46 protein-coding genes, 1 pseudogene and 1 riboswitch (1 of these 48 running past the window's edge) are annotated in these 57,671 nt (G+C 30.0%); of the genes and pseudogenes, 16 read left to right on the top strand and 31 right to left on the bottom strand.

The features are described from left to right. Window positions 1-8 precede the first annotated feature (8 nt). Entirely contained in the window at window positions 9-2,336 is a 2,328-nt protein-coding gene (locus tag AC2TEO_RS01085) for an ATP-dependent helicase (protein ID WP_442266338.1), read from the bottom strand. Window positions 2,337-2,524: 188 nt separating this feature from the next. On the opposite strand from AC2TEO_RS01085, the gene AC2TEO_RS01080 reads away from it, so the two are divergent. Continuing rightward, window positions 2,525-3,796: an amidohydrolase gene (locus AC2TEO_RS01080; RefSeq protein WP_442266337.1), complete on the top strand. Its 1,272-nt coding sequence runs from the start codon at window positions 2,525-2,527 to the stop codon at window positions 3,794-3,796. A gap of 8 nt (window positions 3,797-3,804) precedes the next feature. Beyond that, window positions 3,805-4,317, top strand: a complete 513-nt coding sequence (locus AC2TEO_RS01075) for a DUF7935 family protein (protein WP_442266336.1) — start codon at window positions 3,805-3,807, stop codon at window positions 4,315-4,317. A gap of 71 nt (window positions 4,318-4,388) precedes the next feature. On the opposite strand, the gene AC2TEO_RS01070 is transcribed toward AC2TEO_RS01075, so the two are convergent. The 3 genes from AC2TEO_RS01070 to AC2TEO_RS01060 form a co-directional block, all read right to left on the bottom strand. After that, the gene (locus AC2TEO_RS01070; RefSeq protein WP_442266335.1) at window positions 4,389-5,465 is read right to left on the bottom strand and encodes a YncE family protein; all 1,077 of its coding nucleotides are present in this window, start codon (window positions 5,463-5,465) and stop codon (window positions 4,389-4,391) included. A 2-nt stretch (window positions 5,466-5,467) separates the two neighbouring features. Further along, complete coding sequence (locus AC2TEO_RS01065; RefSeq protein ID WP_442266334.1) at window positions 5,468-7,345, bottom strand: TonB-dependent receptor plug domain-containing protein; 1,878 nt, start codon at window positions 7,343-7,345, stop codon at window positions 5,468-5,470. A 37-nt stretch (window positions 7,346-7,382) separates the two neighbouring features. Next, window positions 7,383-7,576, bottom strand: a riboswitch (cobalamin riboswitch). 9 nt (window positions 7,577-7,585) lie between these two features. Continuing rightward, a complete protein-coding gene (locus AC2TEO_RS01060) occupies window positions 7,586-8,524 on the bottom strand; it encodes an ABC transporter substrate-binding protein (RefSeq protein ID WP_442266333.1) in 939 nt (312 codons plus the stop codon). Between the two features lie 98 nt (window positions 8,525-8,622). Here AC2TEO_RS01060 and AC2TEO_RS01055 point away from each other — a divergent pair, with 98 nt between their 5' ends. From AC2TEO_RS01055 to AC2TEO_RS01035, 5 genes are read left to right on the top strand one after another with little or no spacing between them, the layout of a single operon-like run. After that, on the top strand, window positions 8,623-9,126 hold the full coding sequence (locus AC2TEO_RS01055; RefSeq protein WP_299837701.1) for a bifunctional adenosylcobinamide kinase/adenosylcobinamide-phosphate guanylyltransferase: 504 nt from the start codon (window positions 8,623-8,625) through the stop codon (window positions 9,124-9,126). A 6-nt stretch (window positions 9,127-9,132) separates the two neighbouring features. Further along, the gene (gene cobT, locus AC2TEO_RS01050) at window positions 9,133-10,164 is read left to right on the top strand and encodes a nicotinate-nucleotide--dimethylbenzimidazole phosphoribosyltransferase (protein ID WP_442266332.1); all 1,032 of its coding nucleotides are present in this window, start codon (window positions 9,133-9,135) and stop codon (window positions 10,162-10,164) included. 12 nt (window positions 10,165-10,176) lie between these two features. Continuing rightward, window positions 10,177-10,941: an adenosylcobinamide-GDP ribazoletransferase gene (locus tag AC2TEO_RS01045; protein ID WP_442266331.1), complete on the top strand. Its 765-nt coding sequence runs from the start codon at window positions 10,177-10,179 to the stop codon at window positions 10,939-10,941. Further along, entirely contained in the window at window positions 10,926-11,462 is a 537-nt protein-coding gene (cobC, locus tag AC2TEO_RS01040) for an alpha-ribazole phosphatase (RefSeq protein ID WP_442266330.1), read from the top strand. The genes AC2TEO_RS01045 and cobC overlap by 16 nt, the downstream gene beginning before the upstream one ends. After that, window positions 11,452-12,573, top strand: a complete 1,122-nt coding sequence (locus AC2TEO_RS01035) for an ABC transporter substrate-binding protein (protein ID WP_442266329.1) — start codon at window positions 11,452-11,454, stop codon at window positions 12,571-12,573. The genes cobC and AC2TEO_RS01035 overlap by 11 nt, the downstream gene beginning before the upstream one ends. Before the next feature lie 4 nt (window positions 12,574-12,577). On the opposite strand, the gene AC2TEO_RS01030 is transcribed toward AC2TEO_RS01035, so the two are convergent. The 5 genes from AC2TEO_RS01030 to AC2TEO_RS01010 form a co-directional block, all read right to left on the bottom strand. Continuing rightward, window positions 12,578-13,039, bottom strand: coding sequence for a DUF302 domain-containing protein (locus AC2TEO_RS01030; protein WP_442266328.1), 462 nt, complete (start codon window positions 13,037-13,039; stop codon window positions 12,578-12,580). Window positions 13,040-13,043: 4 nt separating this feature from the next. Then, window positions 13,044-13,643, bottom strand: a complete 600-nt coding sequence (msrA, locus tag AC2TEO_RS01025; protein ID WP_442266327.1) for a peptide-methionine (S)-S-oxide reductase MsrA — start codon at window positions 13,641-13,643, stop codon at window positions 13,044-13,046. Window positions 13,644-13,755: 112 nt separating this feature from the next. After that, entirely contained in the window at window positions 13,756-14,388 is a 633-nt protein-coding gene (locus AC2TEO_RS01020; RefSeq protein ID WP_442266326.1) for an HmuY family protein, read from the bottom strand. Between the two features lie 5 nt (window positions 14,389-14,393). Continuing rightward, window positions 14,394-14,846, bottom strand: coding sequence for a DoxX family membrane protein (locus AC2TEO_RS01015; RefSeq protein WP_484730873.1), 453 nt, complete (start codon window positions 14,844-14,846; stop codon window positions 14,394-14,396). A gap of 18 nt (window positions 14,847-14,864) precedes the next feature. Then, entirely contained in the window at window positions 14,865-16,910 is a 2,046-nt protein-coding gene (locus AC2TEO_RS01010; protein WP_442266324.1) for a TonB-dependent receptor plug domain-containing protein, read from the bottom strand. 93 nt (window positions 16,911-17,003) lie between these two features. Here AC2TEO_RS01010 and AC2TEO_RS01005 point away from each other — a divergent pair, with 93 nt between their 5' ends. Further along, window positions 17,004-17,909 carry a DUF6607 family protein gene (locus AC2TEO_RS01005; RefSeq protein ID WP_442266323.1) on the top strand — a complete coding sequence of 302 codons (906 nt, stop codon included), beginning with the start codon at window positions 17,004-17,006 and terminating at the stop codon, window positions 17,907-17,909. 79 nt (window positions 17,910-17,988) lie between these two features. Here the strand turns inward: AC2TEO_RS01005 and AC2TEO_RS01000 are convergent, their stop codons facing one another. Next, window positions 17,989-18,636, bottom strand: a complete 648-nt coding sequence (locus tag AC2TEO_RS01000; protein ID WP_442266322.1) for a CPBP family intramembrane glutamic endopeptidase — start codon at window positions 18,634-18,636, stop codon at window positions 17,989-17,991. A 132-nt stretch (window positions 18,637-18,768) separates the two neighbouring features. Then, window positions 18,769-19,941, bottom strand: coding sequence for a metallophosphoesterase (locus tag AC2TEO_RS00995; protein ID WP_442266321.1), 1,173 nt, complete (start codon window positions 19,939-19,941; stop codon window positions 18,769-18,771). 204 nt (window positions 19,942-20,145) lie between these two features. On the opposite strand from AC2TEO_RS00995, the gene AC2TEO_RS00990 reads away from it, so the two are divergent. From AC2TEO_RS00990 to dnaX, 3 genes and pseudogenes are all read left to right on the top strand, one after another. Next, window positions 20,146-20,970, top strand: coding sequence for a sensor histidine kinase (locus AC2TEO_RS00990; RefSeq protein ID WP_442266320.1), 825 nt, complete (start codon window positions 20,146-20,148; stop codon window positions 20,968-20,970). Continuing rightward, window positions 20,967-21,668 (top strand): LytR/AlgR family response regulator transcription factor, encoded by a 702-nt coding sequence (locus tag AC2TEO_RS00985; RefSeq protein WP_442266319.1) that lies wholly within the window; start codon window positions 20,967-20,969, stop codon window positions 21,666-21,668. The genes AC2TEO_RS00990 and AC2TEO_RS00985 overlap by 4 nt, the downstream gene beginning before the upstream one ends. A gap of 380 nt (window positions 21,669-22,048) precedes the next feature. After that, window positions 22,049-23,747, top strand: a pseudogene (gene dnaX / locus AC2TEO_RS00980) (DNA polymerase III subunit gamma/tau). A gap of 182 nt (window positions 23,748-23,929) precedes the next feature. On the opposite strand, the gene AC2TEO_RS00975 reads toward dnaX, so the two are convergent. The 10 genes from AC2TEO_RS00975 to AC2TEO_RS00930 all read right to left on the bottom strand — a co-directional run bounded on the left by AC2TEO_RS00975 (window position 23,930) and on the right by AC2TEO_RS00930 (window position 37,053). Then, on the bottom strand, window positions 23,930-24,208 hold the full coding sequence (locus AC2TEO_RS00975) for a hypothetical protein (protein ID WP_442266318.1): 279 nt from the start codon (window positions 24,206-24,208) through the stop codon (window positions 23,930-23,932). A 178-nt stretch (window positions 24,209-24,386) separates the two neighbouring features. Beyond that, window positions 24,387-26,195 (bottom strand): cation:proton antiporter, encoded by a 1,809-nt coding sequence (locus tag AC2TEO_RS00970; protein ID WP_442266317.1) that lies wholly within the window; start codon window positions 26,193-26,195, stop codon window positions 24,387-24,389. 456 nt (window positions 26,196-26,651) lie between these two features. Further along, window positions 26,652-28,997, bottom strand: a complete 2,346-nt coding sequence (pbpC, locus tag AC2TEO_RS00965; RefSeq protein ID WP_442266316.1) for a penicillin-binding protein 1C — start codon at window positions 28,995-28,997, stop codon at window positions 26,652-26,654. Window positions 28,998-29,308: 311 nt separating this feature from the next. Continuing rightward, window positions 29,309-30,310, bottom strand: a complete 1,002-nt coding sequence (locus tag AC2TEO_RS00960; RefSeq protein WP_442266315.1) for a metallophosphoesterase family protein — start codon at window positions 30,308-30,310, stop codon at window positions 29,309-29,311. Window positions 30,311-30,458: 148 nt separating this feature from the next. Continuing rightward, window positions 30,459-31,622, bottom strand: a complete 1,164-nt coding sequence (locus AC2TEO_RS00955; RefSeq protein WP_442266314.1) for a phenylacetate--CoA ligase family protein — start codon at window positions 31,620-31,622, stop codon at window positions 30,459-30,461. A 6-nt stretch (window positions 31,623-31,628) separates the two neighbouring features. Continuing rightward, window positions 31,629-32,549 carry a glycosyltransferase family 2 protein gene (locus AC2TEO_RS00950; protein ID WP_442266313.1) on the bottom strand — a complete coding sequence of 307 codons (921 nt, stop codon included), beginning with the start codon at window positions 32,547-32,549 and terminating at the stop codon, window positions 31,629-31,631. A 2-nt stretch (window positions 32,550-32,551) separates the two neighbouring features. Beyond that, entirely contained in the window at window positions 32,552-33,805 is a 1,254-nt protein-coding gene (locus tag AC2TEO_RS00945; protein ID WP_442266312.1) for a hypothetical protein, read from the bottom strand. 22 nt (window positions 33,806-33,827) lie between these two features. Continuing rightward, window positions 33,828-34,643, bottom strand: a complete 816-nt coding sequence (locus AC2TEO_RS00940) for a hypothetical protein (protein ID WP_442266311.1) — start codon at window positions 34,641-34,643, stop codon at window positions 33,828-33,830. A gap of 304 nt (window positions 34,644-34,947) precedes the next feature. Further along, window positions 34,948-35,511, bottom strand: a complete 564-nt coding sequence (locus AC2TEO_RS00935; RefSeq protein WP_442266310.1) for a hypothetical protein — start codon at window positions 35,509-35,511, stop codon at window positions 34,948-34,950. Between the two features lie 231 nt (window positions 35,512-35,742). Then, a complete protein-coding gene (locus AC2TEO_RS00930; protein ID WP_442266309.1) occupies window positions 35,743-37,053 on the bottom strand; it encodes a short-chain dehydrogenase in 1,311 nt (436 codons plus the stop codon). 314 nt (window positions 37,054-37,367) lie between these two features. On the opposite strand from AC2TEO_RS00930, the gene AC2TEO_RS00925 reads away from it, so the two are divergent. Then, window positions 37,368-40,415, top strand: coding sequence for a T9SS type A sorting domain-containing protein (locus AC2TEO_RS00925; RefSeq protein ID WP_442266308.1), 3,048 nt, complete (start codon window positions 37,368-37,370; stop codon window positions 40,413-40,415). A 73-nt stretch (window positions 40,416-40,488) separates the two neighbouring features. Here AC2TEO_RS00925 and AC2TEO_RS00920 read toward each other — a convergent pair whose 3' ends face one another. After that, window positions 40,489-45,996, bottom strand: a complete 5,508-nt coding sequence (locus tag AC2TEO_RS00920; protein WP_442266307.1) for an alpha-2-macroglobulin family protein — start codon at window positions 45,994-45,996, stop codon at window positions 40,489-40,491. 114 nt (window positions 45,997-46,110) lie between these two features. Here AC2TEO_RS00920 and AC2TEO_RS00915 point away from each other — a divergent pair, with 114 nt between their 5' ends. The 3 genes from AC2TEO_RS00915 to AC2TEO_RS00905 are packed head-to-tail and all read left to right on the top strand — an operon-like array spanning window position 46,111 to window position 47,673. Beyond that, window positions 46,111-46,692, top strand: coding sequence for a MiaE family protein (locus AC2TEO_RS00915; protein WP_442266306.1), 582 nt, complete (start codon window positions 46,111-46,113; stop codon window positions 46,690-46,692). Window positions 46,693-46,730: 38 nt separating this feature from the next. Next, window positions 46,731-47,168, top strand: a complete 438-nt coding sequence (locus tag AC2TEO_RS00910; protein ID WP_442266305.1) for a DUF4268 domain-containing protein — start codon at window positions 46,731-46,733, stop codon at window positions 47,166-47,168. A 19-nt stretch (window positions 47,169-47,187) separates the two neighbouring features. Further along, window positions 47,188-47,673 (top strand): CAP domain-containing protein, encoded by a 486-nt coding sequence (locus tag AC2TEO_RS00905; RefSeq protein WP_442266304.1) that lies wholly within the window; start codon window positions 47,188-47,190, stop codon window positions 47,671-47,673. A 60-nt stretch (window positions 47,674-47,733) separates the two neighbouring features. Here AC2TEO_RS00905 and fabG read toward each other — a convergent pair whose 3' ends face one another. The 9 genes from fabG to AC2TEO_RS00860 all read right to left on the bottom strand — a co-directional run bounded on the left by fabG (window position 47,734) and on the right by AC2TEO_RS00860 (window position 56,042). Further along, a complete protein-coding gene (fabG, locus tag AC2TEO_RS00900) occupies window positions 47,734-48,480 on the bottom strand; it encodes a 3-oxoacyl-[acyl-carrier-protein] reductase (protein WP_442266303.1) in 747 nt (248 codons plus the stop codon). A 255-nt stretch (window positions 48,481-48,735) separates the two neighbouring features. Continuing rightward, on the bottom strand, window positions 48,736-48,924 hold the full coding sequence (locus tag AC2TEO_RS00895; RefSeq protein WP_442266302.1) for a hypothetical protein: 189 nt from the start codon (window positions 48,922-48,924) through the stop codon (window positions 48,736-48,738). 140 nt (window positions 48,925-49,064) lie between these two features. Then, on the bottom strand, window positions 49,065-49,940 hold the full coding sequence (sucD, locus tag AC2TEO_RS00890; RefSeq protein ID WP_442266301.1) for a succinate--CoA ligase subunit alpha: 876 nt from the start codon (window positions 49,938-49,940) through the stop codon (window positions 49,065-49,067). A 69-nt stretch (window positions 49,941-50,009) separates the two neighbouring features. Next, window positions 50,010-50,930, bottom strand: coding sequence for a UDP-3-O-(3-hydroxymyristoyl)glucosamine N-acyltransferase (locus tag AC2TEO_RS00885; protein ID WP_442266300.1), 921 nt, complete (start codon window positions 50,928-50,930; stop codon window positions 50,010-50,012). Between the two features lie 38 nt (window positions 50,931-50,968). Next, on the bottom strand, window positions 50,969-51,535 hold the full coding sequence (gene efp, locus AC2TEO_RS00880) for an elongation factor P (protein ID WP_442266299.1): 567 nt from the start codon (window positions 51,533-51,535) through the stop codon (window positions 50,969-50,971). Between the two features lie 11 nt (window positions 51,536-51,546). Beyond that, complete coding sequence (gene lpxA / locus AC2TEO_RS00875; RefSeq protein ID WP_442266298.1) at window positions 51,547-52,332, bottom strand: acyl-ACP--UDP-N-acetylglucosamine O-acyltransferase; 786 nt, start codon at window positions 52,330-52,332, stop codon at window positions 51,547-51,549. 1 nt (window position 52,333) lies between these two features. After that, window positions 52,334-53,725, bottom strand: coding sequence for a bifunctional UDP-3-O-[3-hydroxymyristoyl] N-acetylglucosamine deacetylase/3-hydroxyacyl-ACP dehydratase (locus tag AC2TEO_RS00870; protein ID WP_299679259.1), 1,392 nt, complete (start codon window positions 53,723-53,725; stop codon window positions 52,334-52,336). Beyond that, a complete protein-coding gene (gene lpxD / locus AC2TEO_RS00865; RefSeq protein WP_442266297.1) occupies window positions 53,718-54,758 on the bottom strand; it encodes a UDP-3-O-(3-hydroxymyristoyl)glucosamine N-acyltransferase in 1,041 nt (346 codons plus the stop codon). The genes AC2TEO_RS00870 and lpxD overlap by 8 nt, the downstream gene beginning before the upstream one ends. A 45-nt stretch (window positions 54,759-54,803) precedes the next feature. Then, a complete protein-coding gene (locus AC2TEO_RS00860; RefSeq protein WP_442266296.1) occupies window positions 54,804-56,042 on the bottom strand; it encodes an HD domain-containing protein in 1,239 nt (412 codons plus the stop codon). A gap of 166 nt (window positions 56,043-56,208) precedes the next feature. Here AC2TEO_RS00860 and porX point away from each other — a divergent pair, with 166 nt between their 5' ends. Continuing rightward, a protein-coding gene (porX, locus tag AC2TEO_RS00855; RefSeq protein ID WP_442266295.1) for a T9SS response regulator signal transducer PorX crosses the window boundary here: on the top strand, window positions 56,209-57,671 show its 5' portion. The gene runs 85 nt beyond the window's last position; the window shows 1,463 of its 1,548 coding nt (coding positions 1-1,463); it begins with the start codon at window positions 56,209-56,211; its stop codon lies beyond the right edge, outside the window.

The raw sequence follows: 57,671 nt of genomic DNA, 5'->3' as shown, positions 1-57,671 counted from the left end.
AATTTCAATTATCCTATCACTTTTAACTTTGCAAATTGTAATAATAATTTTTTCTTTCCTGCTGTAGCAAATTGAATTTCTGCTTTTTTGTTTGGGCCTTTTCCTTCTAAAGCTATAACTTCACCTTTACCAAATCTATTGTGCTCTACAATATTTCCAACAGTAACTTCTCCATCAAAAAGATTGGCTTTAGCTTCTGATAACTCTGAAACTTTTTTCATTTTTCCTTTTTTTGGAAGTAAATGATCTGATTTTTTATCTAAAAACTCTTTTCTTTTCTTTTGAATTGGTTTTTGAAAACGAATCTTTTTAGGAGCATCTCCAAACAAATCCGCATCTATAAATCGATTTGATTTTGGTTCTGGTAATTTTGGTGCTATATACTCTAAAAACTTATCGTCTATTTCTTCTAAAAAACGACTTGGTTCTCCATCTGTAAGTTTCCCCCAACGATATCTGGTTTGCGCATATGTTAAATAAGCTTGCTTTTCTGCTCTTGTTAATGCTACATAGAATAATCGTCTTTCTTCTTCTAACTCTGATCTTGTATTCATACTCATTGCCGAAGGAAATAAATTTTCTTCCATACCAACAATGTAAACATATGGAAATTCTAATCCTTTAGCCAAGTGAATAGTCATTAACGATACACGAGGAGTTTCGTCTTTTTTATCACTATCAAAATCAGTAGCTAGAGCAACATCTTCTAAAAAAATTGGTAGCGAAGCATCTTCTCCTGCTTCAATTTTATCAGTTATAAAATCTTTAATACCGTTTAATAATTCTTGAACGTTTTCAACTTTACTGATTCCTTCAGGAGTTCCGTCTTTTTGTAAATCTTTTACTAACTGTGTTTTCTTTACCACTAAATCTGCAACTTCAAAAGCATTTTTTGTTTGCGATTCAATTTGAAAACGTTGGATCATATTTGCAAAATTCTCGAGCTTTGTTTTTGTTCCTGCGTTTATTTTTAAATCTACAGAAGACATATTCAAAATTACCTCGAAAATTGACTTTTTATAATGATTTGCAGCTATTGCAAGCTTATCTACAGTTGTTTGACCAATTCCCCTAGCAGGATAATTGATCACTCTTTTTAACGCCTCCTCATCGTTAGGATTAATTAGTAAACGTAAATATGATAGTAAATCTTTAATCTCTTTTCTCTGATAGAATGAAATACCTCCATAGATTTTATATTTAATATCTTTTTTACGCAATGCGTCCTCCATAGCTCTCGACTGTGCGTTTGTTCTATATAAAATGGCAAACTCGTTATTTGTTAACTGATGATTCATTTTATTATCGAAAATCGATTGCGCTACAAACCTTCCTTCTTCACCATCAGAAATGGTACGCATTACCTTGATATATCCACCAGACTCATTGGCTGTCCAAACTTCTTTATCTAAACGTGTTTTATTTTTAGCGATTACAGAATTTGCTGCATTTACAATATTACTAGTAGAACGATAATTTTGCTCTAACTTGAATGTTTTTACATCAGGATAATCTTTCTGGAAGTTTAAAATATTCTGAATATTTGCTCCACGGAAAGCATAAATACTTTGAGAATCGTCACCTACCACACAAATATTCTGGAAACGATCTGCTAAAGCTCTAACAATTAAATACTGAGAATGGTTTGTATCTTGGTACTCATCTACCAAAATATATCTAAAACGATCTTGATATCTTGCTAAAACATCTGGAAAACGAGCTAATAATTCATTCGTTCTTAACAATAAATCGTCAAAATCCATTGCTCCAGATTTAAAACAACGATCTACATATTCTTTATAAATATCTCCAACTTTAGGTCTACTTGCCATTAAATCTGCTTCTTGCAAATCAGAATTATTAAAGTAAGCTCTAACTGTTATTAAACTATTTTTAAAAGAAGAAATTCTACTTAGAATTTGTTTTGGTTTATACCGATCTTTATCAAGATTCATTTCTTTAATAATCGTCGTAATTAAACGAACAGCATCTTGTGCATCGTAAATTGTAAAGTTTGACGGATACCCTAACTTATCTGCTTCTGCTCTTAAAATTCTTGCAAAAACAGAGTGAAAAGTTCCCATCCATAAACTCTTAGCTTGACTGTTACCTACTACCTTACCAATCCTCTCTTTCATTTCTCGAGCGGCCTTGTTTGTAAAGGTTAATGATAGAATATTAAAAGGGTCAACACCTTGTTGCATTAAGTAAGCAATCCTGTAAGTTAATACTCTTGTTTTTCCAGAACCTGCTCCAGCAATAATAATCATTGGTCCATCTTTCTGCAATACTGCAGCCCTTTGAGGTTCGTTAAGTTGTTCTAAATAAGTATTCAATGAAAATAAATAATAGGTTGAAAGTAATTCAGTGCTAAATTAAACCATTATTTCCTCTTTTTCTAGTAGTAAAACTCAATTTTATTCACAATTATTTAGATTTTTTAAGAGTATCAGTTGCAAAAACAAATTGTATATTTACCCTTCTAACAAAAACAACCTGGATACTCTTCAAACCTAAGTTTATTATGAAAAAAACACTATTAAGTTTTATTTTATTGCTTTCTTCTATTAGTATTTTATCTCAGAAATTGGATAAAGATTTCACTTCAATTGAAGATAAAGTGATTCAATGGAGAAGACATTTTCATCAAAATCCTGAACTTTCTAACAGAGAATTTAAAACTGCAAAAACTATCGCCAAACATTTAAAAAATCTTGGTATAGAAACCAAAGAAAATGTAGCTAAAACCGGTGTTATTGGAATTTTAAAAGGGAAACAACCCGGAAAAGTAGTTGCTCTACGTGCAGATATAGACGCCTTACCAGTTATAGAACGTAATAATTTACCTTTTAAGTCTACTGTTAAATCTAACTATTTAGGAAAAGATGTTGGTGTTATGCATGCTTGTGGTCATGATACACATACTGCAATTTTAATGGGAGTTGCAGAAATTTTAGCTAAAAATAAAGATCAGATTAAAGGAACAGTAAAATTTATTTTCCAACCTGCTGAAGAAGGTGCACCAGAAGGTGAAGAAGGCGGAGCCGAGCTTATGGTAAAAGAAGGAGTATTAAAAAACCCTGATGTAGATGCTATTTTTGGATTACATATTTCTTCTGGTTTTGATGTTGGAACGATTAGCTATAAATCTGGAGGAATTATGGCTGCGTCTCAAAGTTTTAAAATTAAAGTAAAAGGAAAACAATCGCATGGTTCTAGACCATGGACAGGTATTGATCCAATTATGATATCTGCTAAAATTATTGATGCTTTACAAACTATTATTAGTAGAGAAGTTAATTTAACTAATGAAGGCGCTGTAATTACTGTTGGAAAAATAGACTCTGGTGTACGAAGTAATATCATTCCTGAATCTGCAGAAATGATTGGTACAATTCGTACGTTAGATTATGGAATGCAAAAACAAATTAATGATAGAATGAAAGAAATGGTTCCTGCAATAGCAAAATCATATAGAGCAGAAGCTACTATTGAAATTGAAAAGGGATATCCTATTACTTTTAATAATATTGAACTTACAAAACAAGTTTTGCCTACATTACACAATGTAGCAGGAAAAGAAAACGTTAAGCTTATTAAAGCTATAACTGGAGCTGAAGATTTCTCTTTCTTTCAAAAAGAAGTACCTGGATTTTATTTCTTTTTAGGAGGAAAAACAATTGGAAATGAAAATCCATATCCACATCATACTCCAGATTTCATTATAGATGAAAGTGGTATGCTTTTAGGTGTAAAAACAATGACACAATTAGCTTTAGATTTTTTAAATAATTAACTGAATACATGGAAGATAAAATAATGGAAGGGTTAGCTTACGCATTACCCGCATTAGTAGCAGGAGGCGTAGCTTATTTTATGTTTAGCGCTTTTTTACAAAGAGATGAAAACGAAAAGAAATTCGAAGCATTAATCGCAAAAAAAAGAGAAAGTTTACCTATTAAATTACAAGCCTATGAACGTTTATTACTTTTTTGTGAACGAATTAACCCTGCTAAATTGTTAACTAGAGTGAATCCTATTGGCGACGATGTTAATAGTTATGTACACTTACTTTTAGCTAATATTGAACAAGAGTATGAACACAATATGGTACAACAGATTTATGTACATGAGGATACTTGGAAAGCTGTAGTCGGCTCAAAATTAGCTATCGCTAATAAAATTAGAACTACAGCAGAAAATAGTGAAACAGCAAAAGAATTGAGAGAAAATTTACTTATAGATTACTCACAAATTGAAAGTCCAACCGAAACTGCTATAGCAATTATAAAACAACAAGTAAAGAAGTTGATATAAATAAAAAGGTTACCTAAAATTAGGTAACCTTTTTTAATAGAAAAGAGGACTTCTATCTACAGAAGTATTTCTTAATTAAAATATATTTTTGAAGCTCCTAATGGTGCATCGAAAGTATTTGTTTTTTCATTAGACGATAAATCGAAAATATTGACTTTACTTATATCAGAAAAGCTAGCATCTAATGCATATAATTTTCCATTCTTAACAGACATTCCATAAAAATAACCGTCAACTGCAGTTAATAATTTACTAGTTGCTGGAGATGTTGTATTTATAGCTACTTTGTAAACATCATTAGAAATAGCATAATATAATTGCCCATTTTCTATATCCATTAAAGATGGGTGAACACCTTCTGAAAATTCAATTTCAGAAGTAACAACATTCGTTTGTAAATTAATCGTAGCAATTCCAGCCTGAGTATGCCCTATTACATTAAAATTAGAATCGTATAAAGTTCTTCCTTCAGATAAAACTACTAATTCATTATTTGATTTAAAGAACATTTCGTCTGGTCTATCTTTAACAGTAATTGTACTCACTTCATTATTTGTTAAGTTAATAACAGAAACAATATTGTTATTTGTAAAAGCTCCCTTATGTGTTACATATAACTTTCCATTTTTAAAAGCTATTCTTTCAGGACCATTACCAACAGCTATCTTTTCAATAAATTCAAAAGTATTAATATCAACAACCGCAATAAAATCATCAGTTTCATCACTTGTAGATCCCCAGTTAGTAACGTACCCCCTATTACCAACTACAACAATATATCTTGGTTTAGATAATCCTTCAGTAACCTTTCCTAATTCTTGGAATGAATATCTATTTACTATCGAAATAGTATTTTGATTATCAACTATAATATAAGCGTTATCACCTTCTAAAGTCATAGATTGTAAAAAGGTACCTAAATCTGCACCGTTTACCTTATTATAAATCTTACCTTGTTTTGTTGTATAATCATTAGAAATAAATGTAACAGAACCACTTCCTGCTCCAGAACCTTCTCCAGATATTAATATTCCTTTTTCATAATCTCCCTTAGGTTCATCGGGTACGTTATCATCGTCGCTACACGATACTAAAAATAAAACACTAGTTAAAAATAATGTTTTGAATATAAAATTGATTTTTTTCATTTTTAAAATTTATAGTTTATGTTGAAATTATAGTTAATACCTGGCATTGGTCTACCTCGAATAATAGTATAATCTTCATTTAAAATATTATTGACTTTAAAACCAATACTTAAGTTTTGTTTTTCTCTTTTTAGAATATTGAAGCTTCCTCCAATATTTGATATAAAAAATTCATTAACAACAAAGTCTTCGCTATTACTTTGAGTTGTATATGTTTTACCATTGAACAAGAACTGATAGAATACCGAAAAGCGATTATAATTCATTCTAACATTAGTATTTGCAACATGTTTCGGAACAAATGGAATTGCTGTTTTTGTCGCTTCATTAATCGCATCTACATAAGTGTAGTTTACAGAAAGATCAGTTTGAATGTTATCAAAAAATAAATGCTTATAATTAGCAGCAAATTCAATTCCTTGATTTCTTGTTTCCTCTAGATTAATTGGCGTCCAAATTCCTGGTCGATTCGGATCACCATTTGGCGTCCAAATAATTTTATCTTTTGAATTGATATTGAAATATGCTACATCAACAAATAATTGATTAGATTTAAAACCTATTCCAAATTCTCCTTGTAATGAGTTTTCTGGAATTAAATTTAAATTACCTTGACCTGGCCAAAATAAATCGTTGTATGTAGGAACTCTATAATTTCTCGATGTATTAGCTCTAAAAAAGAAACCTTTGTAAGGAGTTAATTTAAATCCAAAAGCATAACTTAAAGGCACATCAAAATCTGAATTATAGTCCTTTCTTAATTTTATGTCATAAGAAAAAAAACGCTTTATTTTATGGTTAAAAATCAAAGATTGTGAAAACTCTCGTCTATTCCTCTCTTTAATTTGATCTGTTCTTCCGTATACACTTTCAAATCGTGTATTCGACGTTACAGTAGCATTAAACTTTTTAAAAGTATAATCAGCAGTAATATCTGTATATAAACGATTAGAACTTCCGAAGTTAAAAACATCAGAATCTTTGTCATCAAAATATTTATACTTCTGAAATAGATAACCAACTCGAGTATTTAATCTGAAATTATTACGCTTAAACTCAAGAGACAGTAAATTCCTTTGGTTTATATCTTGAAATTTATCATCTGCAGAAGTTGGATTAGGTAATTCACCTGAAAGTAATCTATCACCAAAATAATATGTTGTGAAAAACTGTAAAACTAATTCATCTGAAACTCTATACGCATTAGAAAAATTGACTGCATAGTTCTTATAATTCCCATTAAAATTTCTGAATTCTGAGTTTAAAAATGGATAGTCATTATCTGACCTGTTGTAAGAAATTCCGAAATTAGCTGTGTACTTTTTAGAACTATATTTCAATTTATACAAACTATTAATAGTACTAAAACTTCCAACAGCACTTACAATCTGATTTGTAAACTCTTTATTTTCTCTGAATTTTAATACATCATTTAAATGAACAGTTCCTCCAATTGCTCCAGAACCGTATTCTATACTTCCCCCTCCACTTCTTACGTTTAATTCGTCATACAATCCTACCGTTAAAGAATTGAATCCTGTTTGTCCGTTGTTAATAGAATTGATGTTAATTCCATTCCACATCACAGCAGTATTTGAAGCACTAGTTCCTCTAAAACTTGCAGAACTCGTTCCTCCAACTCCATGCTCTCGTAAATAAATTGCTGTATTAAAACGTAGTAAAGAAGTAAATGATTCTAAATTATTTGTAATAATTGAATCATTCAAATTAACAACCTTTAACGATTTAGAATTCATTAAAAGTCTCTTATTCGCCTGAACTACAACTTCGTTCAAACGATTATGTATCGTGTCTTTTTGTGCATTAACTTTTAAAAAGATGCTACAAAAACAAATAACCCAAAATAAAAATTGCTTCATTATATACCCCTGTAAAAACCTTTATCCCGAAGGTTTGTTATCAAATAAAACTTTGGCAGGTCTCCTGGCTTGCGTCTTGTAACTTACCTTCCCGCTTTCGCAGTGGTTAAAAGTAATTAGTTACAAGCTATATAGCTTACAGTTGCGGGAACAGCTTCGGTTTTACACCGAATTCCCTTTTAATTTTCTCCAATTGAAAATTGAAGAAAAACCAAAATTCACGGCAAATGTATTGTTTAATTATAAATTAGTCACTAACAAATCGTGATAATTTGCGAATTTAACGTTTAAATCTTGTGAAACTGAGTAGTATTCTGGGTGAATCATAGCAGCTAAGCACTCTATTCCGTCAACTAAAGTTCCTGCAGAAGATTGTGTAAACATGGCAAAATCTGCGATGTAAACATTCTTATTTTTTACAGCTCGTAATTCGTTCCAACCAGGCTTATTTATTAAAAACTCCATGTCTTCTAAAGTTCTTCCTATTCCATAACCACAAGGTGCAATAATTAAAACTTCTGGATCATATTTTACAATTTTATCCCAAGGAATTACAATACTATCTCCTGATGGATGTGATAATAAATCGATTCCACCAGCATAACCGATTTGATGAGGAATCCAATGTCCGCAGTTAAATAAAGGTTCGATCCATTCTAATAACATGATGCTTTTAGATTGAATTTTATGTTCACGTTGAACGTCAACTACAGCTGCAATACGATTTCGTAATTTTTGAATATAATGAATTCCCACTTCTTCTTTTCCCATAGCTTTAGCTACAGTTAAAGCATTTTCAAAAACATCTTCTAAAGAATTTGGCGTAATTGAAATTAACTCAGGAATCTTTGGTAATTTATAAGCTGATTTTGCTACAGATTCAGTATCGATCTGACAAACATCACATACATCTTGGGTAAAAATTAAATCTGGAGCAATATTTTCTAAAACTGGTTCATCTACATAATATAAAGTTCCTCCTTCAGCTTTGGTTTTCGAAAAAATCGTATTGATTTCTTCACTAGTTAGTGTTTGTCCTTCTAGTTTATATTTCACTACAACTTTTTTCTCCTCTAAAGCTACTGCAGGACATTCAAATGTTATTCCTTCTAAGTATTCTTGTAACCCCATATCATAAATCATTTGGGTTACCGCAGGCATAAACGACGATACTTTCATACGACTAATTTTAACATAGCTAAAATACATAGTTCTGTAGTATTATTTTCTTTTTCTAAAAAATCTTTCTAATCTTTGCTTTCAAATTTTCTTCAATTATGATGTATTATATCACCGGAGGAGAACGATCTGGTAAGAGTAGTTACGCACAACAACTTGCAGAATCTTTATCTGAAACTCCTTATTACTTAGCTACTTCTAGAATTTGGGACGCTGATTTTAAAAACCGAGTGAAGCGCCATATTTCTGATAGAGATGAACGTTGGACAACTATTGAAGAAGAAAAAAATATCAGTCAAGTAATTCCAGAAAATGCTACTGTAGTTATTGATTGTGTTACTTTATGGCTAACAAACTTTTTTGTAGATACAAAAAATGACATCGAAGAATGTTTACGTTTAGCTAAAGATGAAATTTTAAAGCTTTCTGAATTGAATGCAACCATAATTATTATTTCTAATGAAATTGGAATGGGATTACATGCACAAACTGAAAGCGGAAGAAAATTTACTGAATTACAAGGCTGGGTAAATCAATTTATAGCAAAACAATCAAACAAAGCCACATTTATGGTCTCTGGCTTACCATTAACTTTAAAATAAAACTAGATGATTCCACCAATCTCTACTACGTTAATTAACGATATACAGAAGAAAATAGATTTTAAAACTAAACCTATCGGTTCGTTAGGTGTTTTAGAAAAAATCGCGTTACAAATTAGTCAGATTCAAAATACGTTAACTCCAGAATTAAATAATCCTGCAGTTGTTGTTTTTGCTGGTGACCATGGAATTGTAAAAAACAAACCTGTAAGTCCGTATCCACAAGAAGTTACGCAACAAATGGTTTTAAACTTTACCCAAGGTGGAGCAGCAATTAATGTGTTTTGTAAACAAAATAATATTGACTTATACATTGTAGATGCTGGTGTAAATGGAACTTTTGAGTACAGCGAAAAACTTTTGAATCATAAAATTGCTAATGGAACTTCAGATTATTCTGAAGGAAAAGCAATGTCAGAAAATCAATGTAAAACTGCTTTAGAAGCTGGTAAAAAAGTAATTCAAAAACTACATAACCAAGGAACAAATATTGTTGGTTTTGGTGAAATGGGAATTGGAAATACTTCGGCAGCATCTTTATTAATGAGTTATTTTACTGAAACACCAATTGAAAAGTGTGTTGGAAAAGGAACTGGGTTAGATGATAATGGTGTAAATACTAAAGGTGAAATTTTAAGAACTGTATTTAATATACATAAAAACAATATTCAAAATCCGATTGATGTTTTAACTAGTTTTGGTGGATTTGAAATCGTTATGTTATGTGGTGCAATGTTAGAAGCAGCTCGTTTACAAATGACAATTTTAATTGACGGATTTATTGTTACTTCTGCCCTACTTGCAGCTCACGCTATAGATAAAAATGTTTTAGACTATTGTATTTTTTCTCATACGTCAGGTGAACAAGGTCATGAAAAAATGTTGTCTTATTTAAACGTAAAACCAATTCTTAATTTAGGAATGCGATTAGGTGAAGGCTCAGGTATAGCAGTTGCCTATCCTATAATTAAATCGGCTGTAAACTTTTTAAATGAAATGGCAACATTCGAAAGTGCTAATGTTTCTGAAGCTGAGTAAAAACATCATTTCATGAAAAAACAAATCCATTATTTTTTAACTGCTGTGTTATTCTTTACAAGAATTCCTTGTCCGAAATGGGTAGATCATTCTTCTGAAGCTTTAAATAAAAGTAGTCGTTATTTTTCATTGGTTGGAATTGTAGTTGGTAGTATTGCTGCTGCTGTGTATTACGCAAGTTCTTTTATATTTTCTACTGAAATTTCTTTGGTTTTAAGTATGATAAGTTCTATTTGGACTACAGGTGCTTTTCATGAAGATGGTTTTGCTGATACTTGTGATGGATTTGGTGGCGGATGGACTAAAGAAAAGATTCTTACCATAATGAAAGATTCTCGCTTAGGAACTTTCGGAGTTATTGGTTTACTTAGTATTTTAAGTTTAAAATTCTTGAGTTTAAAAGAACTTTCAAGTCAAGTTAATATTCCATTAGTTTTAATTTCTGGTCATGCAATCAGTCGTTTTATAGCAACTATTTTACTGTATACTCACGAATATGTTAGAGATTTTGATAGTTCTAAAGTAAAACCAACTACAAAACAAATGAGTACAATATCATTAGTTATCTCTGCTATTTTTGGTGTACTACCACTATTCTTTTTTCAAAAACCAACTGTATTTATTAGCATTTTTCCTTTGTTAGTTGCTTATTTATATATGGGGAATTTCTTTAAAAAATGGATTGGTGGTCAAACTGGCGATTGCGCTGGTGCTTTACAGCAAGTTGCTGAAGTTGTTTTTTACATTTCTTTAATTGCCATATGGAAATTATTATAGTACGACATACGACTCCAAACATAGAAAAAGGAATTTGTTACGGACAAGCAGACATTGATGTTACTGCAACTTTTTCTGAAGAATTAAAACCTATTTTAAAAGAATTAAAAACACTTGATTTTGATTATATATATGCTAGTCCGTTACAGCGTTGTAAAAAACTAGCTGAAAAAATTAGCACAAATATTACTTTCGATAATCGATTGAAAGAATTGGATTTTGGTGATTGGGAATTGAAAAAATGGAATGATATTCCATCAGAAGAAATTAATCCTTGGATGGAAAATTTCGTTGAAGTTCCCGTGACCAATGGAGAATCGTACATCGATTTAAATAATCGTGTTGTAAATTTCTTACAAGATATAGAAAAATTAAACACTAAAAATATTGTTATTGTAACCCATGCTGGAGTTATGCGTTGTATTTGGGCACACTACAATAACATTCCGCTAGATAAAACTTTTGAACTGAAATTGACTTATGGTCAAATCTTAAAAATATCAACCGATAATGACAACTAAATTATCTTACATCTATACAATTTTGAGCCTTTTTCTTTTTATTCAATGTAAACAAGAAAGAGTAAAAGAAAGTACTCAAAGTCAAAATACTTCAACAATTAAATATGCCAAAGGATTTGATATTATCGAAGAAAATGGAAATAAATATCTACTCATAAAAAAAGTTTTTCAGAACGAAATAAGCTCTTTTAAATACTTACTTTCTGAGAAAAATGACTTAAAAAACAATAAGATAAAAGTTCCAGTAAATCGTTTAGTTGTTACAAGCACTACTCATGTTCCAATGATTGAATTGTTAGATGCAGAAGATCGAATTATTGGTTTTCCAAACACTAAATATATTTCTTCAGAAAAAACAAGAAAACGTATTGAAGACGGATTGATTACTGAACTTGGCTCAGAACAAAGTATGAATACAGAAATCTTAATTGATTTGGTTCCAGATTTAATCGTTGGTTTTTCATTACACCCTAATAATAAACTGTATAACAATATTAAGAAGTTAGGGTTTCCTGTTGTTTTTAATGGTGAGTGGTTAGAAGAAACTCCTTTAGGAAGAGCTGAATGGATTAAGTTTTTCGGTGTTTTATTAGGTAAAGAAAAAGAAGCTAAAATTGTTTTCGAAACTATCGAAAAAGATTATTTAGCGGTTAAAAAAATAGCTCAAAGTGTTGATAAATCACCAAAAATAATTTCAGGAAGTTTCTTTAAAGATGTTTGGTATGCTCCAGCTGGCGAAAGTTTTATCGCCAAATTTTTCAATGACGCTAACTTGGATTATTTATGGAAAGAAACCTCTGGCACTGGTAGTTTACAATTAAGCTTTGAAAGTGTTTTAGATAAAGCTCAAGAGGCTGATTATTGGATTGGTTGTGGTATTAATGAAACTAAAACACAATTGTTAAGTACCAATAAAAACTATGATAAATTTTCTCCTGTACAACTAAATCAAACTTATACAATAGCGGCAATAAAAGGAGCAACAGGAGGAATTAAATATTTTGAGTTTGCTCCTATTCGTCCTGATTTAGTTTTAAAAGATTTAATTAAAATTACTAATCCAGAATTATTACCAGATTATGAATTATCTTTTTATAGACTAATTGAGTAAAAGTTTACTCAACTGTAGTTAATTTATTTAAGGCATTTGAAATTTTATTTAACAATTCATCTTTACCTTCAATATTATGTCTTTCTTTTAAATATTCAGGGTTATTGTATGTAATGTATACTTTTCCTGCTTCTTCATAAATCATTATTTTTTGAGGTAAATCTATTGCTAATGTTGGCGCAACATTCATTAAAGGTGTTCCTAAATTAGGATTTCCAAATATTAGTAATTTAGTTGGACGTAACGACAAATCTTTTTTACTAGCATTCTCGCTATGATCAAGTTCAAAAATCAACTTTAAATTCGGATTGTTTTCAATTTTACTTTTTACTCTTAAATATGTATTTTGAAAATCTAAAGGACTTTCTTTAACAATTAAACTAGTATTCATTTTTTCACTTTTATGATTTGATTGACATGAAAGAAAACCAACTAATACAACTAAAAAACTTACTATTTTTCTCATTTTATTAGTGTGAACCTTTCTTTAATAAACTTGGAAATCTCTTTTTAAATCTATTTAATCTTGGAATTGATACATTTTGAACATAAGGATTGTTCGGATTTAAACGTTCATAATTCTGATGATATGCTTCTGCTTCATAAAATTTTTTAATTGGCAATATTTCTGTTACAACTTTACCTTTATATACCTTGTAGTTTAATGATTTAATATATTTTTCGATGATTTGCTTTTCTTCATCATTATTGTAAAAAGCAATAGATCTGTATTGTGTTCCATAATCTGGATGTTGACCATTTACAGTTGTAGGATCATGAGAACCAAAAAACACGACAACTAAGGTTTTAAAATCTACCTTTTTAGGATCGTAATATACCGCTACGGTTTCTGCATGTCCTGTTCTTCCTGTACCAATACTTTTATAAGTAGGATTTTTAGTCTGCCCTCCAGCATAACCAGAAACTGCTTCGTCGACTCCTTCTACACTTTCAAAAATAGCTTCAACACACCAAAAACAACCACTTGCAAAGTAAGCTACTTTTTTATCGTTTTGTGCTTGTAAATTTATTCCTATTAAAAAAAGAGCGACATATATAATATTCTTCATGATTTTAAAAATTTTAGTGTTCGTCGCTTAAAAATACTAAAACATACAAAAAGCTACCCAGAAATTCGGATAGCTTTTCAAATTATAAACTAACAAAATTCAATAGAGACTCCTACTGAATGCTTTTATCACCTACATTCGGATTATATACATAATTAAATGAATAGTACCTAGCATTTTCTGCTACTGCAGGGTTATTATCTTTATAGTAATTTAAAATTTCAAGTTTTGCATAATTTCCATCAACAGTTTTTACAATGATTACTTTTCCTGCTAATGGACTAATTAAATGACTTGGTGGTCCTGCATAGCTATACCAACCATTACCACTACCAGTTGGTAATGCATAACTTCCTGAAGCATCTTGAGAAAATAAAGTATCTTCTGGTGCAGTTGTTATGTTAGCAAATGTTCCATTTTGGATAGCTAAAGCAGCACTTCCTGTTCTTTCAGGTTCGTCTGATAAACCTCCCACTTTAGTACCTCCATTTACTAAAATTGTAGTACCTCTAAAAGCGATGTCCCAAGAATCATCTGTAACAACAGCTCCAGTTTTAAAACTAAATTTAGTAAAAGTACCTGTTGTTACTGGTGGATTTTGAGTAAAATCTGTATCCTGTAATGCTGGTAAATTTGTAATCGACTTTGACTCTACTGGTAGAGTTACTAATTTCGCCTCATCATTACATGATATGCATACGATTGCTATAAATAAAATTGAAAATATTGATTTGATTTGATTCATGATTATTAATTAAATTGTAATTTTTCTGATTGATATAATATTGATGTTAACTTTTTTCTATCAACTACTAAAAGCCAAATATTAATAAGAAGTAAAACTCCAGTTTGTATAAGCTCTCCTACTTCATCAGTTTCTAAAAAAAGATGAAATAAAAAGATATTTATTACGATAGGCATTGCCATTATTGCTCCAAATAATGTAAAAACCTGGCTAATTAATAGTAAACCACAAATGATTTGCATTATTCCTAAAAATTGCCATAGATATCCCGTCTGTTTCATCCCGTTTATATACAACACTTTTTGTAGTGTTTGTTCTTGATTAGGTTGATTAAACTTTTGAGCTTTTTCAACAACTGCTAATGGTTTTGGATTAGCTTTTGAAAATTTCCCTATACCTCCATATACTAACATAGCTCCCAAAATCACACTCAAAATGAGTGTAATTATTTTTATCATTTTTGATTTGATCATATATTAAAAATTGAATTGAATACGTGTATAAAAAGTTCTACCTAGTTGTAAAACTGCATCTATGTTTTCGAAAGATGCCTTATTTTCTTGTTCTGTATTATTGAAAAGATTATCTATTCCGAACTGAACCGTAAAAATGTTTAATAATTTTAAAGAACCTCCAATATTAATTTGTGTATTTGGAGAAGCAAATTGATCAAACTCATCTATAATCCCACCACTATTATTGGTATCAAATAAAGCATATTTACTTCTATACAATATTCTTGCATTAAGTGAAAAGTTGTGGTCAAAATTTTTATAAAATAGTTTAATATTTCCAGTATGACGTGAACGATTTGCTAATCCAAAATAATTGTCCAACTGAATTATTTCTGAAGGCGAACTTGGAGATCTTCTAAAGAAAACTTCTCCTGATTTAATTTTATTTATTTCTTCTTTATCGCCTGTATCTAAAAATTGATAACCAAATGTGATATTAAAGTTTGTATTAATTTTATAACTCCCATTAAACTCTAATCCTTGAGTAAAAACTTTGGCTCTGTTTTCATAAGAAAAAACAGTAGTATTTGGTAAATCTGGAAAATTAGTATCTACAACAAAAGTGTTTATTAAATCGCTAATATCATTTCTGAAAAAATTCAGGTGCAGGCTTAAATTTTTGAATGGTTTAAAATCAAAACCAAGATTGTAGCCTATTGAACTTTCTGGAGCTAACTCTTTAGATAAATTTGATACCGATGACAAATTACCATACAGTTCATGTAAAACTTCAGTTCCTAATACAACATAGCCACCAGCTGTATTTCTGAAGTTAAAAAACAATTGTCTAAAATCAGGAACTTTATAACCTAAACCAACAGATGTTTTTGTACTTAACCAAGTGTTAAATTTATAAATTGCTGAAATTTTTGGACTAATTGCTGATTTAAATGTATTAAAATGATCATATCTAAGTCCTAAAATTAAATTTACTTTATTTTTAATTTTCGTATCGTACTGAGTGAAAACATACTGACTATTATACTGCTCTTTTCCATCAAAAAAAGTACGTTCTAAAGCATCGAAATTACCTCCTACTCCAACGATTAAATCTGAAGATTTAATTTTAAATTGCCCTTTTATTTCTGGTCTTAATAAAGTTTGATTGAAAACTGAAGTGTTCCCATCAAACTGGCTTTCTGTCTTAAAACGAGTAGTATAAAATGAAAAATCTATTTTATTTTTTTCATTAATCCAATGAGTTAACTTAGTAGATAGTCCATAATCTTTTTGTTCAGCTTTACTATCTGAATTGAAAACTTTTTGATTAAAATACCTTCCATCAGCAACAAATTTTAATTGATCAGATATATCATAAGTTAATCTTAAATTCCCATTATAATTTTGATATGGATTTACAGTATTGTTCTCAGTTTCTGGAGATACATCATAACCACTACCAGAATTCAAATTAATTCTGCTTTCTATGCCTAGCTTATCTTTTTGATGGGTGATTTCAAAACTTAAATCCAACTCTTTTTCTGCACCAAATCTACCTGCATAACTTAATTCTGAATTAGTTTGTTCTGATTTAGGTATTTCTGTTATAATGTTAATTACTCCACCTAAAGCTTCAGAACCATATAATGAAGACGAAGGACCTTTAACTATCTCTATTTGTTTAATATTGTTTACCGAGATTCTATTTAAATCTAAATTCCCCGAAGTTCTCCCAATATATGGCAACCCGTTTACCAGTATTAAGGTATATTCTGCATCCATTCCTTGAATTTGCACACCTTCTGAACTTCCAAAATCTGAAACCAAAATTATTCCTGTTTGTTCTACAATAATATCTCGTAATCGTGTAGCGCTAGTTTTTTTTATGTTTTTCTGCGTAATTAAAGTTACAGGCATTGGTAAAGATGATAATTGTCTTTTAGTAGTAGTTGCAGTAACTATTACTTCATCTAATTTATTTACAATCGTATCCTTTCTCTTCTTTTGAGAAAACATGATAGTGAACAAAAAAAACATCGCAATAACCAAAACTTTATTTAGAAACATTCTTAATAATTTTCGACAAATGTAGATTTTTATTTTTAATTAATCTAAATAAATTATAATTTTGTCTCGAAAATAAAATCAAACATTATAAAAATGAGAAATCAAATTGTAGTAATATTTACACTATGTGCTATGACATACACAAGCGCACAAGAATCTAAAAAACAAAAAGATATAAAGGCAATTAAAACAATGAAAGGTTGCTTTGAAGTAAGTTTTAACTTTGCTGAAACTTTTAATTACTCAAAAGATAGTTTATACAAGCCTTCTGCAATAAAACACGATCGTGCTTTAGAATGGGTTGAAGTTATTACTGATAAAAACAATAAAATTCAATTACAACATTTATTAATTGTTGGTCCGAAGAACAAACCACATATTGTTAAGCATTGGCGTCAAGATTGGCTTTATGAAAATCAGGATTTATATCTGTTTCATAAAGATAATCATTGGAAATATCTAAACTTAGATAAAGAAAGTGTACAAGGTCAATGGACTCAGAAGGTATATCAAGTAGATGATAGTCCACGTTATGAAGGTACTGCATCTTGGGTTCATGTTGATGGAAAAAGTTATTGGGAAAATGCTACAGATGCTCCTTTAGCAAGAAGAGAACATACAAAAAGATCTGATTACAATGTAATGTTAAGAAGAAATCGTCATGAAATTATAGAAAACGGCTGGATTCACAATCAGGATAATGATAAAATTATCAGAAAAGATGGTGAAAAAGACTTCTTATTAGCTCAAGAAAAAGGGTTTAACACATACATAAGAGTTCCTGATAATAAATGTATTGCTGCACAAAACTGGTGGAAAGAAAACAAAGGGTTGTGGAAAAAAGTTCGTAAAAAATGGGATAAAACTTTTAATCAGAATAAAGATATTACTTTACAGACTAAAATTGAAGATAAAAAATTATTTGCGCATCTATTTAAACTAAAAGCAGATGCTTCTAAAAAACAAGTAAATGAAATTATAGATAGTTTTATCAAATAATTTCGTATGCTGTTGTAGTTTGTTATGTTATTTATGAAAAGCCTTACTAAAAAGTAAGGCTTTTGTTTTTTTTTAAAATTTATCTGTACAAACCTAAGTACAATAATGTTAATGCTATTGTATCGTGAACTCCATGCATTATAACAAGTAATCCCAAATTGTTTCTATTCTTATAAAAAATAATAGAATATAATAAAGCTAAGGGGAATATTTGTATAACTCCTGTTATTCCTTGATAAATATGAGAAATACTAAAGTATAAAGACACAATTACAATTCCTAAATACCAAGCCTTCTTTGTATTTCCTAATAAAACGACTAAACCTTTTAAGTAAAAGCCTCTAAACAAGAATTCTTCTCCAAAAGCTGCGAAAATCCAAATCACAATTAAAGTAATTATGTAGTTTATAAAGTTTCCTTCTATTCCTGTTAATGACGATAAATTTGCTTTTCCTAAAAAACTTTCTATCCATGAATCAATAGGAATAAAAATTACATATATAATTAATGCATAAATAATTCCTCTCACTATTGTTCTTTTATTGATTTTCTTACCGAAACCAAATAGCGACCAATTGTATTGGCTCGACCATAATAATAAACCTGCTATTGTTAATCCGAAAAAATAACTAAAGTTTCTGTCGATATGCCCCAAAAAAGGAGCTACAATCATTACTAAAACTACGATATAAGATTTACTTAACTGTGTGTATATTTTTGTTTTCATTTGAATTATTCTTTTGAATTGATGATATTTTTATCACAAGAATTTGTGTTAGTTATTAGTTAACTGTTCATTTTTTTGCTTGTCAAAAAAACGAACCAAAAAAACGACACTTCTTCAAAGTGTTTTTTAGCTTTATAATGGGTATTGTTTTCCGTTGTGTAGAATTCTATAAAAGGTTTTATTTTCAATTAATAATCCTTCCGATTTTTTATTTGGAAACATGGAAATATAATCACTCGGATGTTTTACATCAATCGCATACACTTTTCCGTCATACATTTTATTTACTTTCCATTGTAATGTGTGTCCGACTACAATGTTTTCTGCATTGAATTTTGAAATGCCTTTAACTACTTCTTCTTGTGATAATTCATTTTTGAAATATCCTCTGTACCAACAAATCCCGGTTTTAGTTGATAACACTTTATCTTCTACAGTTTTGTTAGGTTTTGGAAAATGACGTTGATAGTAATTGGCTCTATTTATTCGATTGATATCGTCTAATGTTAAATTAGTTTCTGCTATTTCAGGATGAATTCCTCCGTGAGCAAATAAAGTTCCGTTAATAGATTCAATTGTGTTTTTACTTGACATCCATCTACCTAAAACAGATTTTTTGTTATATAAATCGTACTGCTGTTTTCCTAAAATTGAAGCCACCGCATAGTATTTTGGTTCTGCTGATTTATACTGGCCTTGCATATTCTTCAGCTCATGATTCCCGATAATAAAATGTACTGTCCCGCCTTTTTTCTTAGCTTCTTGCTCCAGTTTGAAAATAAACCAAAGTACTTGAGTAGTAGAAAATCCTCGATCTACAAAATCACCAACTAATACTAAATGACCTTTACCGAAAGTCCAATTTAAATTTGCATCGATGACTTTATTTTGAATTAAGAAATCTCGAAATGTTTTATAACCACTTTCAATATCTGAAATGGCTAAAATTTTATTCCCATCATTATATATAGATTTTGGAGTTTCAAACGCTGCTTGTAAGTCAAAAGAAAATCGAGAAGAATCCAAAGGAAAGAAACAGGTTAACGCTTCTTCGGCTTTAGTATCATATGTTTTTCTATCTACATAGAAACCATCGTTTTTATTTCCTTTTACATATTCAACACTGACTAAACTATCGTTCATATAAAAAATATACGGACCTTCTTCTTCTAAATTGTAACGTAAACTATTCTGATTATAATTTAAAGTTCCATTCATTGCGATTATAATTCCGCTTCCCACTAAAATCAATACAGTTAGTGTTACAAAAACATGTTTTACATAGCGTAAGATTCTTTTTTTCATCGGTTAAAGTTTTAAGTTTCCTCAAAAATATTTTAGCACTTCAACCTTTTAAAACTATTGGGATAAACGACTCTTAAGTTGCATTAAACTCTTCTATTTTTCTTGAAAAGTACCTTTATTACGAGTTATTATCCGTTTATTATGAGTTTACGAACGTTTGTCTTCTTTATTTGTAGAATCCTAGTCAATCTTTAATTTAGCTGTATGATACAATGGTTCAAACAAAATAAAAGAATATTTACACTTATTAGTTTTATTTCTTTAGCTATTCCTTTACTATGGATTAGTTATAAAATTATTAGTACCGATAAAGATTCTTTTGTTATTACCGTAAACTGGCCTTCAAGCGTAGTTTTTATTTTATTAGGATATTACATTCTTCTCATTTTAACTATTCTTGGAATCGCTATACATTGGTTGGTTCAGCAAATAAAAACGATTATTGATTTAAAAAATGAAAAGAAAAAAACAGAGTTGATTCATCTACAAACTCAGGTAAATCCGCACTTCTTTTTTAACATGCTGAATAATTTATACGGACTCATAGATCGTGATTCGGAAAAAGCGAAACAACTGGTTTTAAAACTTTCTGATATGATGCGTTACAGTGTTTACGAAGGTTTAAAAGACACCGTTTCTATTCAAGAAGAAATCGATTTTATTCAAAACTTTATCAGTTTACATCAAATGCGTTACAAGAAGAATATTGATATTTCTTTTCAAACAAACATTGAAAATAGTGACGTAAATATTGTACCACTTCTGTTTATTATTCTGGTAGAAAATGCTTTTAAACACGGCGTTGAAGTATTACGTGATGAAGCTTTTGTTACCATTGATTTAAAAACTACCAAATCAGAAATTAAATTTACAATTAAAAATAATTTTGATCCGACACATATAACTCAAAAAGGAATAGGATTGGAAAATTTAACACGCCGATTAGAACTTACCTATCCGAATAACCATACATTTACTACTCGTAAAGTAAATAATACTTTTGAAGCATTTTTAAGCATTACAATATGACCAATTATTTAATTATTGATGATGAATATATTGCTCACGATATTATAAAAGGATATTGTGATTTGTTATCGAATTATAATTTGGTGAAAAGTTGTTATGATGCAATTGAAGCTTTAGAATGTTTGAAAAACAACTCGGTAGATTTGATTTTTCTGGATTTAAATATGCCTAAATTAAAAGGTTTTGATTTTTTAAAAACCTTAACCAATCCGCCAAAAGTAATTGTTACTACTGCATATAAAGAATATGCACTAGAAGGTTATGAACTTAATATTGTAGATTATTTATTGAAACCTTTTAGTTTTGAACGTTTTGTAAAAGCAATACAAAAAACAGAAGTTATTTATACTCCAAAAACAGTTACAGCAACAATGCCAGAAACTACAGGTGATAAACATGTCATTATAAAATCGAACAAGAAGTATTATCAAATCTTATTAGACGATTTATTATACATAGAAGCTGTTGGGAATTATTGTAAAATTGTAACAGAGCAAGAAGAACTCACCATACGAGAGAAGATCTCTGATTTATTAACTTTATTTCCAAAAGATCATATTCTACAAGTACATAAATCTTTTTTAGTAGCAAAAAGGAAAATAAAGTATGTAGAAGGAAATCGAATTTTTATTAATGATCATATTATTCCAATTGGAAAGGTATATAAAATTAATGTAAAGGAGTTTTTGAGTTTGTAAAAAACTATTGTTTGTTTGTTTCTTTCTTTGTCTTGATACAAAGAAGCAAAAATCAAGATTTAGGATAAGAATTAAAAAATACTACGGTATTACCAGCCACAGATGAAAAGAACTCGCTTTGCTCAAACAGCTTTTCATCTAAACCCCATCTCTGATACCTTAATTTTTTGTAATTCTTATCAAAGATCAAATTTAACGGCTATCGTTCCACTATTTTTATTCACAAGATGCTATAATTTTCTATTGGTTTATATCTGTAATAATAATCAAAATGAGGTTAGTAACTTAATGCTTTGTTTTTAGAAAAAAACATTGTTAGAAACTTTGTTTGTTTGTAGTCTTAGTCTTTGCTACATTTGCTATATAATTCACAAGATCGAATGGAACATTTTATAGTATCGGCACGAAAATACAGACCTCAAAACTTTGAGGATGTTGTGGGTCAACAAGCGATTACCAATACGCTTGAAAATGCTATTAAAAATAACCATTTAGCTCAAGCTTTATTATTTACAGGTCCGCGTGGTGTTGGTAAAACATCGTGTGCGCGTATTTTAGCAAAACGTATTAATCAAGAAAGTTCAGATAGTGCAGATGAAGATTTTGCATTTAACATTTTCGAATTAGATGCGGCTTCAAATAACTCTGTAGATGATATTCGTAACCTAACCGATCAAGTTCGAATTCCACCTCAAACAGGAAAATATAAAGTTTATATTATTGATGAGGTACACATGTTGTCTCAAGCAGCTTTTAATGCTTTTTTAAAGACTTTAGAAGAACCACCTGCGCACGCTATTTTTATTTTAGCAACTACAGAGAAGCATAAAATTATTCCAACGATTTTATCACGTTGTCAGATTTTTGACTTTAAACGTATTGGTGTTTTAGATGCTAAAAATTACTTGAAAGTAATTTGTGAGCGCGAGAACATTACTGCAGATGATGATGCTTTACATATTATAGCTCAGAAAGCAGATGGAGCCATGCGTGATGCTTTATCAATCTTTGACCGTGTAGTTAGTTTTTCTGGAAATAATTTGACTCGTGAAGCTGTAACTCAGAACTTAAATGTTCTGGATTACGAAGTGTATTTTAACATGACGGATTTATTACTTGAAAATAAAATTCCTGAAGTGTTAATGGCTTATAATGAAGTATTAGCAAAAGGTTTTGAAGGACAACATTTTATTAGTGGATTGGCTTCGCACTTTAGAGATTTGTTAGTAGCCAAAGACGCTGCTACAATTCCGTTATTAGAAGTTGGAGATACTACCAAAAAGAAATATTTAGAACAAGCCAATAAGGCTGCTATGTCTTTCTTATTACCGGCTATTGATAAGGCAAATGATTGTGATTTAAAGTATAAAGCAAGTAAAAATCAACGATTGCTAGTTGAGCTGTGCTTAATGCAGATTGCCTCTATCAATTTTGATGGAGCAAAAAAAAAATAGCAACTTTATAATTCCTGCTACTTTCTTTACTTCGTTAGCTCCTACTAAAAAACAAGTGGCTGACGCAATTTCATCTGTACAACAATCTAAAGCTGTTCCTCCTCCACCAAAAACACCAGAAACAAAACCACAGGAGGAAAAAAAGCCTTCTATTAAAAATATTAAACGTAGAACTTCTGCACTTTCTTTTAAAGGATTAATGCAAAAGAAAGAAACTCAAGTTGTAGAAGTTGAAGAAGAAAACTACGATAATCACCCTAGAACTCCGTTTACGCAAGAGCAACTAGAAGAAGCTTGGAAGAAATACTATTTTAAATTACAGGAATTAGGAGAGAAAAACACAGCTTCTATCTTATTAGCAGGACAACCTAAATTGCATCAGAACTTTGAGGTTATTGTAACGCTTCCTAATACTTTAATGAAGAATCAACTTGAAAAAGGTAAACCTGCTTTATTAAAGTTTATTCGTGTACGTTTAAACAATTATGGACTTGCAATTAATATTAAAGTTAGTGAAACGGTAGAGAAGAAATTTGCTTATACTCCACAAGAAAAATACGCTAAGTTACGTGAGAAAAATCCACTTCTAGATAAGTTGAAACAGACGTTTGGATTAGATGTCTGACTTCGAGAACCTCAGTCACCGAGCTTCGACTAAACTCAGCCAGTAGGTTTCGAATTTTTAATTACAAGATCCCAAAAGTTCTAGAAGGGCCGTATTTAAAGTATGATATTATTTACAACTAAAAACTTTATATAAAAAATCCTGAAACTAGTTCAGGATTTTTTATATATTTTTATGCTTATTTATGCTGCGTTTCTGTGAGATTGACGGTATTTTAACCACTCTCCCACTCCTCCTAGTTTTTTTGCTTTATAGAAATTATTTTCTTTTCGGATACAATTTTCAATAGATGTGGTATCAACTGTGATAAATCCATATATAATCAACTTAAAAACAGCATCTTTTATTCCGTCGTAGCTAAACTCATCTTTGTGATTATTGTTCATCACTTCTGCAATAAAATGATCTATACTTGTGTATTTTTTTCTGTTAACTAGTGTTTTAAAAACGATTTCTTCCATATCTATTCCCCTTTTAATTATATATACAAAACTAATAGGCAACTACTTGATAAAAAATGTGATTTCTGCAGAAAAAAATGTGGATTTCCGTGGCTTCGAAAGCCTCAGCCACCGGACAATATAAAACAAAACCCCTTGAATTACTTCAAGGGGTTTTGTTATGAATATTTTTATTCTGTTACAATGTTTCTCCTACATATACTATTACATCATTTTCTTTGATGTCTTGAGGAGTCACTTCTGCTAAAATCTTAATTGTTTTATCTGATTTCAAAAACAATGGTACGGCTTTGTCTTTTTGTAGTATTGCTTCTATTTTCTCTGTAAAATCTTCTGAAGATGTAACTGTTAATTCATTCATTTTTGGAAAATCACGAACTGTTTCTGTTACATTAATAAAATCATCATTTGCCGTAAACAATACATCTGAATTCTCTAATTGTTTTGAAGCTACTTCTCTTGATGTCGCTAAACGATAAGCTCCCATTTCTCCATAGATATCAGAAAAACGTTCTAATGCGTATTTATTAATCACATCACTACCTGTCATAGCAATTAAATACCCCACATCATTTAATTCAACATTATTATCTAAATTATCATTATAAATATCAATATTAAATGCTTCCATTCCCATTTCTTTAGCTTGATTTACATAATCTTTGTTGCTATCTAATAGTATTACACGACGATTGTTTTTCTTTAAATAACTTGCTATTAAACGTGCAGATTTTGAAGCTCCAACAAACACAATTGCTTCTGACTTTTTTAAGAATACTCCAATCATTTTAGCTAACATTCTTGCCGTAGTTGCATTTAATAATACAGTTCCTAAAACAATCATGAATACTAAAGGTGTTATATATTCTGCTCCAGCCACACCTTGCTTCATTAACTTCGTTCCGAATAAAGATGCAATTCCCGCAGCAACAATACCTCTTGGACCAACCCAACTGATAAAGATTTTTTCGTTTAATTGTAATGTGGATTTGTGTGTACTTATGAATACTCCTAAAGGGCGTACAATAAAAACTACTAAGGCAAATAGTAATACTGTTTTCCAGTTTAAAATTAGTTGCAACTCAGACATTTTCATGTTTGCAGCTAACAAAATAAATAGAATTGAAATTAATAAAACAGTAAGTGATTCTTTGAAATATAATAATTCATCGAAACTTTTTAATTTACTGTTGGCAATTACCATTCCCATCACTACTACTGCTAACAATCCTGATTCGTGTGCTAATAAATCTGATAATACAAAAACTAAAAGTACCGTAGACAAGGATACTACATTTAATAGGTAATGAGGTACAAATTTTCTATTTACAATAAAGATCAACCCTTTAGCAAATACAAAACCTAAAGTAGAACCAAATAGTACAATTTTAAAGAATTCAATTAGTGCTGTTTGTGTAAATCCACTATCGCCACCAACACTTATAAATTCAAAAACTAAAACGGCAACTAAAGCTCCAATTGGATCAATTAAAATTCCTTCCCACTTTAATACAGCAGCAACATCTTTCTTTAGCGGAATATTCCTTAAAATTGGAGAAATTACAGTTGGACCTGTCACAATGATTAATGAAGAAAATAACAAAGACATTTCCCAACTTAGATCAAAAATATATCTTGCGAAAATACCTGCTCCGAAAAAAGTAACCACAGAACCTAAAGTAATTAGTTTTGTAATTACTGGTCCTACATTCCTTATTTCACTCTTTTTTAGTGTTAAACCTCCTTCAAAAAGAATAATACTAATAGCTAGAGATACGAAATAGAATAAGCCTTCTCCAGGAAATAATCCTTTTTCACCATTCCATATTGGTTCTATCCATTTACTTCCATCGTTAAAAAACTCTGCGGCAAAAGGACCTACTAATAACCCGATTAAAATTAAAGGTAAAATGGCAGGTATTTTCAATTTCCATGCTACCCACTGTGCTAAAATTCCTAAAATGATAATTCCTGCTAATTCTAACATTTTTATTTAATTATTACTTGTAAATGTATACTATTTTTAGTTGATAATAAAACTTTGATGCAATTCTGTTGCTGATTGTTCAAGGGCTGTTTAAATTGATCTATTTATGTTATAATTAATGTGTTGATTTACTGATTTCTGACTTCGACTTAGCTCAGTCACCAGACTTCGATAAAACTCAGTCGCCAGGCTTTGACTAGGCTCTGCATCCAACTTTATACTACTATATTTTGATTGCAAAGGTCCCTGAGGTTCTCGAAGGGCCATATTGACTTCGATAAACTCAATCGCCAGGCTTTGACTAGGCTCTGCATCCAACTTTATACTACTATATTTTGATTGCAAAGGTCCCTGAGGTTCTCGAAGGGCCGTATTGACTTCGATAAACTCAGTCACCAGACTTCGACTTAGCTCAGTCAGCAAGTATAGACTAGAATTAATTCTATTTATACTTCATCAATAAATTTCGATGAAACGTTTGGCTTCGTTTCCATTATCGTCGATAACCATTATGGTGTGTTTTCCTTTTGAAGGTTGAATTGGTAATTCATGATATTCTTCAGTTACCTTCATAAAAGTATTGTCAATATACCAGTAAATTTTAGCTTCAGGATTACTATGTGTGAGTTTGACTAGAATTGGATTAATATCTCCGTTATTATCTTTAGTAAGAGACATTTTAGACTGAATAGTTGTTGGATATACAAAATCAATTGTATTTTTTTCTATGGTTGAACATCCTGCTTTTATCTCTGGTAATTTTTTGTATTCTGGATTTTTTTGTTTGTAATAGTAACTCATTAATGGAGGTAAAATAAACCAAGATTTTGTAATCATATTATTTACTGATTCACATTCTGAATTTACTCGGAAATTTTCATCACTATCTAACAATACTTCTTGATGATAAATACAAGATGCTCCTCTAACTCCATTCTTTGAAACTCTTCTTATTGTTGATGGACAAATTGGTAATGCAATACAACCACTTTGCTTACAAATAGCTACTTCTTTTAAATCTTCAAACGGTTCTAAAAACCAAGTCGCTTTCGGTAATACATCAAACACAGAAAACATTAACGGCGCTGCGCTTCCTACACCTGTTAAATCTGGTCGTCCTTCACCATCAGAATTTCCTACCCAAACACCTACCACATATTTCGATGTGGTTCCTATCGCCCAAGCATCTTTATTTCCAAAGCTTGTTCCTGTTTTCCAAGCTATTTTTTGAGAAGAATCGTAGTATTTCCATGCTTGATCTGATAATGGTCGATTTACATTCGTAAGTGTTTCTAAAGTAATAAATGCCGAACCTGCATCGATAATACTTTGATTCGCATTTACTTTTCCAAAATCAACTTTACTGGTATTCTGATAGACAGGATTTACAAACTCATTTTTATAATACTGATGCTTTAAGGTTTCATAATGATTTACCGTTCCTGCATAACCTGCAAAAATTTTACACAAATCCCACAAACTCGCCTCTGCCCCACCAAGAATTAATGACAATCCATAATAATCTGCTGATTTATTAATATGCGTAATATCGTATTCTTTTAAATGATCTCTAAATTTTTCTAATCCATATTCCTGTAACATTCGAACTGCTGGAATATTTAAAGATCGTGTTAAAGCTTCATCAGCGGGAACTGCACCATCGAAAGATAAATCGAAGTTTTTGGGAGTATAACCTGCAATTTCCGTCGGAATATCTTTTACTAATTGACTTGGTAATAACTCTCCTGATTGTAACATATGGGCGTATAAGAACGGTTTTAACGTGCTTCCTGTACTTCTAGGAGCTATGATATTATTTACATCTTTTTGATGTTTTTTATCTGTTGGTGAATTTCCTAAGTAAGCTAGTACTTTTCTTGTATCTACATCTAATACCAATACAGCTAAATTATGGACTTCATTTTGTCGCATTTGCTGATAATGCAACTTTGCTAAATTCTGAACTTGTTGTTGAAGTTCAATATTTACAGTGCTATGAATACGTTTTCCATTATGCTTCTTTTTTACTTCTTGAACAAAATGCGAAGCTAGATTAGGTAATTCATGTGGTTTTTGTGGTAATTCTTCTTCTATTGCTAATGTGTAGGTTAAACTATCGATTACTTCTTCTTGAAATAACTTTTTTAATAATCGATTTCGTTTCTTTTTTAACCGTAGTTGATTTTTTCCCGGATAAATTAAAGATGGAGCATTTGGTAACACTGCTAAAGTGGCACTTTCTGCCCAAGATAATTGATGTGGTTGTAAACCGTAATATCGCCAAGCTGCCATTTCTAATCCGACTACATTTCCGCCGAAAGGTGCATGAGAAGCATATAATTGAAGTATTTTTTCTTTAGAATATCGAAACTCTAATCGTGTAGCTAAAATCAGTTCTTTAAACTTTTCTATATAGGATCTTTGCTGATTTTTTCTTGATAAACGAATAACTTGTTGTGTTAATGTACTACCTCCTCGAACCACTCTTTTGGCTTTTAAGTTTTGACGTAGTGCTTTTACAATGGAAACAGGATTGAATCCGAAGTGTTTATAAAAATGTGCATCTTCGAACTGAATAATACAATGTTTAAATTTGGTAGGAACAGAATCTAATTCAGGAAAACGCCATTGACCATCACTTGCTATTGTTGCACCTAACAACTCCTTATTATTAGACGTAACCACAGTTGATGTTGGTGTATTAAACAGCTCTTTAGGTAAAGCAAAATAATACCAAATAAGAAGTATAAAGAAGATTATTTTAAACTTATGTTTACCTAAGATTTGCTTTATTTTATTCATCTGCAATTTTCTCTTTCTAAAAGATAATTATCTCTTTTATTTCACTGCAAATTAGATAAAAAGTTTTAGATATTATAGTCAAAATGAGTTAACGATACCTTTATTAAAGTCTTAACATTTTTAGAGCTATTATATGAAGTATTTTTAATTTATATTTTTACAACTCTAGTTTTAGAAAACTTATCATGCCATCCATGTTCTGATCTTCCTAAAAAGAAAAAGCTTCAAAAGGGACATATCTACATAAAGACCTTATTAGAATTATTTCATACAAAATAAATATAGAAATTATTTACGCCTCATTAATTTTTTTAATTTTGATATAGATTTGAATTTTGACTCCATGTTAAAGTAGTTTGATCTCTTACTGTAGATGGATTTTCTGGAACAGCTTTATAATAAGGATTACCAACATCGAATCCCATTGCTGTCAGTTTTACTTTTCCTCTGCTCATAATATCGATTTTTGTATAACCAAAAAATGTTGCTGATCCAGGACTTCCTGAATTTCCAGCGATTACTTGATAAGTGCCTTTATTGCCTGGTTGCATTCTTTGATAATCATGTACATGAGCTGATAACATTGCAACTACTTCATTCTCCTCTAATTTAGGCCACAAAATTGGGCCATCAGGTATTCCTTGATGATCTGTATGTGGTTTACCATTTACATAATATGGTTTATGACCCAGTACAAAAATATGTTCTATAGCTTTATCTTTTTTATAAGCTTCAACTTTTTTAATAATCCAATCTGTAGGAATTTGTCCTTCTAAACCATACGGATTTTCTTTAGTTGGTGTATTATAAGTATCTGTATTCATCACAATAAACCCAATATTCTTTCTTTTAAATGCAAATGTCATTTGATTGTTTATACTATCTTTTCCTTCTACATATATTCTATCTTTAGGCATAAAGTTACTCATATATTTCATCCAAATTTTAGTGGCTCCTTTTAATGGCCATTCATCATGTTTTGGTACATTGTAATCGTGCCAGTATAACATTTCATGATTTCCTGGAACTGCTACAGTTTCTATACCCGAAGTACTAATTGGACTAAAATTGGAGTTGTTGTATAGCTTTACCCAAGCTTTTAATTGACTATTTAAATTAATAGTATCGGTTTCAGCAAGCACCATATCACCAAGGAAAAACAAAAGTTCTGGTTTACGTTTTAAATTTGCGACCTCAGTCCATATCCTTTTCATGGCAGATAAATTTGCAGTAGACGCATTTGTAGCTGTAGTATCACCTTGTTGATGTCTATCAACACGATTACATCCAAAAAAAAACAAAACTATAAACAATAGAATCTTTATCTTTTTGAGCTTTTTCTATTAAATTTTTAGTTTGATTTCTCTTTTTAGAATTACAATTTACAATACATAATATTGTTAGTACCAAAGAAAGCAGCTTAATAATTTTCATAATAGTTTAGTTATTTTTTGGTATGAATTACATTCTTAAATCTACAATTATAGGTGTTTTTGAAGATGTTTCATTTACATATAATTGATCTTGTTTTACAAACTCTATAATTACAGTAACAAATTTCGAATCAAATTTAAAAATCGCATTCATTTTTTCTTTAATTATCTGAATATCTTCTTCTGAATTATTACAGTTAACCAATAAGAATTTCACCTCTGTTTGAAGTGTTGAAGGTATATTTAATTGAATTTGAAAACGATCTACATAATTATATAACCAATCGAAATCATTTAAAAAATAAGCTTCTGAATGTATTGAAAAAGATTTAGGCTCTCTCGACTTTAGAAGTAAAAATCGTTGTTCATTTTTATATACAACTCTACCTATATCTCCCATGAAGTAACGATATATAGGAAATCTTTTTCTGAGTAAATTTGTTACTATTACTTTTCCATTTCCATCGCAATCTGAATCTTCAATTTCAATAATTAAATCATCTAAAACTCTAAAATGCATATCAGGTTCAGTATAATTCCCCCAACCCCAAATTCCAGTTTCTGCAGAACCATAAAGTGATAAAATTTGTTTTACTCCAAAAACTTTTTGAAACAATTTTGCATGTGAAGGCATTAAAAACTCTCCTGCATATAAAACTTTATTTAAAGGAAATTCTAAATTATTTTCTAAAACATAATTCGCTAATCGCACTAATTTTGTTGGAGTTCCCATAGCTAAATTTGCTCCAAATTCAATAGCTGAATTATAAATAATATCATAATCTGAAGCAGCACTTAAAGATAAGGTAGTTGCTTCACAACGTTCTAAAATATCATCTAAAATACCTGCCGATCGATACATGTTTTTGTAGCTGAATAAGTTTAAAGCAATAGTTTCTGATGTAAATATTTTATCTTTAACTAACTCTTTAGCTAATTCATTTCTTTGATGTAAATTTTCTTTTATATCTACAGGAAACACAAGTGGTTTGGCTGAAGAACCTCCAGATCGTACCAAATACACTCCTTTCTTTTCATTCTTTACATTAAAGTTTTTCTCCAATACATTTCTCAAAATATGTTTTTCCATCGGTTGTACTTCTTCCCTTTTTAATTTTTCGTCATAAAAACCTTTAAATAAAGAAGATTTTTTTACCAAATTAAAATGTGCTGAAAGTTTTAAATGTTCCATAATAATTTAGAATTTGTGTAAAAAGAAATAGTGACATTGATTTAAAAACAATCGCTTGTAATGAAGGATAAATTTAAATTTTTCTGATCGAGATTCTAAGTTTGAAAGTGCGTGTTTAATCCAACGAGAGCTTACCACTCCTTTTAATCTTCTATCGAAATAATCTTTACTGTCTTTAAATCGTGTTAAAACAGGAGGAATATCTATATCAATCCAAGTTTTGTATTTCTTTCTAGAAGCACTGCCTTGCACAATTCTAACTTTCAAATAATTACCCATCAATAATCCTATATTAGTGTTTCCATGATTTAACATAGTTCTCATTACTCTATACCAATAATCTATACCTTGATAAAAAATATTTTCTTCTATATACTTTACCTTTTCACCTAACTTTCTCTTTATAATCACATTACTTCCTAATCCCATATAAAAATTATGAGAAGTTATTGTTTTTAATGGTTTTTTAAATGTATATAACTCTTGATTTAACTGTTCTAATTCTCGTTCTATTTTAGAAATTTTAGGATAAATTTGATAGGATGGAAACAATTGAATTCCTAAAATTAAAAAATCAATACTATGTTCTTGCATTGTACGTTCTGTAACCTTCAGTAAATTTTTATCATAAACATCATCTGCATCTAAAAAACTAATTACATCTCCTGTTGTTTGTTTAAACCCGATATTTCGTGCGTAACCTACACCTCTATTTTCTTCTAATCGAATAACTTCAACTTTTATATTAATTAGTCTATTAAAATTCTTCTTAAGAAAAGTCATTACTTCTTTTAAACTATCATCTGTACTCTTATCATCTACAATAATAATTTCGTAAGGTAGTTTTGTTTGATTTATTAAAGATTGTAAAGTATCTCTAACATAAGTTGCCTTATTGTATAATGGTATAACTACAGAAAACTTCATGTTTATTTTTTTATGGCACTTGGAAAAATACTTGCTCCACTATGAACGTTTATTATACTTTTAGTAGAACCTCTATATATTCCTGGGCCAAAAGTTTGTTCATTATATGAAAGTAACATTCCTACAATGTTTAATTTGTTAGTAGTATTATGTTCTGTAATTTGTATTTTTTTCTGATCTACAAACTGTTGAATCATGTAATTTTTCCATTCATTTTGTATCGTATTTTCCCATAATTCTTTACTACATTCTGCTTTTACATACATATCAATTCCTCTACCACCGCTACTTCTTTTTAACACCCAGTTTTCTGCTGATTTAGAAAATTCTTCTCTTTTCTTTGAAGTATCTAAAATAAAAGAAGGAATTAAAAACTGTTTTAAAAAACGATACTCTTTACAAGTCATATAATCCAACATTATTTCCTCATTGTATAATACTGATAATACTCTTTTATCATGCACTAAAATGATGCTTCTTATATCACTGATACAGCGTTCACTCTTTACAATAGCTTTTAAAACCTTCTTATCTATTGTTTTTAGCTCTTCTCTGTCTAATTCTAAAATAAATTGTGAGGTTTGTTCTCCTTTATATTCTAATTGATCGTTTACAAAACTTAATTGGCTTGGAGCAACATCTTGAATAGAAAAACCTCTTTTATTTAACTCTTCAAACAATAAGTAAGCTTCAGTTCCTTTCTCTTTATTATGCAAGTAAAAGATGTTTTTATCTATATTAAAGTTTTTAAAAATTTCAGAAATAAAATCTAACTGAAAACTCACAGGACTCCAATCGTTTTCTAATGTATGTAACTCCTTTAAAACTTGAGTTATATAATAACTTAACATCCATCCATTGATAGGATATCGACAACCAATTTCACAAATTTTTGCTTGTCCTTTATCATCGAAAATAATATCAGGACGATACATTCCTACCTCATAAGGAAAGCTATCTGCTAATTTTAAAATAGATACTAATTCTACATCCAACTGATAAATTTGTTGAATTCTTATATCTTTATTAAAGTTCGATACTATTTGTTGTAAAGCTTTATTTAATAATTTGGTTAATTCTTGATAGGATTCTAATTGATGATTTGTACTAAGTAATGGTGTATTTTTAAATACAGAGATATCATGTGAAAGTTCACCAACATAATTTTCTAATCGTTGTTTATATTCTCTAATTGATACTCCTTTTTTAGACAATGTACTTACTTGATTAGAATCATAAATTATATTATTAACCATAATTTATTTTTTAAAATTCATCTTAAACTGCGAATTCTGGTTCTAATTGTTTATGTAAAACGCTCATTACTTCTGATTTTAAACGTAAGTAATCTTCTACAATTTCTTGTAAATCATAATCTTCAATATTTACATTAAATGCCTTAGAATAAGATTGTACTGAAGCTACCGCATGGAAAAAATGATCTTTTTCTGTTGGGCCACAGTGTACTTGAATCCAAGCTAAAGATTTATCAATTTCGTCCGAAGATAAACGCCCTTCTTCTTCTAACCATTGACGGAATAATGGAATTATGAACTCTACTTCACCATGTGTGTATATTTCATGAACTAAAGTTGTTAATAAACCTATCATAATATCTTTATTTCGCAATGAATTTTTATCTTTCCAGGCTTTAAAATTAATAGCTTCTTGACTTAAAAAATCATTTGATAACCAAGAATCGTCACTAGCTATACTAGTTGCCATATCATAAAATAACTTTGAATGTAAAACTCTACCTACAACAGCTAAATCTTCATCTACAATTCGATTTAAACTCGATACAGCTCTAAATAAATCATACTCACTTGGTACTTCTTTATTCTTATGAATTAACATTGTCATACGATTACTTAGCCCGGCAACAGTCATTGCACTATTGTTGGTTTGACTCCAACTTTTAAAGAATAAGTTTAAAGCGTTTTGATCTTGTTTCTTTGCTGTTAAAGCTTTAAAAGAAGCTTCAATTTTTGCAAATTGCTCTTTTTGTAAAGGGAAATACTTTAAAAGTTGACTTTTCAAATGAGAAGCTTCCATTTGATCAATTACTGGTGTAATAATAGAAATTAAGTTCATACTGTTAAATTTTAAGATTAGAATGGTTATTGAATTGATTAAAAAGACATCAATTACATTCCAATTTTAAAATTTAATTCAGTTAATTATCTTGATTTTTCCTCAAACGTATTTAATTCAAGTACAAAAGTTTATATTTTAATCAAGAAATTTAAATATATAATTTATTTTCTTTTACTACTAACAACTTTAAATTCTTTCTTTTTACAAATGAGTTTTCTTTTTCAAAAAATTTTAATACATGTATAAATTGTTGAGTGAGATTTTAAAGTCTTATCTTTTTTTAAATTTCATTAATTTTTTTCTAACTAAAGGCAATTCTTAAGATTGAATAAGAAATAAAAAATGAAAATGTAAATTGAAAGCATAAAATAACAAATTGAAATAATTTTAGTATTGACCATAAACACCCCTTTTTTTTATTTTTTATAAAAAAACTTTGAATCCATTTAAGCCAATGTACATCAGAAAAATCCATGCTAAAAGAAGTAAATAGCAATATGAGACCTAGTAAACGCATTACCCAAAAAGCTAATGGAATAGAACAAATAATACTTAATACCACTATACTAGAGGTATTAATATTTAGTTGATTTGGTTCGAGAATAAAGGCTTTTTCACCAGCAAACCAACCTTTATAAAAGATAATTGTTATAAAGCATAGACTTATAATAATTGCAAGTAAATTTTCTGCAAGAATCCACCGATTAACCCAATTCATATCAGAATCAGTAAAAAGCTGATGAACAGATTTTTTAAAACTTTTTGGTGATTCATCCTTATCTAAGAGTTTGTTAATTGCCCATTTACAAATCCAATATATAATAAGGCTAATAAGAATGGCTAGTGATAGATATAAGAGTTTCATATTAAAATTAAATCTATTTATTTAATTATACTTTTCTTAAATTTTAAGCAACTTTTTATAATTATTTAAAAATAAGCATTTTTTTATCTGATTTCTTCGGTAAAACATTTCTACAAAGTAATTAACTTTTTAAGAAGTAGAGGAAATAACATACAACGGTTCTTGTATATTATGTTTGTTTCCCGAAAGTAACATATAGAACAAGATTATAGCATTAATCTAAATACTCATTTATTTCACTAAACTTCTAGCCTTATCAAAAAGATTTTTTCCTTTGTCTTTTAAATTCTCACCTGCTTTTTTAATTTCATCTGTAGAAGTATATGTGCTTAACTTATCTATAAATTCTTTTAAATTATTCACTACCAAAAATATTTCTTCTGTATGCGGTACATTGTTTTCTTTTAGTAATTTTTCCCAATTCACTTGAGATAAAATAGAAAACATATATTTTGTTGCTATTTTGCTTAAGAAAAATTTATCGTAAACTCCATTAAGTAATTTACCTGATTCTCTAGTCTTAATATAATTAATTGATTCTTCTATTTTTTCTTTCTCTTTGGTAGATAATAAAGAACTAGATTTTAATTTTGTTAAAGAAGCTATAGCTTTCTCTTTGTCTTCAGTTTTTAAGTATAAGAATGTTTCTATAGCCCAAGTGATTTCATTGTTAAGTCCGATTTCATTGGCATCATTTAAAAAAGCTTCAAAATCTTCTAATGCACGTTTTTCATCGATCTCGCGTTTCATCATTAATCTATCGAATCCTCTAAATAAATGATTCAACGCATGAAAACCTAAATGAGTTTGTTGGTTATTTAAGTTTCCCCATTGAAACATTGCTCGTGTATAGTGTAAATCGACATTTTGATTTTTATCTAACCAAGTTATATTCCTTGAAATCTCATCTTCAGAAAGGTAATAGAGTTTCTTTTCAAAAAATAAAAAACCTCTAAAATAACTTAGTAATGCTTTTAATTCTGAATCTGGTAAAATCTCCGGATTTGTTTTAGAACATTCATATAATGATACTTCTTTACCTAAATCTTTACTAAGAATTACAATTGCACTTAAAACAGAATGCTCTAAATTTTGAACTAATTCTTTTTGTTTTCCTGAAAAATATGGCTGCTGTTTTTGAATAGAATCTCCATAAGTAACTCGTAAAGCATCAACTATAGTTGGAAACATATCTTCATCTGTTTTGATAATGAAGTTTTCTATTTTTTTATAATCTCTGTAAATACTTACATAATCAAATAATGATAATTCATCTGGGGTTGATAAATCGTGTCGCATTAATCGTTTAGACACTTTATCTAAAAAAATTTTAAAAGATTGATATTCTTCTGAAATAGTATCTATTGTAACTGCAGATCGAATTGCTATTTTTCCAAATTTATAAGGAAAAACCTTATAAGAATTTAAGCTTTTTTCAAGCTCATTTTTATCTAAATTTAATAATTCTACATCAGTTTTTATTTCTGTTGAACAATTGACAATTATCATAACTACTAATGATAATAATAAGATCCTTTTCATATTACTTTTCTAGAATTATTAATAATAAAACTAATACAATAGTAATCATTTTATGATAAATGAGTGTTTTTATAACTGCAACTACTTTAATCATTAATACTTTTCACTTTAAACCACATATAAACGCACCTTAGTTGCTTTTTTAAATAAATGCACTCATTGATTATATCAATCTGTAAGCAAAAATTATCTCTTTATATCAATTTAATAACAACCTTTAACAAACAACAGGAAAAACACTAAAAATCAAATATATACATTAAAAACAATTCGTTAATTTTATGTTAATTAATTAACCCCAAAACCCTATTATTATGAAAAAACAATTTCTCATTGTATTTTTCTTATTGTCTATTGCGGCAATTTCTCAAGAAAACAAACCTTTTTATCGTGGAAAAATCTCTTCTGTAGAGTACGTTTCACCAATCGTATCTAGAACTGCAGATTTAGTTCCTTTTGTTGATGTACCAAAAGAAGCTAAAGACAAAAGATCTATGGGGAATATTATTATTCCTGGACAAGATCCTCAAAAGCAAGACGACTTTTTTAGAAGAAACAGACATCCTATGGAACAAAGTAGAAAAATGGCAAATGCTGGATTAGTATTTGATACCTATTCTTCTAGTTCACAACCTACCGATCCTTCTTTAGCTGTTGGTCCTAATCATGTTATGGTAGTATTTAATACTGGATTTATGATTTATGATAAACAAGGAAACGAATTGTTAGGAGAAACTGCTCCTAACCCAGCAATTTTCCCATCTGGTGGATGCTGTGATTTAACCGTATCTTATGATAATGCTGCCGACAGATGGGTATTATCTTTTTTAGGTGGTGGAGCTCAAATTGCAGTTTCTGATGGACCAAATCCACTAACTTCTGGATGGTATATTTATAATATTAGTCAAATTAATGATTATCAAAAGTTATCTATTTGGAGTGATGGGTATTATTTAACCGATAATACAAGTAGCTCTAACAGAGTTTGGGCATTAGAAAGAAATGCAATGCTACAGGGAGATACTAATGCAGGCATCTTAGGATTTGACTTACCCAACATTAAAACCAGTGGTTTTTATAGCCCGCAAGTATTAAATGTTACAGATAATAACTTACCGGCAACTGGTGGAGCAACTGTTGTTTATATGCAAGATAATGCTTGGTCTGGAGTTTCTACGGATCATGTAAAAGTTTGGACTATTGATGTTGATTGGAACAATACAGCTGCTTCAACAGTTTCTAACCCACAAGAAATTACTGTAACTCCTTTTATTGGTGTCTTTGATGGAGGAAGTTTCTCTAATTTACCACAACCAAATGGTGGACCGACAATTGATGCTTTACAAGCTACAATTATGAATCAAGCTCAATTTAGAAAATTCGCAACTCATAATTCTGCTGTTTTTAATTTTGTCGTAGACACTGATGCTTCTTCAGGAAAACTAGCAGGTGTGCGTTGGATGGAATTTCGTCAAACTGGCGATAATCAACCTTGGTCTTTATACCAAGAAGGAACATATAATGCTCCTGACGGAAGACATGCTTGGAATGCTAGTTTAGCCATGGATGCAAATGGAAATATTGGTATGGGATATACATCTTTATCTGGACCAACAACGACAACCACAACGAGAGTAAGTTCTTATTTCACAGGTAGATCAAATGGAGATCCTCTAGGTACAATGACAGCTGCAGAAGGATTAATCGCAAATGGTAATCAAAATATTCCAGGCACACGTTATGGTGATTATAGTAAAATTGATGTTGATCCATCAAATAATAGTACATTTTGGTATATAACAGAGTATATGAATGATGGAAGAAAAGGTGTGGTTGGTACATTTGAAATGCAACCTGCTGGACCACCTGATACAGAAGCTCCAACAGATCCTTCAAACTTAATTGTTTCAAATATTACTTCTAGTGGAGCTACGTTAAATTGGACTGCCGCTACTGATAACGTAGCAGTAGCTAGATATTTAATTTCTATAGATGGAAATCAAGTTGGAACTTCATCTAATACTTCTTTTGATGTAACAGGATTAACTCCTAACACGCAATACACTGCTGCTGTTATAGCACAGGATGCAGCTGGAAATAATTCAGGAAGTATAAATATTATATTTACCACAATTGATGGACCATTACCGTATTGTGATTCTACAGGAAATAATGTAAGCGATGAGTTTATAAGTAACGTTACTTTAAATACGATTAACAATAATTCTGGAGCACAAGGCTATTCTGATTTTTCTAGTATTTCTACTAATTTAAGTGAAGGACAAAGCTATACCATAACTATTACTCCTACTTGGACAGGAACTATTTACAATGAAGGTTATGCTGTTTGGATTGATTATAATAATAATGGTAATTTTGATGATTCTGGTGAATTAGTGTGGTCTAAAAACCCATCAACAGATGCAACTAATTCCGGAACTTTTACTATTCCTAACGGTACTTCTCAGACTTCTGTTAGAATGAGAGTTTCTATGAAATATAACGGTGTTCCTACTTCTTGTGAGACTTTTACCTATGGTGAAGTTGAGGATTATACTGTAAACTTAGAAACTGGAAACGGTGGTGGAGGATCATCTGGTGTTATTGCTGGGTTTAGCTTTGAAACTGGACTTGAAGGTTGGAGTGACCCAGGAAGTGATTGTGCTCGTGTAAATAATGCTACAAGATCTTATGATGGAAGTTTCTCTATGCGTTTACGAGATGATACTTCTACTTCGAATACTGTTTCTCCTGAATTAGATCTTTCTGGAAATAACGAAATAACTTTTGAGTTTTTTGCTTTCATTAATAGTTTTGAATCTGGTGAAAACTTCTTAGTTGAATTCTTTAACGGTTCTTCTTATCAAGTAATTGGTCAATATACTGTAGGTGTAGATTATAACAACGAAGAATTCTTTACCGATATTATCACTTTAGATGCTGCTAATTTTAACTTTACTACTGCAAACAGATTCCGTTTACGTTGTGATGCAAGTGGAAATGCTGATAGAGTTTATTTTGATCAAATTACAATTAGTGGAGACAATGTAAAAACTCCATTTGTGCCAGATACAAAAAGCGAAAATACTCCTCGTGAAGAATTATTAGACTTTACAAATAACTCATTAAAGAATATAAAACTTTATCCTAATCCAGCTGTGAATAGTTTAAATATTGAAATCTTAAACGGTAGCTTTAGTCAAGTAACTATTTATTCTATCACTGGACAAATAGTTTATACTTCTGATAAAGAAGTAAGCGAAAAAACAACTATTGATACTTCTCAGTTCGCAACCGGTTCTTATTTCGTGAAGTTTGTTTCGGATGGTAAAGCTGTTACAAAACGCTTCATAAAAAAATAATATAAATTTCTTAAAAAAAGCAAAGGTCACTCGAAATTGAGTGACCTTTTTTATTTTCGGCATGTAAATCCCTCTATTTTAAAACCTTAATCCATTGGCCTCTAGTTCTAGAAATATAATCATTATCATACATGGCTTCAGCTTGTACACCAGGCAAATAGTAATCTCCTAAATATGATGCGTTTAATAACACTCTAAATGTCTTCGATTTAAATCCAGATAACGTAAAATAATTGCTAATACTTGCATCTCTAATGTCTGTATAATCTACTGCAGAAGAAGTAGTATTATTACCAAACTCTGTAAAACGAGTATTTACAACTTCCCAACCAGATGGTAAAAATTGTGTCAGTGCTATATTTTGAACTGTTTCGTTTGTTGTATTTCTAACAGTTATTTCTGCAACAAAATTTGTTCCTTGAGATAAGCTTTCAACACCGATTCTGTAACCATCTTTGTTTTTATAAACTACATTTACATCAAGGTTTTTCTGAATTACTTTCTCCTCTCCTACTGGTAAAATCCCTCTATTATACACTCTTACATATAATGGACTTTTAGAACTGTTATTAATCACAAATGCATTATTACTCTTTAACGAATTCATATCCTTCACAAATAGTGATTTTGTTGTGTTTATTGATGTCTTGGTTCCATTCCAAGTATAATTTGCATTAATACCTGAATTTTCTCCATTCTTTAACGCATATTGAGCCATAGCCAATAAACCATATGAAGTTGTTTGAGTACTCATCCAACGATCACTAGATAAACTTTCAGCAATATCTTTTGCTAACTTTATCGATTGTACTTCATCTCCTGTTAAAGTATACGTTTCTAACGACATTGCTTTATCTCTAATTTCAGAACCATAATTGTAATAATATCTTCTGCTATAATCATTACTTGTAATTGATTTTAAAATAGATTCAGCTGTAGATTTTTTTCCTATTAATGCGTAAGCAGCTGCCAAACGTCTTTTTGTTGAACTCGATATTCCTGAAGTTTCTCTTAATCTATTCATTGATGCTAGATCTGGACTATTGGCTAAACTTAATGAATATAAGCGATAAGCCTGAGCAAATTCATTGTTATAATATTTTGAAGATTTTCTCCATTTTCTAGCTTCATTTTTCTGATATGTTAACCATTTGGCTTTAAATCCAATTGGTAATGCGTATCCTCTTTTTTCAGCTTCCAATAAAAAATGACCTGCATAAGATGTTCCCCAACTATTAGTACTTACTCCTCCTGGCCAATATGAAAGTCCACCATTTAATTTTTGAAATGATGATAATCTATTAATCGCTGCTTTTATATTTCGCTCTATTGATTTTTTCTTATCTCCAGATAATTCAAACAACTCTGGGAAATATAACTGAGGAAAAACACTAGACGTCGTTTGTTCTACACAACCATGTGGATAACGAATTAAATACTCCATACGACTTGTAAAATTCATTGGAGGTAATGTAGATAATTCTATACTTGCAGAATTCGTTCCTTTAGTACCGAAAGTTGCTAAATCTAATTGATTTTCTTCTCCTGATTTTAATACTAACTCCTTAATTTCGGTAGTTACTGGGTTTGGATTTAATACATCTATTTCTACTTCGTAAAATGCCTTTTCACTTCCTGAACTAGCTTCTACTCTTACTTTACCAATACCTTTAAAATCATTTACTTTTAAAGTAAAATATGCCATTTTTTCATCTGGCTGATTGAATTGTAATGTTTGTGTTGCTTTACCTTCAATACTAAATGAAGGATCTGGTTTAACCGTAACTTTTACATTCTTTACATTTTCTTTCATTGCGAAAACTGTTACAGGTAAAGTAACGGTTTCTTTTGGTGTGATTTTACGTGGTAAAGATGCTAATACCATTACAGGCTTTCGCACAAAAGCATTTTTTTCGTCACTTCCATAAGCTTCTTTAGTACCATTTGATGCAACAACCATCGCTCTTACTGAACCTACATAATTCGGAATTTTAATTTCATGAGTTTTTACTTCTCCTGAACCTAACTTAAAAGGCCCTAAAAACGAAACCATAGGTTTAAAACGATTCGCTTTCTTGTTTTTACTTCCTGCTTTAGCTTCATCTCCACCAATACTTAAAATCTGATTTACTTCTCCTCCATAAGCTCCAATAACATCGTCAAAAATATCCCAAGTTCTTACTCCTAAAGATTGTCTTGCATAAAATGTCGACCATGGATTTGGTGTTTTAAATCGAGTTAAATCTAATAATCCATCATCAACTAAAGCAATTGTATAAGTCATTGCTTTTGCATTCTTCTCTTTAACTCTAATTTTCGCAATACTTTCTGGCTTTAATTCATCTGCTAATTGAATTTCTGGTTCTAATTTAGTCTCTGGATCTTTCACCAATATCGGAATTGCTCCATACATTCGAATAGGCAAATCATTTTTTGTCTGAGAATGTTGTTGCAACAATGAAATATTTACAAATACATTTGGTGTGTATGTTTTTAAAACTGGAAAACTAAAATCTGTTTGTTTATCTTTTGTTTCTACCCAAAAATGATCTAAAACTTGTGTTCCATTTTCAATAGTAATTAAAGCTCTACCACCTGCTGATGAAGGAAATTTCACTGTAGCATTTTCATTTACATTATAGGATTCTTTATCACTTGAAAACACAAGCATTGTTGCATTTGTTTTGTCTTGACTTCCTCTTTTAGCTCCGTACCAAGAAGGCCAATCAAAATAAACAACTGCAGAAGTAACGTGTTTACTTTTTTTATCTTTTACTTTAATTAAATAACGTCCCCAATCATTTTTATCAATCTTTAAATTGAAAACACCTTTACCGTTTGCATCTGTGCGTACATTCTTTGAATCATAATATTCACGTTGAGTTGAACCATCGTAATAAGATAATCCGTCGCTAGAAGAACTCCACCACCATCTCCAACTTAACTTATAAACTTTTACGTCTAAATCATTTATAATTCCTTTTCCTTCTTCATTTACAGATGCTACATTAAAAGCATATTCTTGATCTGTAAATAAATAATTTTTAGACTGTTGTTCTTCTGCTAAATTTAATCCTGCATATGATTTGTATGGTGAAACTTTGGTACTGTACACATCTGTACTAAAATCACCTCCATTTTCATAAACTTTAGTTATAAAACTAGCACGAACCATTCCCGGTACTCTAGTTCCTAAATCTGCTTTTTTAGTAAAACTAACTTTACCTTCATTATCTAAATTTCCAGATGCAATTACCGAATTAGTCGTTATTAATCTTCTTGTAACATCATCAAAAACATAATTATCATACTTAGGAAATTTAGTTGTTGTTCTAGAAAACTTAGATTCTATATCATATTTTAAACCTCTTGCTATTGCTCCATGTAACCATTTTACCTCTAACTCACCATGAACAGGTTTTCCTGATTTTACAAACTTATCTTCTGTTTTTATTTTAATTTTTAAACGATTTGGTTTAATCGTTTCAACTTTTAATACTTTATTGAACTTGGCTGCACCTACATTCACTCTTAATTTCCAGTTTCCAGTGATGGCTTCTGCATCTGTTTTAGGCGCATAAGTGTATACATTTAAATTATTCTTCTGAACAATTTTTCGATCTGTAATTTTTCCTTGCGGATCAACCAATTCAAATTTAATTGGATGTTTTTCAGGAATTGGATTTGCTTTATCATTCAACACAAAAGTTAAAAACATTTTATCACCTGGTCTCCATACTCCTCTTTCTCCATAAATGTATCCTTTAATTCCTTTCTGCAATCTTGCGCCTGAAACATCAAACTTACTCATCGACAATGAATTTCCATCATTCAACTTTACATAAGTTGTGCTGTTATTATCAGATACTTTTGCAAAATATGCTCCTTTTACATCATCAAAAATTGCAACACCTTCCGCATTAGTTTTAGCAGAAACTACAATCTGCTGTTGCAGATTAATTAATTCAACTTTAGCACCGTTTGAAGGTTGAGTACTTAAAAGATTGGTTACTGCTACGAAAGTATTATCGTTATTTCCTTTCTTTACAATAACTCCTAAGTTAGAAGCTAATAAGTTGGTGCTAATTTTTTTATTCCTGTAAAATGATTTTTTACAAGGATCTTTGCGTTCATTCCAATTGTAATCGTCGTAATAATCATCGTAATAATAACCATAACCAGCACGATCGTAATTGCGTGTATCTACTTCTTTTTTCCCGAAAACAATAGTTGCATTACTTTCTTCACCATCACAAGAATAATTAGAGTATTCTTTGTGATACGATAATTCAACTCGATACATCGCTCCATTTTCAATAGTAACTAAGTCTGATAAATCTACTGCAAAAGCATTTGGCTTACTTAAATGTAATCCTTGATTCGCTAAATTGACTGTATATTTTGCAGTTGGTCTTCCTACATAACGAATATTACCTTGATTATTTAAATTGTTGTTTTGTAAAAATTGAAGAACGTTATTCTTATAAATTTTGTAAACAGTAGCATCTACAGCTTTTAAATTTACTGCTTTAAAGTTAATTTTTAAATTGTCTGAATTTGGTAAAATAGTTCCACTTTTAATGAAACTTAATTCTGGTTTTAATTGTTCAAAATATAAAGTTCTAACAACATTACTTTTTAAAGTATAACCTTCAGTATTTTTTATGCCTTTAAAAACTTCAATATCTACTTTATTACGAATAGAAGCTTTTGGGTATACACTTATAACATTATTCTTTATTTTGGTTGTAAAATTTTGTTTTTGAGTATTTACAAACTGAATTAATCCTTTTAAATTTTGATTTTTACTAATTGGATCTGAAAAGTTAATATCTATTCTTTGCTTATTCTCATTAAAAACATCGAACGACAATACTTTAAAATTTGATTTTCCTGTAATTACCATTTCACGTTCACCTTTCGAACTTGAATTAACAACTGCTCCATTCCAATTTACGTTTACAGTTTTATCATCAGGAAAACGTTGTAAACTATCAATCTTAAATCGTACCGCGTTTGTGTAAGTATCTGAAGTGATATCAAACTTTATATTTTTCTCTTTTCCGTTGTAATTTGCTTTTACTAATTCTGCTATTTTTTTTCCTTCGATTACATCGCTAGAAGTTAAACTTCCTTCAATGTAATACCAGTCTTTATTATAAATCGAAGGAGCTTGTAATGCTACACTAAACTGTAAAGGTTTTGTTTGTAAAGCAATTGTAAAATCCTGAAGAGATTTATCGACATTTCCGTATAATTTATCTAAATGAAGTGTAAGAGAATACTCTTTATTACTTTCTAATTTTTCCTCAGGCACAAAAGATAAAACAGTATTATTAAGTTCTATTTTTCCTTTTACTTTTGGACTCATTGTAATTACATCATCACCAATTTCTTGTGCATCTACTGTTTTGTTCAAGTAAAAATCTAATTTGGGTAAAACAGAAATCATTTTTTCTGGATAAACACTAATGTACTCCGTAAAACTGGTTACATCACTCTCTTTTACTTCTGTTTTCTTTTTACATCCTGTTATTAAAACAATAAGAATCAACACATAAGATGATAGTTTTTTGATCATGTTTTTTACAATTTTTTTCTAGTTAACTGATATTCAAAGTTAATAAAATACCAGTGAAATAGATTTTAGAATTCGTAAATTTGCTGTTTTAATTAGTTAACGGTATTTGAAGACATGTTAGGATTACAATTTGATACGGAAACTTCTTGGGTAGATGTTGCAAAAAATGGTTTGCAACAACTTTTAACCGATCATGCATTTGCAGAACAAAAAGCCGCCAGTAATGCAGTTTCTATAATTATAAATTACTCTGAAGAAACAGCATTAGTAAAAGATATGAGTGATATTGCTATTGAAGAAATGGAACATTTTAGAATGGTACATAATTTAATGGTAGACAGAGGAATGGTCTTAGGCCAAGCAACTAAAAATGATTATGCCTTAAAATTACAAGGATTCTTCCCTAAAACTCCTGATAGAACAGAAGCTTTAGTTCACAGACTATTAGTAGCTGCTTTAATTGAAGCTAGAAGTTGTGAACGTTTTAAAGTTTTTTCTGACAATATGGAAGATGAACAGTTATCTGAATTCTATAAAGACTTAATGATTTCTGAAGCAAACCATTACACTTTATTTTTAGGCTATGCCAGAAAGTATATGAACCGAGAAATTGTTGATCAGAAGTGGAATGATTTACTTGCTTTTGAAGCCCTTATGATGAAAAACAGAGGTATTTCTGCTAAAGTTCACGGATAAGATAAATCAATTCTTAAAAACCTAGATAACTATAATAGATGTTTAGCAAAGAAGAATCAGCTAAAATTAGGAAAGAATTCTGGACGAGCTTTGGTAAATCGTTTCCAAGAAAATGGGTATTGTACAATACAAAAATCAAAGGATTTGCATTTAAATTTCAAGCTGATCGAAAAAAAGCTTTTGTCTGTTTAGATTTTGAACATCCTGAAGAAGTTGCTAATGAGTTGTTATACGATCAGCTATTATCGTTACGAAAAATATTAGAATCAGAATATTTACCTGAAGTTATTTTTGACAACGCTTTTCAATTAGAAAACGGAAAATATATTCACAGAATATACGTTTTACATGAAAAGAAATTTAGTATCCATAATAAAAATACCTGGCGTGATTGTTATGAGTTTTTTGTAGAAACTATGACTCAGTTCGAAATGTTTTATTATGAGTACGAAGATTTTATAAAACAAGCCATTTAATAATCTTTATTATCTCCTTATGAAATTAATTAAAACTCTATTCTTTATTTGTTGTTTAGCATTTTTTTCTTGTAGTTTTAACGAAGAAAACGTTGATACTAGAGATCAAAACCTCGAAAATCCAACAAATGAAATTGAATACGAAACACAAATTTTAAACTTACTAAACAAACATAGAATTGATAACGGTTTAAGTCCATTAGAAATTTTAGATATTATAAAAACTCAAACCGATGCACATACAGATTACATGATTAGTAAAGGTGATATTTCTCATGATAATTTTAGTGATCGAAGTAATTATTTACAGCAAAATGTAGATGCAAAAAATATAGCTGAAAATGTAGCATATGGCTATGGTAATGCTCAATCTTTAGTTAATGGATGGATTAATAGTAATGGGCATCGTAGAAATATTGAAGGAGACTTTACACATTTTAATCTTACTGCTAAGAAGAATGATAATGGGACTTGGTACTATACAAATATTTTTATAAAAAAGTAATTGACAAAAAAAGCAGTGAAATTAATTTCACTGCTTTTTTTTATATATCTATTAACTTTTTTAGGTTAACATTCCTCCATCGACTGATAAAGTTTGCCCTGTTACATATGCGCTCATATCAGAGGCCAAAAACACACAAGCATCAGCAATATCTTTAGGAGTTCCACCTCTTTTTAAAGGAATTTCATTTCTCCAACCTTCAACTACTTTTTCATCTAATTTTGCAGTCATTTCAGTTTCAATAAAACCAGGAGCAACTACGTTACTGCGTATATTTCTAGATCCTAATTCCAAAGCTACAGATTTAGAAAACCCTAAAATACCTGCTTTAGATGCTGCATAATTAGCTTGTCCTGCGTTACCTTTTAATCCAACTACAGAACTCATATTAATAATTGAGCCTTTTCTTTGCTTCATCATTGGACGAATAACAGCTTTTGTTAAATTAAAAACAGATTTTAAGTTAACTTCAATAACTTTATCAAAATCATCTTCAGAAATACGCATTAATAAGTTATCTTTTGTTATACCAGCATTATTAACTAATACGTCAATACTTCCGAATTCTTCTAATACATTTTTAGCTAACTCTTGAGCTGCATCAAATTCAGCGGCATTTGACTGATATCCTTTTGCGTTTACTCCTAACTCTTTTAATTCATTTTCTAATGCTGTAGCTGCATCAACAGAAGAATTATATGTGAAAGCTACATTAGCTCCTTGCTTAGCAAATTCTAAAGCAATTCCTCTACCAATACCTCTTGTAGCACCAGTAACAATTGCTGTTTTATTTTCTAAAAGTTTCATTTATTAGTTGTTTTACAGGATTCAAATATAAAAATAAAAATCCTGCAAAAGATTACTTTTTAATAGGATTTTACTGCGTTTTAAAACTAAATATTACTGATTATTAAACTTAATAATTCTTGGGCTTGACAAATTTATAAGTAAGTATATTTTACTTATAAATTCTTTTAACTTGATTAACAATAGATTTCATTTTTAATTAAAAAAACCAATATTTAGTAAATATTGGTTTTTTATAATATTATTTTTAACAAATTATCCTCTTGACCATGCTTCGCCATCTACGTTTCCACAAGGATTTTCGGAAAGGGTATCTCCTCCATTTCTAATTTGCCCACTTCTACCATCAGCACATTGATAATACCATGTTCTACCTCCAGTAGTTTCTCTTAATTGATTTCTTGTTAATTCTTTTCCAAAATTTTTAATGTGATTCAATTTCATTTTTTTAAATATTTATTATAGGTTAATATTATCTCAATATAAAAAAAAATTAATATTTATAATAATAAGTTGAAAGGTTTATTAAAAAAGCCAATGCTATAAACATAGCATCGGCTTTAAAATTTTTTATGTATTTGAAATTAAGCTAAAACTTTTGCTACCATTTCTCCAATTTTAGCAGGAGATTCAACAACGTGTACTCCATTCTCTGCTAAAATTTTCATTTTAGCTTGTGCAGTATCATCTGCACCACCTACAATAGCACCAGCATGTCCCATTGTTCTACCAGCAGGAGCAGTTTGTCCAGCGATAAAACCTACAACTGGTTTTCTGTTTCCGTCAGCTTTAATCCAACGTGCAGCTTCAGCTTCTAATTGTCCACCAATTTCACCAATCATTACGATTGCTTCAGTTTCATCATCATTCATTAATAATTCTACAGCCTCTTTAGTAGTAGTTCCAATAATTGGATCTCCACCAATACCAATAGCAGTAGTAATTCCGTAACCTTGTTTTACAACTTGGTCTGCAGCTTCGTATGTTAAAGTTCCTGATTTAGAAACAATACCTACTTTACCTTTCTTGAAAATAAACCCTGGCATAATACCAACTTTAGCTTCATCTGGAGTGATAACTCCTGGACAGTTAGGTCCTACTAAAGTACAATCTTCTAATGCGTCGATATAAGCTTTAACTTTTACCATATCAGCAGTTGGGATACCTTCAGTAATACAAATAATTACTTTAATTCCTGCTTCAGCAGATTCCATAATTGCATCAGCTGCAAATGCTGGTGGTACAAAAATAATTGAAGTATCTGCACCAGCCTTAGTTACTGCTTCATCAACAGTATTAAAAACAGGCTTACCTAAGTGCTCTTGTCCTCCTTTACCAGGAGTAACACCTCCAACAATATTTGTTCCGTAGTCGATCATTTGACCAGCATGAAAAGTACCTTCACTTCCTGTGAAACCTTGTACTATAATCTTTGAATCTTTATTTACTAAAACGCTCATTGGTTTATTTTTAATTTTTAAGTCTAGCAAAAATAGTTTTTTAATTGAGGATAACCAATTAAATTATGGTTACTTTTTTGCTTTATTTACTTCGTTTTTTAAATGTATAATTTCTCTCATAGTTTGACGGTACTCTCTTTGCGGCGTACCAAAATAAACTCCTTTTTTCAAGGACTTCATTACTCCAGTTTGTGCCATTAAGACTGTACCTTTCTCTATGTTTAAACCACTAACAACACCTACTTGTCCCCAAATTGTTACTTCATCACCAATTACAGTACAACCTGCAATTCCGGTTTGAGCAGCAATAAGACACTTTTTGCCTATAATTGTATCGTGACCAACATGAACTTGATTATCAATTTTAGTTCCTTCTCCTACAGTAGTATCACCAGTAACACCTCTATCTATTGTACAAGAAGCACCTAAATCTACATTATTTTCAATTACAACTCTACCTCCAGAAACTAAAGGATCAAAACCTTCTGGTCTTTTCTTATAATAGAAAGCATTACTACCTAATACAGTATTCGAATAAATATTTACATTATCACCTATCACACAATTATTATTAATTGTAACATTAGCATGAATAATACAGTTTTTACCTATAATAACCCCTTCTCCAATAAAAACATTGGGTTGAATAATAGTTCCTTCACCTATAACAGCAGAATCAGAAATACTTTGTTTAGATGCAATAAAAGGGTTAAAATGTTTTGTGAGCTTATTAAAATCTCTAAAAGGATCATCTGAAATTAGTAGTGATTTACCTTCAGGACATTCAACTTCTTTATTAATTAAAATTGTGGTAGCTTCAGAAGTTAAAGCCTTATCATAATATTTTGGATGATCAACAAAAACAATTTCTCCTTTTTGAACAACATGAATTTCATTTAATCCTATAATTTCAAAATTAGGATCTCCAACAAAAGATACTTCTAACAGATTTGCTATCTGCTGTAAAGTTTGAACAGTTTTAAATTTCATATGAAAAAAATCCCGCAATTAAGCGGGATCAAATTTTTTTACTCTTTGATTCTTTCTGAATATACGCCTTTTTCAGTATCGATTTTAATTTTATCTCCTTCATTAATAAATAAAGGTACATTAACTCTAGCTCCTGTTTCTACTGTTGCAGGTTTAGTTGCATTTGTTGCTGTATTTCCTTTTACTCCTGGTTCAGTGTGAGTTACTTCTAATATTACGTGAGAAGGCATCTCTACAGATAAAGGTAATCCGTCTTCTGTATTAATTAAAATTGTAACTACTTCACCTTCTTTCATAAATTCAGAACCATCAACTACTTTTCTTTGTAAAGTAATTTGGTTATAGTCTTCTGTATTCATGAAATGTAAATCATCTCCTTCAGCATATAAATATTGAAATTTATGAGTTTCTACACGAACATCTTCTATTTTATGTCCAGCAGAGAAAGTATTATCAATTACTTTTCCTGAAGTAACACTTTTTAATTTAGTTCTAACAAAAGCAGGACCTTTACCTGGTTTTACGTGTAAGAATTCTATAATTTTAAATATATCATGATTATATTTTATGCATAATCCTTTTTTAATATCTGAAGTTGTTGCCATTGTTTTTTATATTAATTTGTTTTATAATATCCTTTCATTATACCTCTATGAGAATCTTTAATAAACTGAATTATTTCATCTCTTTCAGAAGTAGCTTCCATTTCTGCTTCAATAATCTCTATTGCCTGTGAATTATTGTAATTCTTTTGAAATAGAATTCTATAAATATCTTGAATTTCTCTAATTTTTTCTGTAGTGTATCCTCTTCTTCTTAAACCAATAGAATTAATACCTACATAAGATAATGGTTCACGTGCTGATTTAACATAAGGTGGCACATCTTTTCTTACTAAAGAACCCCCAGTAACAAAAGCATGGTTTCCTACGGAAGCAAATTGATGAACTGCAACCATACCTGCTAATACAACATTATCTCCAATGGTAACGTGACCAGCTAAAGTTGAGTTATTTGAGAAGATACAATTATTTCCCACTATACAGTCGTGAGCTATATGACAGTATGCCATAATAAGGCAATTATCACCAATTACAGTTTTTAAACGATCTGAAGTACCTCTATTTATAGTTACACATTCTCTAATAGTTACATTGTCTCCAATTATAACAACAGTTTCTTCATCGTTAAACTTTAAATCTTGTGGTATAGCGGAAACTACAGCTCCAGGAAAAATTCTACAGTTTTTTCCTATGCGTGCACCTTCCATTATTGTTACGTTAGAACCAATCCATGTACCAGAACCAATTTCTACATTTGCATGTATGGTTGAAAAAGGTTCAATAACTACATTTCTTGCTATTTTAGCTTGGGGGTGAACGTAAGCTAATGGTTGATTCATATTATTTTGCTTTAGAAATTTGTGCCATTAATTCTGCTTCTGCAACAAGTTTTCCATTGGCATAAGCATAAGCTTGCATATGTGCAATACCTCTACGAATTGGCGTTATTAATTCACTTTTGAAGATTAATGTATCTCCAGGTAATACTTTTTGTTTAAATTTAACTTTATCTATTTTCATAAAATAAGTTAAGTAATTTTCAGGATCTGGCACAGTACTTAATACTAAAACCCCACCAGCTTGAGCCATAGCTTCTACCTGAAGAACTCCTGGCATAACTGGAGCTCCTGGAAAATGTCCTACGAAGAAATCTTCATTCATAGTTACATTTTTCATTCCAACTACATGCTTATCTGACAACTCTAATATTCTATCAACTAATAAGAATGGAGGTCTATGCGGAAGAATATCCATAATCTGATGAATATCCATTAAAGGTGGCTGGTTTAAATCATAAGTAGGAACATTATTTCTTTTTTCCTTCTTAATGATTTTTGCTAGTTTCTTAGCAAAAGTAGTATTAACTAAATGACCTGGTTTGTTAGCGATAACTTTACCTCTAATTCTAGTACCTACAAGAGCCAAATCTCCAATAACATCTAGTAATTTATGTCTTGCAGCTTCATTTGCCCAGCGTAATTCTAAATTATCTAAAATTCCATTAGGCTTGATTTTAATATCATCTTTATTGAATGCTTGTTTAAGTTTTTCTGTAGTACTTTCAGAAAGTTCTTTATCAACATAAACAATTGCATTGTTTAAATCTCCTCCTTTGATTAAATTGTGTTCTAAAAGCATTTCTATTTCATGTAAGAAACTGAATGTTCTAGCTGAAGAAATTTCCTCTTTAAAATCTTGAATATGATCTAAAGTAGCGTTTTGTGTTCCTAAAACCTTAGTACCAAAATCTACCATTGTAGTCACTTGATACTCATCTGAAGGCATTAGAATAATCTCGCTTCCAGTACTTTCATCTTTATATGAAATAATTTCTTTTACTACATACTCTTCTATTTCAGCATCTTGATCTACTATTCCTGCTTCTTCAAGCGCTTCAATAAAAAACTTAGAAGAACCATCCATAATAGGTGGTTCAGAAGCATTTATTTCAATTAAAAGATTATCAATATCTAATCCCACTGCTGCTGCAAGTACATGTTCAGAAGTATTGATTTGAACACCATTTTTTTCCATGTTAGTACCTCTTTGGGTATCGATAACATACTCTGCTTTAGCTTCAATTATAGGTTGACCTTCTAAATCTACTCTTTTAAAAGCGAAACCATGATTGGTTGGCGCTGGTTTAAAGGTCATAGTTACTTCATTTCCTGTGTGTAATCCTACACCAGATAAAGTAACTTCATTTTCTATAGTTCTTTGTTGTTTACTCATTTTGGTTTTGTTGAGCCTTGTACTCTTTTTCTAGTTTATTTACGGTTGATACTATTTTTGGTAAATTTTTAAAATAAACATATGACTTATTAAAGTCTGAATACCCTATTGCAGGTGATCCTTGTACTACATCTCCGTCTTTTAAATTTCTTCCAATACCAGATTGTGCTTGGATCTTAACATTATTGCCAATGGTAATATGCCCTACAATCCCAACTTGACCACCAATCATACAGTTTTCACCTATTTTTGTAGAACCTGCAACTCCTGATTGAGAAGCAATTACAGTATTTTCACCAATTTCTACATTGTGAGCAACTTGTATTTGGTTATCTAGTTTCACTCCTGATTTTATAATTGTAGATCCTAAAGTAGCTCTGTCTATAGTACAATTAGCTCCTATGTCTACATAATTTTCTATTATTACGTTCCCAATTTGTGGAACTGCTTTGTATATACCATTTTCATCTGGTGTAAATCCAAAACCATCTGAACCAACAACAGTTCCTGAGTGAATTTTACAACCTTTTCCGATCACAGATTCAGAATAAATTTTTACTCCTGAAAAAATTGTTGAATCATCACCAATTTTTACGTTATCCCCTATGTAACTATTAGGATAAATTTTCACATTATTACCAATAGTTACATTCTCTCCGATATACACAAATGCACCTATATACTCATTGCTACCTATAGAGGCAGAACTTGAAACGTAAATAGGATTTTCTCTACCAACTTTATTATTTTTTACTTGATTGTAATATTCTAATAATGTTGAAAATGATTTATATGGATCACTTACTCTAATTAAAGTAGATGAAACATGCTTTTCTGCTATAAATTTTTCACTAACAATAGCTATTGAAGCTGATGTAGTGTATATATATGGTTCGTACTTTGGATTAGCTAAAAAGGTTAAAGAACCCTTTTGAGCTTCTTCAATTTTCGCAAGTTCAAATACTGTCTCCTCCGTATTTCCTTCAATCTCACCTTGTAAAATATCTGCGATCTGTTTTGCTGTAAACTCCATTAGGTGCAAAAGTAATTATTTTTTGTTTAGTTTTAATCTGTTGATCTAGATCAAAGCAAAATTCTTTGGATAACAATAAAAGTATTTAACTACAGGAACAGCTAATGTTTCTATATTTAAATTGTCTGAAGCTTTAGCTATATCTTTTAGCTTTCCTTTTTTTGTTAGTATTTTAATCGGAATAGATTTATTGTAAGCTTGATTTGAAACCGTATCTTCAAAAACGAAACAAGATAAATCACTTTCTCGATCACCTAACTTCTTCTTTACTTTAGCTTGAACTTTATTTTTATATTTTTCTGAAAAAGGTTTACTCTGTAAATCTAATTTCAGCAACTTTCTATTTACTAACATTTGTGATAGTTTAGAAAGCACAAAATCATCATTATCGCACCACTCTTTTATTGCTGACAAGACATCATAATCATCAAGTTTAGCAAACATTTCTAAAGTTTCAATATTAAAGTTTTCTTTATTGATTGGTGTTTTTAAGAAATAATCTAAAGCGCTATTCGCTGGTAAATCTTTCCCTTCTTTAGTTATAGTTTTTGCTCTTTGCAAAATCTTTACTAATAATGTTTCCGCAGATAAAGACGTTTTATGAAGATAAACTTGCCAATACATTAATCTTCTAGCAATTAAAAATTTCTCTACAGAATAAATTCCTTTTTCTTCTATAACAAGTTCATCATTTTTTACATTCATCATAGCTATCAATCGATCAGAAGAAATATTTCCTTCTGCAACTCCTGTATAAAAGCTATCTCGTTGTAAATAATCTAATCTATCAATATCTAACTGACTTGATATTAATTGATGAAAAAAGGTTCTTTCGTATTTACCTTCAAAAATCTCTATAGCTAAACTTAATTTTCCTTTAAATTCTTTATTTAATGCTTTCATGAAAAGTAACGAAATCTCTTCATGAGTTATTTCATTTACAATACTATATTCTAAAGCATGAGAAAAAGCTCCATGACCTATATCATGTAATAAAATAGCGATGCATAAAGCCACTGCTTCATCTTCAGAAATTTCAATATTCTTAGATCTTAATGCTTGAATTGCTTTTTGCATTAAGTGCATACACCCAATTGCATGATGAAATCGTGTATGATTAGCACCTGGATAAACTAAATTTGTAAGTCCCATTTGAGTAATTCGCCTTAATCTTTGGAAATATCGATGTTCGATAATATCAAAAATTAAGGAATTGGGGATAGAAACTAATCCGTAAATAGGATCGTTAAGTATTTTTAGTTTGTTAGTTTTAGACTTACTCAATATGTTGTGTTTTCTTTTTTTATGTGTTGAACAAAAGTATGTAAATATAAACAATGCTTATTTACGAACAACAAAAACATAAATATCTAAAATTTTAAGAGTTATTTATTTTTTTATGCGGTACTAAAGATTTAATTTGATCGTTCTTTGATAATAAATTAATCTTATGAGAAAAATTGATATCCTTTGGGTAGATGACGAAATAGATTTATTAAAACCTCATATATTATTCTTAGAGAAAAAGAATTATAAAGTTACTACATGTACGAATGGAACTGATGCTGTTGATTTAGTAGATGATATGAATTTTGATATCGTTTTTTTAGATGAAAATATGCCAGGAATTTCTGGTTTAGATGCATTAAATCTAATTAAGCAAAAAAGAGCTAATCTTCCGGTGGTTATGATTACTAAAAGTGAGGAAGAATATATAATGGAAGAAGCTATTGGTTCTAAAATTGCCGATTACTTGATAAAACCTGTTAATCCGAACCAAATATTATTGAGCTTAAAAAAGAATTTAGATCATTCTAGATTAGTTACGGAGAAAACAACTTTAAATTATCAGCAAGAGTTTAGAAAAATATCTATGGATTTATCTATGGTAAATTCTTATCAAGAGTGGATCGATCTATATAAAAGACTAATTCACTGGGAATTAGAATTAGAAAACATAGATGACTCTAACCTATTAGAAATCTTAGAAAGTCAAAAATCTGAAGCAAATACTCATTTTTTTAAATTCATTAAAAAGAATTACGAAGATTGGTTAACTAGTGACGACAAACCAACCATGTCGCATACACTGTTTAAAGATCTTATTGTTCCTAATTTAAGTAAAGAACAAGGTTTACTTGTTGTGGTAATTGATAATTTAAGATATGATCAGTTTAGAGTGTTAGAACCTCACATTAACAACTTCTATAGAAAAGAAACTGAACACTCTTATTTTAGTATACTACCTACTGCAACACAATATGCACGTAATGCTATTTTCTCTGGACTTATGCCTTCTGAAATGGAAAAAAGACATCCTAATTATTGGAAAAACGATACAGATGAAGGTGGAAAAAATTTATTTGAAAATGAATTTTTAACCGAACAAATCAAGCGATTAAACTTAAATATTAAACACGAATATTTTAAGATTACTTCTCTTAAAAACGGAAAAGATTTAGAAGAGAATTATAATGCCACAAAAAATAATGACCTAACTGTTGTAGTATATAATTTCGTTGATATGCTTTCTCATGCTAAAACTGAAATGGAAGTAATAAAAGAATTAGTTGGTGATGATAAAGCATACAGATCTTTAACTGTTAGTTGGTTTAAAAACTCTCCTTTACTTTCTATTATCCAGAAAGCAAGAGAATTGGGCCAAAAACTAATTATCACTACAGATCATGGAACAATTAACTGTAATACACCAACAAAAGTAATTGGAGATAAAAATATCAGTTCTAACTTAAGATATAAAACAGGTAGAAGTTTAAGTTATGAAAATAAAGATGTTTATGAAGTAAAGAATCCTAAAGATATTTATCTACCAAGTGTATCTATAAATAGTCCTTTTATTTTTACAAAAGAAGATTTGTTTTTTGCATATCCAAACAACTTTAATCATTTTGT

It is taken from the genome of Tenacibaculum aquaeponti (genome assembly GCF_057221555.1).
This window is presented reverse-complemented; position numbering and strand designations above follow the sequence as displayed.

Excerpts from the sequence above, each read along its gene's own strand:
- AC2TEO_RS00950 (WP_442266313.1), bottom strand. The coding sequence starts at position 32,549 with ATGAAGTTTTCTGTAGTTATACCATTATACAATAAGGCAACTTATGTT.
- AC2TEO_RS01060 (WP_442266333.1), bottom strand. The coding sequence starts at position 8,524 with ATGAAAGTATCGTCGTTTATGCCTGCGGTAACCCAAATGATTTATGAT.
- AC2TEO_RS01055 (WP_299837701.1), top strand. The coding sequence starts at position 8,623 with ATGATGTATTATATCACCGGAGGAGAACGATCTGGTAAGAGTAGTTAC.
- AC2TEO_RS01005 (WP_442266323.1), top strand. The coding sequence starts at position 17,004 with ATGAGAAATCAAATTGTAGTAATATTTACACTATGTGCTATGACATAC.
- AC2TEO_RS00910 (WP_442266305.1), top strand. The coding sequence starts at position 46,731 with ATGTTTAGCAAAGAAGAATCAGCTAAAATTAGGAAAGAATTCTGGACG.
- AC2TEO_RS00940 (WP_442266311.1), bottom strand. The coding sequence starts at position 34,643 with ATGAACTTAATTTCTATTATTACACCAGTAATTGATCAAATGGAAGCT.
- AC2TEO_RS01000 (WP_442266322.1), bottom strand. The coding sequence starts at position 18,636 with ATGAAAACAAAAATATACACACAGTTAAGTAAATCTTATATCGTAGTT.
- AC2TEO_RS00995 (WP_442266321.1), bottom strand. The coding sequence starts at position 19,941 with ATGAAAAAAAGAATCTTACGCTATGTAAAACATGTTTTTGTAACACTA.
- AC2TEO_RS01070 (WP_442266335.1), bottom strand. The coding sequence starts at position 5,465 with ATGAAAAAAATCAATTTTATATTCAAAACATTATTTTTAACTAGTGTT.
- AC2TEO_RS01030 (WP_442266328.1), bottom strand. The coding sequence starts at position 13,039 with ATGAGAAAAATAGTAAGTTTTTTAGTTGTATTAGTTGGTTTTCTTTCA.
- AC2TEO_RS00985 (WP_442266319.1), top strand. The coding sequence starts at position 20,967 with ATGACCAATTATTTAATTATTGATGATGAATATATTGCTCACGATATT.
- AC2TEO_RS00945 (WP_442266312.1), bottom strand. The coding sequence starts at position 33,805 with ATGGTTAATAATATAATTTATGATTCTAATCAAGTAAGTACATTGTCT.
- lpxA (WP_442266298.1), bottom strand. The coding sequence starts at position 52,332 with ATGAATCAACCATTAGCTTACGTTCACCCCCAAGCTAAAATAGCAAGA.
- AC2TEO_RS00970 (WP_442266317.1), bottom strand. The coding sequence starts at position 26,195 with ATGTTAGAATTAGCAGGAATTATCATTTTAGGAATTTTAGCACAGTGG.
- fabG (WP_442266303.1), bottom strand. The coding sequence starts at position 48,480 with ATGAAACTTTTAGAAAATAAAACAGCAATTGTTACTGGTGCTACAAGA.
- AC2TEO_RS00915 (WP_442266306.1), top strand. The coding sequence starts at position 46,111 with ATGTTAGGATTACAATTTGATACGGAAACTTCTTGGGTAGATGTTGCA.
- AC2TEO_RS01035 (WP_442266329.1), top strand. The coding sequence starts at position 11,452 with ATGACAACTAAATTATCTTACATCTATACAATTTTGAGCCTTTTTCTT.
- AC2TEO_RS00885 (WP_442266300.1), bottom strand. The coding sequence starts at position 50,930 with ATGAAATTTAAAACTGTTCAAACTTTACAGCAGATAGCAAATCTGTTA.
- AC2TEO_RS01065 (WP_442266334.1), bottom strand. The coding sequence starts at position 7,345 with ATGAAGCAATTTTTATTTTGGGTTATTTGTTTTTGTAGCATCTTTTTA.
- lpxD (WP_442266297.1), bottom strand. The coding sequence starts at position 54,758 with ATGGAGTTTACAGCAAAACAGATCGCAGATATTTTACAAGGTGAGATT.
- cobC (WP_442266330.1), top strand. The coding sequence starts at position 10,926 with ATGGAAATTATTATAGTACGACATACGACTCCAAACATAGAAAAAGGA.
- AC2TEO_RS00930 (WP_442266309.1), bottom strand. The coding sequence starts at position 37,053 with ATGAAAAGGATCTTATTATTATCATTAGTAGTTATGATAATTGTCAAT.
- AC2TEO_RS01075 (WP_442266336.1), top strand. The coding sequence starts at position 3,805 with ATGGAAGATAAAATAATGGAAGGGTTAGCTTACGCATTACCCGCATTA.
- AC2TEO_RS01020 (WP_442266326.1), bottom strand. The coding sequence starts at position 14,388 with ATGAATCAAATCAAATCAATATTTTCAATTTTATTTATAGCAATCGTA.
- efp (WP_442266299.1), bottom strand. The coding sequence starts at position 51,535 with ATGGCAACAACTTCAGATATTAAAAAAGGATTATGCATAAAATATAAT.
- AC2TEO_RS01045 (WP_442266331.1), top strand. The coding sequence starts at position 10,177 with ATGAAAAAACAAATCCATTATTTTTTAACTGCTGTGTTATTCTTTACA.
- AC2TEO_RS00975 (WP_442266318.1), bottom strand. The coding sequence starts at position 24,208 with ATGGAAGAAATCGTTTTTAAAACACTAGTTAACAGAAAAAAATACACA.
- AC2TEO_RS00905 (WP_442266304.1), top strand. The coding sequence starts at position 47,188 with ATGAAATTAATTAAAACTCTATTCTTTATTTGTTGTTTAGCATTTTTT.
- AC2TEO_RS00920 (WP_442266307.1), bottom strand. The coding sequence starts at position 45,996 with ATGATCAAAAAACTATCATCTTATGTGTTGATTCTTATTGTTTTAATA.
- AC2TEO_RS01015 (WP_484730873.1), bottom strand. The coding sequence starts at position 14,846 with ATGATAAAAATAATTACACTCATTTTGAGTGTGATTTTGGGAGCTATG.
- AC2TEO_RS01010 (WP_442266324.1), bottom strand. The coding sequence starts at position 16,910 with ATGTTTCTAAATAAAGTTTTGGTTATTGCGATGTTTTTTTTGTTCACT.
- AC2TEO_RS00935 (WP_442266310.1), bottom strand. The coding sequence starts at position 35,511 with ATGAAACTCTTATATCTATCACTAGCCATTCTTATTAGCCTTATTATA.
- AC2TEO_RS00895 (WP_442266302.1), bottom strand. The coding sequence starts at position 48,924 with ATGAAATTGAATCACATTAAAAATTTTGGAAAAGAATTAACAAGAAAT.
- sucD (WP_442266301.1), bottom strand. The coding sequence starts at position 49,940 with ATGAGCGTTTTAGTAAATAAAGATTCAAAGATTATAGTACAAGGTTTC.
- AC2TEO_RS00870 (WP_299679259.1), bottom strand. The coding sequence starts at position 53,725 with ATGAGTAAACAACAAAGAACTATAGAAAATGAAGTTACTTTATCTGGT.
- AC2TEO_RS00925 (WP_442266308.1), top strand. The coding sequence starts at position 37,368 with ATGAAAAAACAATTTCTCATTGTATTTTTCTTATTGTCTATTGCGGCA.
- pbpC (WP_442266316.1), bottom strand. The coding sequence starts at position 28,997 with ATGAATAAAATAAAGCAAATCTTAGGTAAACATAAGTTTAAAATAATC.
- AC2TEO_RS00990 (WP_442266320.1), top strand. The coding sequence starts at position 20,146 with ATGATACAATGGTTCAAACAAAATAAAAGAATATTTACACTTATTAGT.
- AC2TEO_RS00955 (WP_442266314.1), bottom strand. The coding sequence starts at position 31,622 with ATGGAACATTTAAAACTTTCAGCACATTTTAATTTGGTAAAAAAATCT.
- msrA (WP_442266327.1), bottom strand. The coding sequence starts at position 13,643 with ATGAAGAATATTATATATGTCGCTCTTTTTTTAATAGGAATAAATTTA.
- cobT (WP_442266332.1), top strand. The coding sequence starts at position 9,133 with ATGATTCCACCAATCTCTACTACGTTAATTAACGATATACAGAAGAAA.
- AC2TEO_RS01080 (WP_442266337.1), top strand. The coding sequence starts at position 2,525 with ATGAAAAAAACACTATTAAGTTTTATTTTATTGCTTTCTTCTATTAGT.